Annotated in this window: 54 protein-coding genes, 1 pseudogene and 1 riboswitch (1 of these 56 only partly in view); of the genes and pseudogenes, 20 read left to right on the top strand and 35 right to left on the bottom strand. The window is 69.1% G+C overall.

The features are described from left to right. From RZ1_RS03935 to RZ1_RS03915, 5 genes are all read left to right on the top strand, one after another. Nucleotides 1-702 carry the 3' portion of a metal ABC transporter solute-binding protein, Zn/Mn family gene (locus RZ1_RS03935; RefSeq protein WP_072809423.1) on the top strand. Its footprint begins 396 nt before the window's first position, so only the last 702 of its 1,098 coding nucleotides appear in the window; its start codon lies beyond the left edge, outside the window; it ends in the stop codon at nt 700-702. 47 nt (nt 703-749) lie between these two features. Next, a complete protein-coding gene (locus RZ1_RS03930; protein WP_371305165.1) occupies nt 750-1,637 on the top strand; it encodes a metal ABC transporter ATP-binding protein in 888 nt (295 codons plus the stop codon). Then, entirely contained in the window at nt 1,634-2,518 is an 885-nt protein-coding gene (locus RZ1_RS03925; RefSeq protein ID WP_072809421.1) for a metal ABC transporter permease, read from the top strand. Before RZ1_RS03930 ends, RZ1_RS03925 begins: the two co-directional genes overlap by 4 nt. A 49-nt stretch (nt 2,519-2,567) precedes the next feature. Then, nucleotides 2,568-6,191 (top strand): hydantoinase B/oxoprolinase family protein, encoded by a 3,624-nt coding sequence (locus RZ1_RS03920; RefSeq protein ID WP_072809419.1) that lies wholly within the window; start codon nt 2,568-2,570, stop codon nt 6,189-6,191. A 117-nt stretch (nt 6,192-6,308) separates the two neighbouring features. Further along, entirely contained in the window at nt 6,309-7,172 is an 864-nt protein-coding gene (locus RZ1_RS03915) for a 5-oxoprolinase subunit C family protein (RefSeq protein WP_072809441.1), read from the top strand. 27 nt (nt 7,173-7,199) lie between these two features. Here the strand turns inward: RZ1_RS03915 and rlmB are convergent, their stop codons facing one another. From rlmB to carD, 5 genes are read right to left on the bottom strand one after another with little or no spacing between them, the layout of a single operon-like run. After that, on the bottom strand, nt 7,200-8,171 hold the full coding sequence (gene rlmB, locus RZ1_RS03910) for a 23S rRNA (guanosine(2251)-2'-O)-methyltransferase RlmB (RefSeq protein ID WP_072809418.1): 972 nt from the start codon (nt 8,169-8,171) through the stop codon (nt 7,200-7,202). Continuing rightward, entirely contained in the window at nt 8,171-9,565 is a 1,395-nt protein-coding gene (gene cysS / locus RZ1_RS03905; RefSeq protein ID WP_072809416.1) for a cysteine--tRNA ligase, read from the bottom strand. The genes rlmB and cysS overlap by 1 nt, the downstream gene beginning before the upstream one ends. 11 nt (nt 9,566-9,576) lie before the next feature. After that, nucleotides 9,577-10,053, bottom strand: a complete 477-nt coding sequence (ispF, locus tag RZ1_RS03900; RefSeq protein ID WP_072809414.1) for a 2-C-methyl-D-erythritol 2,4-cyclodiphosphate synthase — start codon at nt 10,051-10,053, stop codon at nt 9,577-9,579. Nucleotides 10,054-10,057: 4 nt separating this feature from the next. Further along, nucleotides 10,058-10,783 carry a 2-C-methyl-D-erythritol 4-phosphate cytidylyltransferase gene (gene ispD / locus RZ1_RS03895; protein WP_072809439.1) on the bottom strand — a complete coding sequence of 242 codons (726 nt, stop codon included), beginning with the start codon at nt 10,781-10,783 and terminating at the stop codon, nt 10,058-10,060. Between the two features lie 33 nt (nt 10,784-10,816). Then, nucleotides 10,817-11,305 carry an RNA polymerase-binding transcription factor CarD gene (gene carD / locus RZ1_RS03890; RefSeq protein WP_072809412.1) on the bottom strand — a complete coding sequence of 163 codons (489 nt, stop codon included), beginning with the start codon at nt 11,303-11,305 and terminating at the stop codon, nt 10,817-10,819. Between the two features lie 289 nt (nt 11,306-11,594). On the opposite strand from carD, the gene RZ1_RS03885 reads away from it, so the two are divergent. The 3 genes from RZ1_RS03885 to dinB all read left to right on the top strand — a co-directional run bounded on the left by RZ1_RS03885 (nt 11,595) and on the right by dinB (nt 15,057). Then, nucleotides 11,595-12,227 carry a copper chaperone PCu(A)C domain-containing protein gene (locus RZ1_RS03885; protein WP_072809410.1) on the top strand — a complete coding sequence of 211 codons (633 nt, stop codon included), beginning with the start codon at nt 11,595-11,597 and terminating at the stop codon, nt 12,225-12,227. Between the two features lie 103 nt (nt 12,228-12,330). Then, nucleotides 12,331-13,719 (top strand): DNA repair protein RadA, encoded by a 1,389-nt coding sequence (radA, locus tag RZ1_RS03880; protein ID WP_072809408.1) that lies wholly within the window; start codon nt 12,331-12,333, stop codon nt 13,717-13,719. A gap of 84 nt (nt 13,720-13,803) precedes the next feature. Continuing rightward, nucleotides 13,804-15,057: a DNA polymerase IV gene (gene dinB / locus RZ1_RS03875; RefSeq protein WP_072809406.1), complete on the top strand. Its 1,254-nt coding sequence runs from the start codon at nt 13,804-13,806 to the stop codon at nt 15,055-15,057. 7 nt (nt 15,058-15,064) lie between these two features. Here the strand turns inward: dinB and RZ1_RS03870 are convergent, their stop codons facing one another. Next, nucleotides 15,065-15,625, bottom strand: coding sequence for a PaaI family thioesterase (locus RZ1_RS03870; protein WP_072809405.1), 561 nt, complete (start codon nt 15,623-15,625; stop codon nt 15,065-15,067). Nucleotides 15,626-15,721: 96 nt separating this feature from the next. On the opposite strand from RZ1_RS03870, the gene disA reads away from it, so the two are divergent. Continuing rightward, nucleotides 15,722-16,804, top strand: coding sequence for a DNA integrity scanning diadenylate cyclase DisA (gene disA, locus RZ1_RS03865; RefSeq protein ID WP_072809403.1), 1,083 nt, complete (start codon nt 15,722-15,724; stop codon nt 16,802-16,804). Nucleotides 16,805-16,813: 9 nt separating this feature from the next. On the opposite strand, the gene RZ1_RS03860 is transcribed toward disA, so the two are convergent. Together RZ1_RS03860 and RZ1_RS03855 are read right to left on the bottom strand one after the other, a co-directional pair. Next, on the bottom strand, nt 16,814-17,518 hold the full coding sequence (locus RZ1_RS03860; protein ID WP_072809401.1) for a hypothetical protein: 705 nt from the start codon (nt 17,516-17,518) through the stop codon (nt 16,814-16,816). Nucleotides 17,519-17,622: 104 nt separating this feature from the next. Continuing rightward, a complete protein-coding gene (locus tag RZ1_RS03855; protein WP_072809400.1) occupies nt 17,623-18,240 on the bottom strand; it encodes a carbonic anhydrase in 618 nt (205 codons plus the stop codon). A gap of 95 nt (nt 18,241-18,335) precedes the next feature. On the opposite strand from RZ1_RS03855, the gene RZ1_RS03850 reads away from it, so the two are divergent. Next, the gene (locus RZ1_RS03850; RefSeq protein WP_072809398.1) at nt 18,336-19,274 is read left to right on the top strand and encodes an iron-sulfur binding domain-containing protein; all 939 of its coding nucleotides are present in this window, start codon (nt 18,336-18,338) and stop codon (nt 19,272-19,274) included. On the opposite strand, the gene RZ1_RS03845 is transcribed toward RZ1_RS03850, so the two are convergent. Continuing rightward, on the bottom strand, nt 19,217-19,978 hold the full coding sequence (locus tag RZ1_RS03845; protein WP_072809437.1) for an alpha/beta fold hydrolase: 762 nt from the start codon (nt 19,976-19,978) through the stop codon (nt 19,217-19,219). The two genes, RZ1_RS03850 and RZ1_RS03845, sit on opposite strands and share 58 nt — an antisense overlap. Nucleotides 19,979-20,010: 32 nt before the next feature. Between RZ1_RS03845 and RZ1_RS03840 the strand changes: the two genes are divergently transcribed. Next, nucleotides 20,011-20,316, top strand: coding sequence for an antibiotic biosynthesis monooxygenase family protein (locus RZ1_RS03840; RefSeq protein WP_068155559.1), 306 nt, complete (start codon nt 20,011-20,013; stop codon nt 20,314-20,316). A 72-nt stretch (nt 20,317-20,388) separates the two neighbouring features. Here RZ1_RS03840 and RZ1_RS03835 read toward each other — a convergent pair whose 3' ends face one another. Together RZ1_RS03835 and RZ1_RS03830 are read right to left on the bottom strand one after the other, a co-directional pair. Beyond that, nucleotides 20,389-21,096: a DsbA family oxidoreductase gene (locus tag RZ1_RS03835; RefSeq protein ID WP_072809396.1), complete on the bottom strand. Its 708-nt coding sequence runs from the start codon at nt 21,094-21,096 to the stop codon at nt 20,389-20,391. Nucleotides 21,097-21,142: 46 nt separating this feature from the next. Next, nucleotides 21,143-21,580, bottom strand: coding sequence for an OsmC family peroxiredoxin (locus RZ1_RS03830; protein ID WP_072809395.1), 438 nt, complete (start codon nt 21,578-21,580; stop codon nt 21,143-21,145). A gap of 148 nt (nt 21,581-21,728) precedes the next feature. Between RZ1_RS03830 and RZ1_RS03825 the strand changes: the two genes are divergently transcribed. After that, a complete protein-coding gene (locus RZ1_RS03825; RefSeq protein WP_072809393.1) occupies nt 21,729-22,325 on the top strand; it encodes a TIGR03086 family metal-binding protein in 597 nt (198 codons plus the stop codon). A gap of 72 nt (nt 22,326-22,397) precedes the next feature. Here RZ1_RS03825 and RZ1_RS03820 read toward each other — a convergent pair whose 3' ends face one another. From RZ1_RS03820 to ftsH, 15 genes are all read right to left on the bottom strand, one after another. Then, nucleotides 22,398-24,941: an ATP-dependent Clp protease ATP-binding subunit gene (locus RZ1_RS03820; RefSeq protein ID WP_072809392.1), complete on the bottom strand. Its 2,544-nt coding sequence runs from the start codon at nt 24,939-24,941 to the stop codon at nt 22,398-22,400. A 413-nt stretch (nt 24,942-25,354) separates the two neighbouring features. After that, complete coding sequence (locus tag RZ1_RS03815; RefSeq protein WP_072809390.1) at nt 25,355-25,717, bottom strand: histone-like nucleoid-structuring protein Lsr2; 363 nt, start codon at nt 25,715-25,717, stop codon at nt 25,355-25,357. Between the two features lie 106 nt (nt 25,718-25,823). Then, entirely contained in the window at nt 25,824-27,335 is a 1,512-nt protein-coding gene (gene lysS, locus RZ1_RS03810; protein ID WP_072809388.1) for a lysine--tRNA ligase, read from the bottom strand. A gap of 108 nt (nt 27,336-27,443) precedes the next feature. After that, nucleotides 27,444-27,905, bottom strand: a complete 462-nt coding sequence (locus tag RZ1_RS03805; protein WP_072809386.1) for a rhodanese-like domain-containing protein — start codon at nt 27,903-27,905, stop codon at nt 27,444-27,446. Nucleotides 27,906-27,998: 93 nt separating this feature from the next. Further along, nucleotides 27,999-28,835, bottom strand: a complete 837-nt coding sequence (locus RZ1_RS03800; protein ID WP_072809385.1) for a type III pantothenate kinase — start codon at nt 28,833-28,835, stop codon at nt 27,999-28,001. A gap of 2 nt (nt 28,836-28,837) precedes the next feature. After that, complete coding sequence (gene panD / locus RZ1_RS03795; protein ID WP_072809383.1) at nt 28,838-29,275, bottom strand: aspartate 1-decarboxylase; 438 nt, start codon at nt 29,273-29,275, stop codon at nt 28,838-28,840. Between the two features lie 37 nt (nt 29,276-29,312). Continuing rightward, nucleotides 29,313-30,260, bottom strand: a complete 948-nt coding sequence (gene panC, locus RZ1_RS03790) for a pantoate--beta-alanine ligase (RefSeq protein WP_072809382.1) — start codon at nt 30,258-30,260, stop codon at nt 29,313-29,315. Then, a complete protein-coding gene (locus RZ1_RS03785; RefSeq protein ID WP_072809380.1) occupies nt 30,244-31,179 on the bottom strand; it encodes a Rossmann-like and DUF2520 domain-containing protein in 936 nt (311 codons plus the stop codon). Before RZ1_RS03785 ends, panC begins: the two co-directional genes overlap by 17 nt. A 191-nt stretch (nt 31,180-31,370) precedes the next feature. Beyond that, nucleotides 31,371-32,198 (bottom strand): DUF6779 domain-containing protein, encoded by an 828-nt coding sequence (locus RZ1_RS03780; protein WP_218020440.1) that lies wholly within the window; start codon nt 32,196-32,198, stop codon nt 31,371-31,373. 55 nt (nt 32,199-32,253) lie between these two features. Next, complete coding sequence (locus RZ1_RS03775) at nt 32,254-32,721, bottom strand: DUF3180 domain-containing protein (protein WP_072809377.1); 468 nt, start codon at nt 32,719-32,721, stop codon at nt 32,254-32,256. Then, nucleotides 32,715-33,278 (bottom strand): 2-amino-4-hydroxy-6-hydroxymethyldihydropteridine diphosphokinase, encoded by a 564-nt coding sequence (gene folK / locus RZ1_RS03770; RefSeq protein ID WP_072809375.1) that lies wholly within the window; start codon nt 33,276-33,278, stop codon nt 32,715-32,717. Before folK ends, RZ1_RS03775 begins: the two co-directional genes overlap by 7 nt. After that, entirely contained in the window at nt 33,275-33,640 is a 366-nt protein-coding gene (gene folB / locus RZ1_RS03765; RefSeq protein ID WP_072809373.1) for a dihydroneopterin aldolase, read from the bottom strand. The genes folK and folB overlap by 4 nt, the downstream gene beginning before the upstream one ends. After that, nucleotides 33,637-34,458, bottom strand: a complete 822-nt coding sequence (gene folP, locus RZ1_RS03760) for a dihydropteroate synthase (RefSeq protein ID WP_072809435.1) — start codon at nt 34,456-34,458, stop codon at nt 33,637-33,639. The genes folB and folP overlap by 4 nt, the downstream gene beginning before the upstream one ends. A gap of 32 nt (nt 34,459-34,490) precedes the next feature. Next, nucleotides 34,491-35,141 (bottom strand): GTP cyclohydrolase I FolE, encoded by a 651-nt coding sequence (gene folE / locus RZ1_RS03755; RefSeq protein ID WP_072809372.1) that lies wholly within the window; start codon nt 35,139-35,141, stop codon nt 34,491-34,493. A 33-nt stretch (nt 35,142-35,174) separates the two neighbouring features. After that, complete coding sequence (gene ftsH, locus RZ1_RS03750) at nt 35,175-37,547, bottom strand: ATP-dependent zinc metalloprotease FtsH (RefSeq protein WP_072809370.1); 2,373 nt, start codon at nt 37,545-37,547, stop codon at nt 35,175-35,177. Between the two features lie 250 nt (nt 37,548-37,797). On the opposite strand from ftsH, the gene RZ1_RS03745 reads away from it, so the two are divergent. Continuing rightward, entirely contained in the window at nt 37,798-39,798 is a 2,001-nt protein-coding gene (locus RZ1_RS03745) for a serine/threonine-protein kinase (protein WP_083583513.1), read from the top strand. Here RZ1_RS03745 and hpt read toward each other — a convergent pair. From hpt to dacB, 4 genes are read right to left on the bottom strand one after another with little or no spacing between them, the layout of a single operon-like run. Further along, nucleotides 39,786-40,340, bottom strand: a complete 555-nt coding sequence (gene hpt / locus RZ1_RS03740; RefSeq protein WP_072809368.1) for a hypoxanthine phosphoribosyltransferase — start codon at nt 40,338-40,340, stop codon at nt 39,786-39,788. The genes RZ1_RS03745 and hpt overlap by 13 nt on opposite strands. A gap of 21 nt (nt 40,341-40,361) precedes the next feature. Then, nucleotides 40,362-41,390, bottom strand: a complete 1,029-nt coding sequence (gene tilS, locus RZ1_RS03735; protein WP_072809366.1) for a tRNA lysidine(34) synthetase TilS — start codon at nt 41,388-41,390, stop codon at nt 40,362-40,364. Nucleotides 41,391-41,395: 5 nt separating this feature from the next. Beyond that, a complete protein-coding gene (locus RZ1_RS03730) occupies nt 41,396-42,433 on the bottom strand; it encodes an Rv3626c family coenzyme F420 biosynthesis-associated protein (protein ID WP_072809432.1) in 1,038 nt (345 codons plus the stop codon). Beyond that, nucleotides 42,430-43,839, bottom strand: coding sequence for a D-alanyl-D-alanine carboxypeptidase/D-alanyl-D-alanine endopeptidase (dacB, locus tag RZ1_RS03725; protein ID WP_072809365.1), 1,410 nt, complete (start codon nt 43,837-43,839; stop codon nt 42,430-42,432). The genes RZ1_RS03730 and dacB overlap by 4 nt, the downstream gene beginning before the upstream one ends. Nucleotides 43,840-44,003: 164 nt before the next feature. Between dacB and RZ1_RS03720 the strand changes: the two genes are divergently transcribed. Further along, nucleotides 44,004-44,495 (top strand): inorganic diphosphatase, encoded by a 492-nt coding sequence (locus tag RZ1_RS03720; RefSeq protein ID WP_072809363.1) that lies wholly within the window; start codon nt 44,004-44,006, stop codon nt 44,493-44,495. A gap of 100 nt (nt 44,496-44,595) precedes the next feature. Here the strand turns inward: RZ1_RS03720 and RZ1_RS03715 are convergent, their stop codons facing one another. After that, nucleotides 44,596-45,426, bottom strand: a complete 831-nt coding sequence (locus RZ1_RS03715) for a crotonase/enoyl-CoA hydratase family protein (protein WP_072809362.1) — start codon at nt 45,424-45,426, stop codon at nt 44,596-44,598. Nucleotides 45,427-45,611: 185 nt separating this feature from the next. Here RZ1_RS03715 and RZ1_RS03710 point away from each other — a divergent pair, with 185 nt between their 5' ends. The 4 genes from RZ1_RS03710 to RZ1_RS03695 all read left to right on the top strand — a co-directional run bounded on the left by RZ1_RS03710 (nt 45,612) and on the right by RZ1_RS03695 (nt 47,884). Then, nucleotides 45,612-46,133, top strand: coding sequence for a 2-oxo-4-hydroxy-4-carboxy-5-ureidoimidazoline decarboxylase (locus RZ1_RS03710; RefSeq protein ID WP_072809360.1), 522 nt, complete (start codon nt 45,612-45,614; stop codon nt 46,131-46,133). A 40-nt stretch (nt 46,134-46,173) separates the two neighbouring features. Beyond that, nucleotides 46,174-46,647, top strand: coding sequence for a YbaK/EbsC family protein (locus tag RZ1_RS03705; protein ID WP_072809357.1), 474 nt, complete (start codon nt 46,174-46,176; stop codon nt 46,645-46,647). Between the two features lie 194 nt (nt 46,648-46,841). After that, nucleotides 46,842-47,405: a flavin reductase family protein gene (locus RZ1_RS03700; RefSeq protein WP_072809355.1), complete on the top strand. Its 564-nt coding sequence runs from the start codon at nt 46,842-46,844 to the stop codon at nt 47,403-47,405. Then, the gene (locus RZ1_RS03695; protein WP_072809354.1) at nt 47,402-47,884 is read left to right on the top strand and encodes a winged helix-turn-helix domain-containing protein; all 483 of its coding nucleotides are present in this window, start codon (nt 47,402-47,404) and stop codon (nt 47,882-47,884) included. Before RZ1_RS03700 ends, RZ1_RS03695 begins: the two co-directional genes overlap by 4 nt. 76 nt (nt 47,885-47,960) lie before the next feature. Here the strand turns inward: RZ1_RS03695 and RZ1_RS31150 are convergent, their stop codons facing one another. Next, nucleotides 47,961-48,548: a hypothetical protein gene (locus RZ1_RS31150; RefSeq protein WP_072809353.1), complete on the bottom strand. Its 588-nt coding sequence runs from the start codon at nt 48,546-48,548 to the stop codon at nt 47,961-47,963. Between the two features lie 202 nt (nt 48,549-48,750). After that, on the bottom strand, nt 48,751-50,064 hold the full coding sequence (locus RZ1_RS03685; RefSeq protein ID WP_072809351.1) for an aminotransferase class V-fold PLP-dependent enzyme: 1,314 nt from the start codon (nt 50,062-50,064) through the stop codon (nt 48,751-48,753). 65 nt (nt 50,065-50,129) lie between these two features. Then, nucleotides 50,130-50,247: riboswitch (SAM riboswitch) on the bottom strand. A gap of 197 nt (nt 50,248-50,444) precedes the next feature. On the opposite strand from RZ1_RS03685, the gene RZ1_RS03680 reads away from it, so the two are divergent. Together RZ1_RS03680 and RZ1_RS03675 are read left to right on the top strand one after the other, a co-directional pair. Continuing rightward, on the top strand, nt 50,445-54,353 hold the full coding sequence (locus RZ1_RS03680; RefSeq protein ID WP_072809350.1) for a Pls/PosA family non-ribosomal peptide synthetase: 3,909 nt from the start codon (nt 50,445-50,447) through the stop codon (nt 54,351-54,353). Then, nucleotides 54,350-55,699, top strand: coding sequence for a M1 family metallopeptidase (locus RZ1_RS03675; RefSeq protein ID WP_072809430.1), 1,350 nt, complete (start codon nt 54,350-54,352; stop codon nt 55,697-55,699). The genes RZ1_RS03680 and RZ1_RS03675 overlap by 4 nt, the downstream gene beginning before the upstream one ends. Before the next feature lie 45 nt (nt 55,700-55,744). Here the strand turns inward: RZ1_RS03675 and RZ1_RS03670 are convergent, their stop codons facing one another. Together RZ1_RS03670 and RZ1_RS31145 are read right to left on the bottom strand one after the other, a co-directional pair. Beyond that, complete coding sequence (locus RZ1_RS03670; protein ID WP_072809349.1) at nt 55,745-56,269, bottom strand: Rv1363c family protein; 525 nt, start codon at nt 56,267-56,269, stop codon at nt 55,745-55,747. 900 nt (nt 56,270-57,169) lie between these two features. After that, nucleotides 57,170-57,282: pseudogene (locus tag RZ1_RS31145) on the bottom strand (transposase); the annotation flags it as partial.

Below are 57,282 nucleotides of genomic sequence, written 5' to 3'. Positions count from 1 at the left end.
GGGCACGATCACGGAGCCGAGGCGACCGTCGATGCCGGAGCCGAGGCGACCGTCGATGCCGGAGCCGAGGCGCACGACGAGGCCGAAGCGACCCACGACGGCGGTCACGAAGAAGACAGCCACGCCGAGGACAGTCACAGCGGGGATGGCCACGAGGGCCACGACCACGGCGGCATCAACGAGCACGTCTGGTACGACCTGGCGACCGCCGACGCCGTCGCGCATACCGTCGCCGACCGCCTCGCGGAACTCGACCCCGAGGGCGCGGACGTCTACCGCGCCAATGCGACCGCCTTCCACGCGCGGCTGCACGAGGTCTCCGATCGCACCGCCGCGGTCGCGGCCGCGCACCCGCAGGCACCGATCGCCCAGACCGAGCCGATCGCGCACTACCTGGTCCTCGCGGCGGCGCTGAACGACGTCACCCCCACCGACTTCACCAACGCCGTCGAGAACGGCACCGACCCCTCCCCCGCGTCGATCGCTGCGACCCGCCAGCTGCTGCTCGACAAGCAGGTCCGGGTGCTGATCTACAACCCGCAGACCGAGGACAAGGTGAGCCGCGAGATGCGCAGCGCCGCGGAACAGGCCGGCATCCCCGTGGTGGAGGTGTCCGAGACGCTTCCCGAGGGCCTCGACTACGTCCAGTGGCAGACCGGCACCGTCGACGATCTGGCCGCTGCCCTCGGCGCCCCCGCCTGATCCACCCGCCCGAGAACCCTGACCACCCGCTCGAGAACCGGAGTCCGGTGAGCACACACATCCCCGACAGCTCTCCCGCCGTCGAACCCGAACACGCCGCCGTCGAGCTCCGCAATGCCCGGCTGGCATTCGGTGACCGCACGCTGTGGGCGGACCTGGACCTGACGGTCCGGCCCGGCGAGTTCGTCGCTGTGCTCGGCCCCAACGGTGCCGGTAAGTCGTCGCTGCTCAAGGTGCTGCTCGGCCAGCTCCCGCTCAGCGGCGGAACCGCCACCATCGCCGGTTCCCCGGCGAAGACGGGGAACGCACACGTGGGATACGTGCCGCAGCAGAAGTCGCTCGACGAAGGCGTGCCGTTGCGCGGACGCGACCTCGTCGGCCTGGGTGTCGACGGGCACCGGTGGGGCACCGGAGTCCGATTCTGGAAGACGCGGCGCACTGCCGTGGACGCCGCGATCGCGCAGGTCGGTGCCGAGTCCTACGCGAACGCCCCGATCGGTTCTCTGTCCGGCGGTGAACAGCAACGGCTGCGCATCGCGCAGGCTCTCGTCGGCGACCCGCGGGTTCTCCTGTGCGACGAACCGCTGCTCAGTCTCGACATCGCGAACCAGCACCTGGTGTCCGCGCTCATCGACCGGCGGCGCCGCGACCACGACACCGCGGTACTGTTCGTCACCCACGAGATCAACCCGATCCTGCCGCTCGTCGACCGTGTTCTCTATCTCGTCGACGGACAGTTCCGCATCGGCACCCCCACCGAGGTGATGACCTCGGAGGTGCTGTCCGAGCTGTACCGCACCGACGTCGAGGTGCTGGAGGTGCGCGGCCGCCTGGTGGTCGTCGGCACCGGCGACGCCATCGATGCGCTCGGCAGCGCGGGCGGACTGCGTCCCGGTGAGGGCGTTCATCACGACCATCACGAGGATCACGCATGAGCAGCAAATTCACGGACGCGATGGGCCGCATGTTCGACTGGCAGGCCACCGTGGAGCTGCTGCAATACGATTTCGTGCAGCAGGCGCTGCTCGCCGGCGCGATCCTCGGTCTGCTGGCGGGCATCATCGGGCCGCTGATCGTGAGCCGGCAGATGGCGTTCTCGGTGCACGGCACGTCCGAACTGTCGCTCACGGGTGCGGCCGCGGCGCTGCTCGTCGGTGTCTCCGTCGGCATCGGCGCGGTCTTCGGCGCCGTCGTCGCGGCGATCCTGTTCGGTATTCTCGGGACCCGCGCCCGCGAACGCGACTCGGTGATCGGCGTGGTCATGGCGTTCGGGCTGGGCCTGGCCGTCCTGCTGCTGTGGGCCTACGACGGCCGCACCGGCGCCGCGTTCTCGCTGCTCACCGGCCAGATTGTCGCGCCCGGCGGCACCGGCATCGCCGTCCTGGCCGCGTGCGGCGCGGTCGTCGTCGGCACGCTGGTCTTCATCTACCGGCCGCTGCTGTTCGCGAGCACCGACCCCGAGGTCGCCGCCGCGCGCGGCGTCCCGGTCCGCGCACTGTCGATCGTGTTCGCGGTGCTGGTCGGCATCACCGCCGCGCTCGGTGTGCAGATCGTCGGAGCGCTGCTGGTGATGGCCCTGCTCATCACACCCGCCGCTGCGGCGGCGCGGGTGGCCGGCAGCCCGCTCGTCGCGACCGTCCTGGCCGTGGTGTTCGCCGAACTCGCCGCGGTCGGCGGCATCCTGCTGGCCCTCGCACCGGGCGTGCCCGTCTCGAGTTTCATCACCGCGATCGCGTTCGTCATCTACCTGGTGTGCCGGTTCGTCGGATCGGCGCGGCAACGTCGCGGCTCCGGACGCGCGGTCGCCGCACACTGACGCACGCACCGGGGCGGGTCCGATCGGGTCGATCGATACCCTTCCTGTCATGGCGACGGCGGACACGGCAGACACGCAGAACCCGGGGACCGGGCGGTGGGAATTCTGGATCGACCGTGGCGGCACCTTCACCGACGTCGTCGGTCGGCGCCCCGACGGCACGCTGGTCACCCACAAGCTTCTGTCGGAGAACCCGTCCCGCTACCGTGACGCGGCCGTGGCCGGTATCCGCACGCTGCTCGGCGTGCCCGACGACGCGCCCGTCGGCGCCGATCTCGTCGAACAGGTCCGCATGGGCACCACCGTCGCGACGAACGCACTGCTCGAGCGCAAGGGTGTGCGCACGGCCCTGGTGATCACCGCCGGTTTCCGCGACGCCCTGCGCATCGGCTACCAGAACCGGCCGCGCATCTTCGACCGCAACATCGTGCTGCCCGAATTGCTGTACGAGCGGGTCATCGAGATCGACGAACGGGTCCGCGCCGACGGGACCGTGTTACGGACACCGGACCTCGACGCGCTGGAACCGGCGTTGCGTCAGGCGCATGCCGACGGCATCGACTCGGTCGCGGTGGTGTGCATGCACAGCCACCTGTATCCCGAGCACGAACGTGCCGTCGGGGAACTCGCCGAGACGATCGGGTTCGGTCAGATCTCGCTGTCCGCGGTCGCCAGCCCCCTGATGAAGGTGGTGCCGCGCGGCGACACCGCCGTCGTCGACGCCTACCTGTCGCCGGTGCTGCGCGGCTACGTCGACCGGGTGGCCGAGCAACTGCCCGGGGTGCGGCTGATGTTCATGCAGTCCAACGGCGGCCTGACCGAGGCACAGCACTTCCGCGGCAAGGACGCCATCCTGTCCGGTCCCGCCGGCGGCATCGTCGGCATGACCCGGATGTCGGAGATCGCCGGGTTCGGGAAGGTCGTCGGCTTCGACATGGGCGGCACGTCCACCGATGTGTCGCACTTCGCCGGGGCGTACGAGCGGGTGTTCGACACCGTCGTCGCGGGTGTGCGGCTGCGCGCACCGATGATGGACATCCACACCGTCGCCGCCGGGGGCGGATCGATCCTGCACTTCGACGGCAGCCGATACCGGGTCGGGCCAGATTCCGCGGGCGCCGATCCCGGCCCGGCGTCCTATCGCAACGGTGGGCCGCTGGCCGTCACCGACGCCAACGTGATGCTCGGCCGCGTCCAGCCCGAGCACTTCCCGCACGTGTTCGGACCGGACGGCGACCGGCCGCTCGACGCCGACACCGTGCGTGCCCTGTTCACCGACCTGGCTGCGGAGATCCGCACCGCCACCGGCGACGACCGTTCCCCCGAGCAGGTCGCCGAGGGATTCCTGCAGATCGCGGTCGCGAACATGGCCAACGCGGTGAAGAAGATCTCGGTGCAGAAGGGTCACGACGTCACCGAATACGCGCTGACCACCTTCGGCGGGGCGGGTGGTCAGCATGCCTGCGCGGTCGCCGATGTGCTCGGCATCCGCACTGTGCTGGTGCCGCCGCTGGCCGGGGTGCTCTCCGCCCTCGGCATGGGTCTGGCCGACACCGCCGCGATGCGCGAGCAGTCCGTCGTCGTCGCACTGTCGGACGAGGCGATGCCGCGGCTGCACGATGTCGCCGCCGAGCTCGAGGCCGACGCCCGTACGGAGTTGCGCGACGAGGACATCCCCGACGACCGGATCGTCGTGGCCCGGTCCGCGCATCTGCGCTACGACGGGACCGACACGTCGGTGCCGGTGCCACTGGCCGACCCGGAGACCATGACCGCGGCATTCGAGGCGGTGCACCGGCGGACGTATTCGTTCCTCATGGACCGGCCGCTGATCGTCGACGCGGTCGCGGTCGAGGCCATCGGCCGGACCCGCCGTCCCGATCTGACCGGTCTCGGCGTCGGCGACCCGGACGGCGAGGTTCCCGTCGCCGTGCGGATGTTCGTCGACGGTGTGTGGCGGGAGGTTCCGCTGTACCGGCGCGAGCACCTGACGCCCGGCACCGAGGTCGCCGGGCCCGCGATCGTCGCCGAGGACCTGTCCACCACGGTCGTCGAGAATGGTTGGCACGCAGTAATATCCGAGCACGGTCACCTGGTGCTCGAACGGCTCGAGGCACTCGCGGGAGCGGACGTCGGGACCGAGGCCGATCCGGTGCTGCTCGAGATCTTCAACAACCTGTTCATGTCGATCGCCGAGCAGATGGGCACCACGCTCGAATCGACCGCCCAGTCCGTCAACATCAAAGAGCGACTGGACTTCTCGTGTGCACTGTTCGATCCGGACGGCAACCTCATCGCGAACGCCCCGCACATCCCGGTGCATCTGGGGTCGATGGGTACCAGCGTCCAGGAGGTCGTGCGGCGGCGTGCGGGCGCGATGAAGCCGGGCGACGTCTACGCCGTCAACGATCCGTACCACGGCGGCACCCACCTGCCGGACGTCACCGTCATCACCCCGGTGTTCGGGGCCGGCACCGACACCATCCTGTTCCACGTCGCGTCGCGCGGGCATCACGCCGAGATCGGCGGCCTGACACCGGGTTCCATGCCGGCAGGCAGCCGCGACATCCGCGAGGAGGGCGTGCTGTTCGACAACTGGCTGCTCGTCGAGGACGGTACCTTCCGCACCGACGAGACGCGGGAGCTGCTCACCTCCGGGCGATATCCGTCACGCAATCCCGACACGAACCTCGCGGACCTGCGCGCCCAGGTCGCCGCGAACGCGCGCGGCGTCGCCGAGGTCGGCCGGATGATCGAGCACTTCGGGCTCGACGTCGTGGAGGCGTACATGCGGCACGTGCAGGACAACGCCGAGGAGGAGGTGCGGCGCGTCGTCGACCGGCTCGAAGACGGGCACTACCGGTACGAGACGGATTCGGGTGCGGTGATCGAGGTCCGCGTCACCGTCGACCGCGACGATCGCTCGGCGACAATCGATTTCACGGGCACATCCGCGCAGTTGCCGACGAACTTCAACGCGCCGTCGTCGGTGGCCCGCGCCGCCGTGCTGTACGTGTTCCGTACGCTCGTCGCTGACGACATCCCGCTCAACGACGGGTGCCTGCGCCCGCTGCACATCGTCATCCCGGACGGATCGATGCTCGCACCCGAATACCCGGCCGCCGTGGTCGCGGGGAATGTCGAGACGTCGCAGGCCGTGACCGGTGCGCTGTACGCGGCGCTGCGGGTACAGGCCGAAGGCGCCGGCACGATGAACAACGTCACGTTCGGCAACGCGCGGCACCAGTACTACGAGACGCTCGGCTCCGGGTCCGGCGCGGGCGACGGATTCCACGGCACCTCGGTGGTCCAGACGCACATGACGAACTCGCGGCTCACCGACCCCGAGGTCTTCGAATGGCGGCTGCCGGTGCTGCTCGAGGAGTTCTCGATCCGCGCGGGCAGCGGCGGCGGAGGTCGCTGGCACGGCGGTGACGGCGGCACCCGGCGGATCCGGTTCCTCGAACCGATGACCGTGAGCACCCTGTCCGGTCATCGGCGTGTTCCGCCGTACGGCATGGCCGGCGGTGAGCCGGGATCGCTCGGCACGAACCGGGTCGAACGCTCCGACGGCTCGGTGACCGAGATGGCCGGGTGCGATTCGGTGGACGTCGGGCCGGGCGACGTGCTGATCGTGGAAACTCCGGGCGGAGGAGGGTACGGCCGGCCCTGACACGCAGCGTTCGTTGGCCGGCGCGCCACCCGGCCCGGATGACCGAGTCCAGCGACGATTCCGTTCTGGGTCCGCGAACCCCGGGCACCGGGCGGCCGTGTGCGCGAGAATTTCGGCATGGCATGGCTCGAGATCGTTCGCAGCGGGGCTCTGACCACAGTCCAGGATCGTGGGCGCGCCGGCGATGCCGAGACCGGGGTCTCCGAATCCGGTGCGGTGGATCGCACCTCGCACGACGCGGCGAACCGACTTGTCGGCAACGATCCGGCCGCCGCAACCCTCGAGGTGACCGTCGGCGGGCTCGAGGTCCGCAGCGTCGGGCCGACGATCGTCGCGGTCACCGGCGCCCGCGTCGCGGTCGCGGTGAACGGCCGGCCGCAGGGTGACTACGCGATGCTGTGCCTCGACGACGGCGATGTCCTGACGCTCGGCGCCCCCTCGGAAGGACTGCGCACCTATGTGGCGGTGCGCGGCGGCATCGATGTGCCGGAGGTGCTCGGCAGCCGCGCCACCGACACGCTGTCCGGCATCGGCCCGGCGCCGGTGCACCCCGGGGACCGGCTGCTCGTGGGCGGACTCGCCGCGGAGCTACCGGTGGAAGTGCAGATCCCTCCGCCGGCCGAGATTCCCGACCCGGCCGTGCTGCGGGTGCGTCGCGGGCCCCAGGAACAGTGGTTCACCGCCGGGGCGACCGAAGCGCTGACCCGGGAAATCTGGTCCGTGACACCCGAACTCGATCGCGCCGGTATCCGTCTGCACGGGCCGGGACCGCTGCACCGGGCCGGCCACGACAGGTTCCCAGGCGAGGCCACGGTCGCGGGGGCAATCCAGGTGCCCCGAGACGGGCATCCGATCCTGCTGCTCGCGGACCATCCCGCAGTCGGCGACTATCCGGTGATCGCCGTCGTCGAACCCGACGACGTACACATCGCGGCGCAGCTACGGCCGGGACACCGCGTGCAGTTCCGTCGCTTGCGGTGACCCCGGGGAACCGGCAGAGGTGCTCGGCTACCCGCGGCGCTGGCGCGCGATGTCGGCGAGGACGACGCCCGCCGCCACCGACGCGTTCAGCGACTCGACGTCGCCGGCCATCGGAATCGACAGGATCGAATCACACGTCTCGCGGACGAGACGCGACAGGCCCTTGCCTTCGGAACCGACGACGATCACGACCGGATCGGTGCCGTCGAAGTCGTCGAGGCTCGTGTCTCCACCCGCGTCGAGGCCGACGACCCGCACACCCTGGGACTGCCAGTCCTTGAGCGTGCGCGTCAGGTTCGTGGCCCGCGCGACGGGAAGCCGCGCCGCGGCACCGGCGCTGGTTCGCCACGCGACGGCGGACACCGCCGCGCTGCGACGCTGCGGGATCACCACCCCGTGACCACCGAACGCGGCGACCGAGCGGATGACGGCGCCGAGGTTACGAGGGTCGGTGATGTTGTCGAGCGCCACCAGCAGCGGCCGCTCGTGATTGTCGCGCGCGGAGGCGAGCAGATCGTCCGGGTGTGCGTACCGGTACGGCGGCACCTGAAGACCGATGCCCTGGTGCATGCCGTTCGCGGTGAGCCGGTCGAGTTCGCTGCGCTGCACCTCGAGGATCGAGATCCCCGTCTCGGCGGCGCGCTGGACGGCCTCCTTGAGCCGCTCGTCGGACTCGGCGCCGATCGCGACATACAGCGCGTTCGCGGGCACACCGGCACGCAGGCACTCGACGACCGGGTTGCGGCCGAGCACCATCTCCGGACCGTCCTCGGGCTTCCGTCCCGCCGGTCGCCGACCCCCGCCACCACCGGTGCGCTGGTCGGTGTTCGCAACGGCACGCGCGCGCCGGGCAGCGGGATGGTACGGCCGGTCCTCCGCCTTCGGGGTCGCACCGCGACCCTCGAGACCACGACGTCGCTGGCCGCCGGACCCGACGACCTGTCCCTTCTTGCTTCCGCCCTTGCGGATCGCACCGCGGCGCTGAGAATTGCCAGCCATCACTGCCCTGCTTTCAAGGACCACTCGGGTCCGTTCGGCGTATCGGTCACTTCGATGCCCGCCTTCGCCATGCGGTCGCGTACCTCGTCTGCGACCGCCCAGTTCTTCTCCGCGCGCGCGACCTGCCGCCGTTCGAGTTCGGCGGCGACGAGCACGTCGAGTGCGGCGAGCGCCGACGATTCGTCGCGGGACTGTCCCTGCCAGTGCGGGTCGAGCGGGTCGAGACCGAGGATGCCGAGCATCGCGCGGACCTGGCCGGCGATGTGCACGGCGGTGTCGAGGTCGCCCGCGTCGAGCGCCTTGTTGCCGTCGCTGCGCCGGCCGTGGATCTCGGCGAGCGCCTTCGGCACACCCAGATCGTCGTCGAGGGCCGCGGCGAACGCTTCGGTCCAGGTTCCGATCGGGACGTCGCCTGCGCGGTCACGGGTCTTGAGCACGAACGATTCGAGCCCCCGGTAGGCGGCGGCCGCTTCCTGCAGCGCCGCATCGGAGTACTCGAGCATCGAACGGTAGTGGGCACTGCCCAGGTAGTACCGAAGCTCCTGCGGGCGGACGTGCGTGAGGACGTTCGGGATCGACAGCACGTTGCCGAGCGACTTGGACATCTTCTCGCCGCCCATGGTGACCCAGCCGTTGTGCAGCCAGTACCGCGCGAAGCCGTCGCCCGCGGCCTTGGCCTGCGCGACCTCGTTCTCGTGGTGCGGGAAGACCAGGTCCATGCCGCCGCAGTGGATGTCGAAGGACTCACCGAGGTAGTAGCCGGCCATCGCCGAGCACTCGAGGTGCCAGCCGGGCCGGCCGCGGCCCCACGGGGTGGGCCAGGCCGGTTCGCCGGGCTTCTCGGCCTTCCACATCGTGAAATCGCGGGGGTCACGCTTGCCGAGGCCGGCGGTCTCACCCTGGTGGACGTCGTCGAGCTTGTGGCCGGACAGCGCGCCGTACTGCGCGTAGCTGAGCACGTCGAAATAGACGTTGCCGTCGGCCGCGTAGGCGTGGCCCGCATCGATGAGCCGCTGCATGAGTTCGATCATCTGGGTGATGTGGCCGGTCGCGCGGGGCTCCACGGACGGCGGCAGCACACCGAGGGCGTCGTAGGCGCGGTTGAAGGCACGCTCGTACGTCGACTTCCATTCCCACCAGGGGCGGCCCGCTTCGGCGGCCTTGCGCAGGATCTTGTCGTCGATATCTGTGACATTTCTCACAAAAGCGACGTCCAGGCCTTGCGCGGAGAGCCACCGACGCAGTACGTCGAACGCGACGCCGCTGCGTACGTGTCCGATATGGGGTTCGCCCTGCACGGTGGCGCCACACAGGTACACCGAAGCATGGCCGGGGACCAGCGGAACGAAATCCCGCACGGCCCGCGTTTCGGTGTCGAAAAGGCGCAGGGTCACGACCAGCGATCCTACCGTTCCGATTCGGGGGACAGGACCAGAGCAGTCGCGATCGCCGCCACACCCTCGCCGCGGCCGGTGAGACCGAGCCCATCGGTGGTGGTCGCCGACACCGACACCGGGGCGCCGAGCAGCTCGGACAGCACCCGCTGCGCCTCGTCGCGGCGCGGTCCGATCTTCGGGCGGTTCCCGATGACCTGCACCGCGGCGTTCCCGATCGCGAATCCGTTCACGTCGAGCAGTCGCCGGACCTCGGTGAGCATCGACGCACCGCTCGCCCCGGCCATCTCCGGCCGGTCCGTGCCGAAAACTGCGCCGAGATCGCCGAGGCCCGCCGCGGACAGCAGCGCATCGCACAGCGCGTGAGCTGCGACGTCGCCGTCCGAATGCCCCGAGCATCCGTCGGTCCCCTCGAACAGCAGACCCGCGATCCAGCACGGTTTCCCTGCCTCGACGGGGTGGACGTCGGATCCGATACCGACTCGCACGGTGCTAACGCTCCTGTTCTCGTTCGGCCGATTCGCGGGCTGCGGTCCCCGACGCGAGCAGCGCTCGCGCCAGGACCAGGTCCAACGGCGTCGTTATCTTGAAGGCCAGCGGGTCACCGGCGACGGTGTGCACCGGCTCGCCGAGGCGTTCGACGAGGCCCGCATCGTCGGTGGCGTCACCGGCGTCGCCGTTCGCCCGGCGCAGCAGTGCGACGTCGAAACCCTGCGGAGTCTGTACCGCACGCAAGGTGGCGCGGTCCGGCGTTCCGGTGACCTGCCCGTCGGTGTCGATGCTCTTGATGGTGTCGGCGACCGGCAGAACCGGAATCACCGCGTCCTTCCCGTCTCGCAGCGCCCAGGTGACGCGCGCGCACAGGTCCGGCGGGGTCAGGGCCCGCGCCGCATCGTGCACGAGCACGAACCGGGCGTCGCCCGCGGCGTCGAGGCCGGCCCGCACCGAGTCGGCACGCTCCGCACCACCGGCGACCACCGTGACGCGTCCGGCCGGGCCCGTCCCGACGAGCTCGTCGGCGGGGGTCCCGGCCAGTTCGGGAGGAACGACGATCACGACACGGTCGACCGTGCCGGAATCGATCATTGTGTGCACCGCACGGTCGAGCATCGTGCGGCCGTCGAGTTCGACGAACGCCTTGGGAAGCGATTCCCCCAGACGTACGCCGCGGCCGGCCGCCGGAATGATCCCGACGACCGGCCCGCTGCGATCGTTCAACTGCTGTTTTTCGGTGTTCGCTGCTGCCACGCCTCAGGACGCGGCGGCGAGCACCTCGTCGAGCAGCGTCTCCGCCCTGACGTCGTCCGTTCCCTCGGCGAGCGCGAGCTCGCCGACGAGAATCTGCCGCGCCTTGGCAAGCATGCGCTTCTCACCTGCGGAAAGTCCGCGATTCTGCTCGCGACGCCACAGATCGCGCACGACCTCGGCGACCTTGTTCACATCGCCGGAAGCGAGCTTCTCGATGTTGGCCTTGTACCGGCGCGACCAGTTGGTCGGCTCTTCCGTGTGCGGTGCGCGCAGAACCTGGAAGACCTTGTCGAGACCCTCCTGCCCGACAACATCGCGAACACCGACGTATTCCGCGTTTTCCGCAGGTACCCGTACAGTCAGGTCGCCCTGCGCGACTTTCAGAACCAGATATTCCTTCTGCTCACCCTTGATGGTGCGTGTTTCGATAGCTTCGATCAGCGCCGCACCGTGATGGGGGTATACGACGGTGTCTCCGACCTTGAAAATCATGTGTCCCGTGCCCCTTTCGATTCTTCGAGTTTAACACGCGACCACACGCGACTCTCATCAACGATGCAGGTCAGGGGCACAGACGCATGCGCGTAGGGCTTGACATGCAACCGGTTACGTGCATCCCGTGACTTCCACCACAGGACGCCAATATCATGATCCCCGCAGGGCGCACACGCGTCGCCGTCCCACCCACGGGCCGCGAGAACGCCCCCGGCGAAGACTGCGCCGCCCGCAACTACTACTCTCCCTAGTGGATTGCGAGCCTTACTCGAGTGGAGGACAACCCGTGACTGCTCTGAACGCGCCGACTCGCCGAGTCGCGACTGCTCTCGCCCTGGCCGCCGGGGCAGCGCTCACGCTGTCCGCATGCGGCGCCGGGCAGATCAGCCAGACCGCCACCCAGGTCGCGGCTATCAACGGCAACGGCGGCAACGTCGGCCAGATCGCGCTGCGCAACGTGCACGTGATCTACCCGAACTCCGAGGAGTTCTCCCTCGAGCCCGGCGGCAAGGCGGCTCTCGGCTTCAGCATCGTCAATCTCGACCCGTACACCGCGGACACGCTGACCGGCATCTCCACCGATTTCGCGGCCGCCGCGACCGGCGCCGACGCCCTCACGATCCCCGCGGGCGGCTCCGTCGTCGCAGGTCTTCCGCCCGCCGAAGCGGCCGAGGCCCAGGAACTCGTCGTCGACGAGTCCCCGAAGCCGGCCGGTGACGAGGAGGAGCCCGACACCTCGGTTCCTGTGGCCGTCGAGCTGACCGGCCTGAAGGAGGGTGTCCGCCCCGGCCTGACCATCCCGGTCACCTTCACGTTCGCCGAGGCCGGCGACGTGACCATCAGCGTTCCCGTCGACGCGGGCCCGGTGCTCGAGCGGCACGAGTCCGACAAGTCTCCCGTGGTCGCCGAGGGCCACTGACCTCCCTCTCCAACCGGCACGGGGCCGGGCGAGCACATGCTCGCCCGGCCCCGTCCCTTTCGGTGGAACACCGATGTCGGTCCACGCCTCTATCCTGCAGCGCGTGGCCAAGACGAAATCGATCTACCGATGCAGCGACTGCGCACACACCGTTGCGAAGTGGGTGGGGCGTTGTCCCGAGTGCGGCACCTGGGGATCGATGGACGAGACAGCGGCCGTTCCCGCCGCGGTCGCCGCGCGCCCGGGAACATCGCTGGCGCGGGCCGGTGCCGCCGCGGTCCTGCCCACCACACCCGCCACGCCGCTGACGCTTGTCGACGGCAAAGCCACGCATGCCAAGCCGACCGGGATCTCCGAGCTGGACCGGGTGCTCGGCGGCGGTGTGGTGCCGGGGTCGGTCGTACTGCTCGCCGGCGAGCCCGGCGTCGGCAAATCCACGCTGCTGCTCGAGGTCGTGCACCGCTGGGCACAACGCAGTTCCGAGGACCGCTCGTTGTATGTCACCGGGGAGGAATCCGCCGGTCAGGTGCGGCTGCGCGCCGATCGCACCGGCTCGGTGCACGAGCGGGTGTTCCTCGCCGCCGAATCCGATCTCGCGACGATCTTCGGTCACGTCGAGCAGGTGAAGCCGACGCTGCTGGTCGTCGACTCCGTTCAGACCATGCTCGCCGCCGACGTCGACGGCGTTTCCGGGGGCGTCACCCAGGTTCGTGCCGTCACCAGCGCCCTGACCTCGCTCGCCAAGGCCAGCGGCGTCCCGGTGCTGCTGATCGGTCACGTCACCAAGGACGGCGCGGTCGCCGGGCCGCGGTCGCTCGAACATCTCGTCGACGTCGTGCTGCACTTCGAGGGCGACAAGCATTCGACGCTGCGCATGGTGCGCGGCGTCAAGAACCGTTTCGGGGCCGCCGACGAGGTCGGCTGCTTCGAACTGTCCGAGGACGGCATCGCCGGAGTCAGCGACCCCTCAGGCCTGTTCCTTCAGCACCGCACCGACGAGGTCGCCGGAACCGCGATCACCGTGACCATGGACGGCAAACGTCCGCTGCTCGGCGAGCTGCAGGCGCTCGTGGTTCCGACGAACAATCCGTCGCCGCGGCGAGCGGTCAGCGGGCTCGACTCGGCGCGGGTGGCGATGGTCCTCGCGGTGCTGGAACGTCACTGCCGGATCCCGCTGGGCAAGTCCGACGTGTACGCGTCGACGGTCGGCGGCATGCGGATCACCGACCCGTCCGCGGACCTCGCGCTCGCACTCGCGGTCGCGTCGGCGGTGCGGGAACAGCCGCTGCCCGCGGGCACGGTGCTGCTCGGCGAGGTCGGCCTCGCCGGTGAGGTCCGCCGCGTGTCCGGTGTGGGGCGACGTCTCGCCGAGGCCGGTCGGCTCGGGTTCACCCGCGCACTGGTCCCCCGCGACACCGACGGTGTGCCACGGTCGGTGAAGGCCACCGAGGTGGGCAACGTCGGGCAGGCGCTCGCGGCGCTGCGGAACTAGACCCGCCTCCGCCGGGTGACGGGAACCAATCTTCGGTCGGACCGGGTGAAGATTCCTCGCCCTGTCGGGGGCGGATGCGAACATATGTTCGTGTCCGACGCGACGATCCTGCATGCCGACCTCGACGCGTTCTACGCGTCGGTGGAGCAGCGCGACGACCCGTGGCTGCGGGGCCGGCCGGTCGTCGTGGGCGGCGGGGTCGTGCTCGCCGCGAGCTACGAGGCGAAGTCGTACGGGATAAAGACGGCGATGCCCGGACGAGCCGCCCGCGCGCTGTGCCCGGGGGTGATCTCGGTGCCGCCGCGCATGGATGCCTACAGCCGCGCGAGCCGCGACGTGTTCGCCGTCTTCGACCGGACCAGTCCGCTCGTCGAGGGCATCTCCATCGACGAGGCGTTCCTGGACGTCGGCGGATTGCGTCGGATCGCGGGCACCCCGCTGGACATCGCGAGCCGGTTGCGCCGCGAGGTCGCCGAGCAGGTCGGGTTGCCGATCACCGTCGGGGTCGCGCGCACCAAGTTCCTCGCGAAGGTCGCCAGCGGCGTCGCGAAACCGGACGGACTGCTGCTCGTGCCCCCGGACGGCGAACTGCAGTTCCTGCATCCGCTGCCCGTCGAACGCCTGTGGGGTGTCGGCAAGGTCACCGCCGCGACCCTGCACGCCCACGGCATCCGCCGCGTCGCCGACGTCGCGAGTCACAGCGAAACCGACCTGGTGTCCCTGCTCGGGAAGGCGACCGGCCGCCATCTGCACGCGCTGGCCCGCGGGTTCGATCCTCGCCCCGTCCGGTCCCGCCGGCGACGCCGCTCGTTGGGCGCCCAGCACGCCCTCGGACGCGGCTACCACAGTCCGGAGTCCGTGGCCGCGACCCTCGTGCTGCTCGTCGAGAAGGTCACCCGCCGAATGCGGGCGGCGGATCGGCTCGGCCGCACGGTCGTGCTGCGGCTGCGGTTCGCCGACTACACACGCATCACGCGCTCACACACGCTGCCGGTCGCGACCGCGCGCACCGACACCGTCCGGGACACCGCTCTCGGGTTGCTGTTCACCGCGTGGCCGCTCATCGACGCTCGTGGACTGACCCTCGTCGGAGTCGCGGTCACCAACCTCGACGACGAGGACACCGAACAGCTCGAGCTGCCGTTCGAGGACATCGTCGAGCAGCACAGCGGGGTGGCCGCACCGACGGGCGAGGTGGTCACCCACCGGCCGATCGACCGGCACGCCCTCGACGCGGTGCTCGACGATCTCCGCAACCGATTCGGATCCGGGTCCGTGACGTCCGCGACGCTCCTCGGCCGCGATCACCGTCCCGGCGTGCCGCTCCTACCCGATTGACCGGGCCCTACACCGACGACGTGCCGTGCGGCGAGGCCGGGACGCCGTCGACGAACTCCTTGGCCTGCTCGAAGTGCTCGAAGTCGACCGTGAGGAACAACCCCCGGGAAGTTGCGACGACCACGTCGGGATCGGCCATCGGCCCGTCGACGATGCGCGCCTCCGCACTCGTGTACACCTTGCGGCGCACCGTACCGTCCAGTCGGGCACGGAACTCGAGCACCGATCCGAGCGGAATCGGTCGCGCGAAATCGACCTGGAGGTGGCCGGTGACGACCGGACGCTGCAGCACCATGCACGCCATGCCCTGAACCTCGTCGAACGCGGTGGTCAGGATGCCGCCGTGGATGAAGCCCGGTCCGCCCTGGTAGTGGGTGGCGACGTCGAGCCGGCCGTGCACCTCGAGCCCGTCCCCGACCGTGCAGTGCATCTTCATCCCGCTCGGCTGGTCGTCACCGCATCCGAAGCACTTGCTCCAGTGCTGCGGCAGCGTCTCGCCCGGCCGGGGATGGTTCTCGGGGATCTCCGGGAGAACGAGGTCATCGGGCAACGTCCAAGTACCACTCATGACGAAGTAATGTAGTTCCGCGTTCGGCTGCCTCCGCCGGGTAGACCGTGCAAATGTGATTGCCGCCGCATCGGCCGGACAAGGGAGGAGCAAGGTATGACCGACGTGTCGTCCGCGACGTTGCGCGACACGATCGCCCGCCTGGCCCCCGGCACGGCATTGCGCGACGGGCTCGAACGGATCCTGCGCGGCCGGACCGGCGGCCTGATCGTCCTCGGTTTCGACGAGCGGGTCGAGGCCTTGTGCGACGGCGGTTTCGAACTCGACGTCGAGTTCGCGCCGACCCGGCTGCGCGAACTGTCGAAGATGGACGGCGCCGTGGTCGTCTCCACCGACGGAAGCCGCATCGTGCGCGCCAACGTGCAATTGGTGCCGGACCACCGCATCCCGACCGTCGAGTCCGGGACCCGGCACCGCGCGGCCGAACGCACCGCGATCGAAACCGGCTACCCGGTGGTGTCGGTGAGCCAGTCGATGAGCATCGTGAGTGTGTACGTGGCCGGACACCGGCACGTCATCAACGATTCCGCGACGATCCTGTCGCGCGCCAATCAGGCGGTCGCGACGCTCGAGCGGTACAAGGCCCGGCTGGACGAGGTCACCCGCCAGCTGTCCGTCGTGGAGATCGAGGACTTCGTGACGCTGCGCGACGCGCTGACCGTCGCCCAGCGGCTCGAGATGATGCATCGCGTATCGGTGGAGATCGAACAGGACGTGCTCGAACTCGGCACCGACGGCCGCCAGCTCGCGCTGCAGCTCGAGGAACTCGTCGGCGACAACCAGCTCGCGCGGCAGCTCATCGTCCGCGACTATCTCGCCGGAATCGAGTCGCCGTCGTCCACCGACGTCGAACACACCCTCGAGGTGCTCGGCCGGCTGACCGACGTCGACCTGCTGGATCTGACCGTCCTGGCACGCGCCTTCGGATATCCGGGGACGATCGAGGCGCTCGACACGGCGATGAGCCCACGCGGATACCGGGTCCTGCACCGGGTGCCGCGGCTGCAGACCGCACAGATCCACCGGTTGGTCGGATCGTTCGGGACACTGCAGGGCCTGCTCGCGGCGACCGCCGCGGACATTCAGTCCGTCGACGGCATCGGCGCCCTGTGGGCCCGGTACATCCGCGAAGGACTCTCGCGCCTCGCGGAGGCATCCATCAACGGTCCCTTCGACTGAGAACCGCGATCAGGCGATGTTGAACGGTTCCGGGGTGCTCCGCAGCCCGCCGAGCTGACCGACGACGCTGTACGCGCCCGGACCGACCGGCTCGCGCGGCTGCTGGCAGCCGGGGGCCGACGTGGTGCCGGACCACTTCACCGAAAACGCCGCTTGGTCGCCCGGCGCGAGCGTGCGCACGTCGGCGGTCGACTCCGGGAAGCAGTCGGTGTTCGACCACAAGCGTGTCGCCCCGTCGAGGCTGTAGACCATCACCTGCTGCAGTCCTGCGCCGAGGTCACGCTCGCACTGGACGGTGCCGATGTTGGTGATGACGATGGTGAACGCGGGTTCGTTGCCGATGCGATAGTTCGGCTGATCCGCGGTGACCCGGACTGCGAGCGACTGGTCGGGGCACTGCCCCGCGGCGACCGGCGCCACGGTCGTACCCGATCCGGTGGTTTGGGGCGAGGAGGTTCCCGTCCCCGACGCCGTACCACCGCCGGATCCTGCTGCGGATGCCTCGGCGGTGGCGTCGGCGGCGGTGGTCGCCGGGGTCGCCGTCGTCGACGTGACCTCGGCGGCCGTATTCTCCGCCTCCGGATCGTCGCCGCCACCGGTCAGTGCCAGTACCAGCCACACGACCAATGCCAGTACGACCAGGCCGACACCGACGGCGAGCGCGCGGCGGCGCCAGTAGATCTCAGGGGGCAGCGGCCCGTTCGGTTCAAGCACGCCTCACACGGTAGGTGCAGGTTCGGGCCGTTGCCACACCGAGGTCGGCGTGTCGCGTCAGTCGACCGTCACAACGATGCCCGACCGCGACCGCACCGAACCGATCAGGCGCCGATATCGCCGATGTGGCCCTGCAGCTGCACGTGGCCGTCGTTGAGCTTGTACGTCACGCCCACGATTGCACAGCGGCCGTCGGCGATTCGTTCGGCGATGATCTGCGAACGCTCGGCGAGGAGCTTTCCGGTCTCCACGACGTGCGCTCCCTCCAGCTCGTCCACCGTGGTGAGGCCTTCCCTGCGGCCGATCAGGATGGACGGGGCCACCCGCTCGACGATGCTGCGGATGAACCCGGACGGGATCTCGCCGTCGTCGAGCGCCTTCAGGGTTGCCCCGACGGCACCGCAGCTGTCGTGGCCGAGCACCACGATCAACGGAACCTCGAGGATTGCCACGGCGTACTCGATGGAACCGAGGACCGAGCTGTCGATGACATGACCGGCGGTGCGCACGACGAACATGTCGCCCAGACCCTGGTCGAAGATGATCTCTGCGGCCACGCGGGAGTCGCCGCAACCGAACAGAACGGTGGTGGGGTACTGGCCGTTGACGAGTTCGGCGCGTCGATCGATGCCCTGGCTGGGGTGCTGCGGGGTACCGGACACGAACCGCTCGTTACCCTCGGTCAGGGCCTTCCAAGCGGCGATGGGATTCGAATTGGGCATGACGCCATTATTCACCCGGAAGCGTGACGCAGAACGCTCGGTGGGGTTACCGGCCGGGAAAAACACCCCGACATCCCGACAGGAGGACGTGTGAGATGGCCGTCGATGCGAGCGCACTGCTGCGCTGGTACACCGCCGAAGCGCGGGATCTTCCGTGGCGACGCGAGGACGTCACCGGCTGGCAGATCCTCATGTCGGAAGTGATGCTTCAGCAGACACCCGTGGCTCGGGTCGCGCCGATCTGGGAGCAGTGGGTGCAGCGTTGGCCGGTGCCGTCGCTGATGGCGGCGTCGAGCCAGGCCGATGTGCTGCGCGCCTGGGGCAAGCTCGGCTATCCGCGGCGCGCACTGCGCCTGCACGAATGTGCCGGGGTCCTCGCCGCCGAGCACGGTGACGTGGTTCCGGCGGACGTCGACACGCTCCTGGGACTGCCCGGCATCGGCGCGTACACCGCGCGGGCGGTCGCGTGTTTCGCATATGGGCAGCGGGTGCCGGTCGTCGACACCAACGTGCGGCGCGTCGTCGCCCGGGCCATGCACGGCCGGGCCGAACCGGGGAATCCGTCGACCACCCGCGACCTCGCGGACGTCGAGATCCTGCTGCCGCGCACCCGGTCGCGGGCCGCGACGTTCTCCGCGGCACTCATGGAACTCGGTGCGACCGTCTGCACCGCCCGCTCCCCCGAATGCGGGCGCTGTCCGCTGCCGAGTTGCGCGTGGCTCGGGGCCGGCAGTCCCGCCCACGACGGCCCGCCGAAGAAGGTGCAGAAGTTCGCCGGGACGGACCGGCAGGTACGCGGCAAGCTGATGGCGGTGCTGCGGGAAAGCGACGTCCCGGTCGAGCGGGCGGCACTCGACGTGGTGTGGCTCGTCGACCCGGGTCAACGCGACCGCGCGCTGCATTCGCTGCTCGTCGACGGGCTCGTCGAGCAGACCGACGACGGGCGGTTCGCCCTGGCCGGCGAGGGCGAGGGCGATCAGGCCGAACCCGGCCGGTCCAGCGTTTCGAGGAAGGCCTCGACCGCGGCCCGGTAGTCGCCGGGCCGGTCGTCGTGCACGAGATGACCGGCGCCGGCGACACGCACGTAACCGGTGCCGGGACGCTCGTCCTGCATGCGCCGCATCTGCCCTTCCGGGGTGATCGTGAACTCCCCCTCGACCAGCAGCGCCGGGACCTGCACCGCACGCCATTCGTCCCAGAAGTGCCGGGTGCCCCACTCCTCGGAAATGTCACGGAAGGTCGCGACATCGCCGTGCAGATACCAACCGTCCTCACGCCGATCGAACGAATCGAGGAAGTACTGCCCGGCGACCGGCCCGAAATAGTCGTGGACGGCGGCCTCGGTGCGGAACGGCTGCGGCCACGCGCCGATCACGGCGGCCCAGTCCGCCGCGGTGCGGCCACGGAAGTCCGGGGCCATGTCCTCGAGGACGAGAGCAGCGACCCGGTCCGGATGCGCGGCGGCCAGGCACCAGGCGTGCAGCGCACCCATCGAATGCCCGATGACGACGAGAGGCTCGTCGAACCCGGCGTCGTCGAGGTGCCGGGCCAGATCGGCCACGAACGCCTCGGTGGTCAGCTCGTCCGGGGCGGGGCGCCCGTGGGCGGCGGCGTCGAACGTGTGGACGTGCCCGTGGCCGCGCAGCCACGGCACGTGTCGCCGCCATGTTCGGGCGCTGCCCATCAACCCGTGCAGCAGCAGGATCGGTCGTCCGGAACCACCTTCGTCGTGCAACACACCCGACAAGGTAGCGGAGTAGGCTCGCCGCCATGGCAGTCGTGAAGATCAACGCAATCGAGGTCCCCGAGGGCGCCGGCCCCGAACTGGAGAAGCGATTCGCGAATCGCGCGGGCACCGTGGACAAGTCGCCCGGATTCCTGGGTTTCCAGCTGCTGCGCCCCACCGCGGGCGAGAACCGCTACTTCGTGGTGACGCAGTGGGAGTCCGAGGAGGCGTTCGCGGCGTGGCGCGACGGCGACGCCCGTGCCGCCCACGCCGGTGAAGCGAAGAAGCCGGTCGCGACCGGTGCCTCGTTGCTCGAATTCGAGGTCGTCCTGGACGTCAAGAAGTCCTGACCCACATCCGCTGAACCACACGACAGCCGCGCGCGTCCTCACGCGCGCGGCTGTCCTGTCGGTGGGCGACGATCAGATGGTGCAACCGTCGGTGTCGCAGGCCGCCGCCCGATCCGCTTCGAGTGCGGTGTCGGCGTCCTCGAGCGCGCGCTGCAGAAGCGCGAGGAACACCTCCTTCGGTTGTGCACCCGACACCGCGACCGCTCGGTTCGCGACGAAGAACGGCACACCGCTCACGCCCAGCGCGCGGGCTTCGAGCAGGTCCGCACGTACCGCGTCGGCGCCCGCGTCCGCCTCGAGCCCGGCACGGACCGCCTCGGGGTCGAGACCTGCCGACGCGGCGATCCGCACGAGCGTGTCTCGGTCGTCGACGATCTCGCCCTCGACGAAGTGCGCGCGGAACAGTGCCTCGAGCACTGCGTCACGTCGTTCACCTGCCAGGTGCAGCAGCCGGTGTGCGTCGAAGGTGTTCGCCGCGATCACGGTGTCGAAGTCGATGTCGAGGCCGTCCCCCGCTGCGACGCTCGCGACGTGCGCGAACATCTGCCGCACCTGCTCGGCCGGGATGCCTTTCATCTCGACGAGCGCGTCGACCTCGGGGCGCCGCAGGCCCACCGGTGTGTCCGGGGCCAGCTGGTACGAATGCCAGGTCACGGACAGTCGGTCGCGGTGCTCGAATTCGTCCAGTGCCTGGGCGAAGCGCCGCTTTCCGATGTAGCACCACGGGCAGGCGATGTCGGACCAGATCTCGATCCGGGCGGTGTTCTCTTGGAAGCTCACGTGCCGGTGCAACAGCGTCCGGCGCCGCGATGTTCCCGCCGGCCGGTCACTCCAGCGAGGCGTCGAGGCTGATCTCGACCCCTGTCAGCGCCTTGCTCACCGGGCATCCGGCCTTCGCGGCTTGTGCGGCCTCGGCGAACCCGGCGGCGTCGAGCCCGTCGACCTCGCCGCGCACGGTCAAGGTGATACCGGTGAGCCGGAATCCGCCGGCCGGATCGGGGCCGAGCGAGACGTCGGCGGTCACCTCCAGGCTCTGCGGTGTGCCACCGGCTTCGGCGATCAACGCGGACAACTGCATCGCGAAGCACGACGAGTGCGCGGCGGCGATCAGTTCCTCGGGGCTGGTGGTGCCGTCGGCGTCGTCCGCGGCGCGCTTCGGGAACGACACGTCGAACGTGCCGCGCCCCGAGCTGCTCAGTTCCACCTGTCCGGAACCGTCCTGGAGGCCACCGTTCCATGCGGTGCGTGCGGTGCGTGTGGGCATTGCGCGTCCTCTCGACTCGAATACGAACCGTGCCTTCGGTGCCGAACCTACGCTGCGGCAACGAAATCGGCGTCCGGATTCGGATTACCCCGGAAGCCGACGGTGCAATAGGACCGAATCTGTCCTGAATTCGATCGACGATGGTCGCATGACAACCACGACAGCCGATCCCCGTCCCCTCTTCCATGCCGCGCTGGCATGGGCCCACGATCTGTTCGCCGGAGTCACCCCCGATCAGCTCACCGGTCCCACCCCGTGCACAGAATTCGATGTCCGCGCCCTGATGGGCCACCTCACCGCGACCATCGAGCGCGGGCGTCTGCTCGGTCTCGGCGAGAGCGTGGCCGACGCACCCGAGGTGATCACCGGTGTCGCCGACGACGCCTGGCCGGCCACCCTGGACGGCACCGCCGACCGCTACTGGCAGGTGTGGAACGACGACGCGGTGCTCGACCGGGCCGTCGTCGCGCCGTGGGGCACGTTCCCGGGGCGCGCCGCGATGCTGGTCTCGCTGAACGAGGTTCTCGTGCACGGCTGGGATCTCGCCGTCGCGACGGGGCAGCCGTCGGAAGCCGACTCCGCTCTGGCGGAGGCCGCGCTCGCGATCATGCAGAAGGCGCTGCCGGAATCTCCCCGCGGCGGCTTCGTGCCGTTCGGTCCGGTCGTCCCGACGGCCGACGACGCGGGCGCGACCGAACGGCTCGTCAATTGGGCCGGGCGTGAGAGCGCACCCTGGCGCGGCTAGAACGAACGCGAACGGGCGGCACCTTCCGGAAGGTGCCGCCCGTTCGTCGTGCTCGATCTCGTGGCCGAGGCCCTACTGGGCTTCCGCCTCGCCCTCCACGGTCTTCGCCAGGGCGACTGCCGGGGTGTCCGGCACCTCGGCCGGCTTCTCGCTCGGCGTGAACGTGAACTTCGCGTTCTCGCCGGCGCCCTCGCCGTCCCAGCCGTCGACGTCGACGAGGACGATCTGGCCGGGGCCGATCTCACCGAAGAGGATCTTCTCGGAAAGCTGGTCCTCGATCTCGCGCTGGATAGTGCGACGCAGCGGCCGCGCACCCAGAACCGGATCGAAGCCCCGCTTGGCAAGCAGCGCCTTCGCCTTCTCGGTGAGCTCGATGCCCATGTCCTTGTTCTTCAACTGCGCCTCGACCCGGCCGATCATCAGGTCGACCATCTCGATGATCTGCGCCTGAGTCAGCTGGTGGAAGACGATGATGTCGTCGATACGGTTGAGGAACTCGGGACGGAAGTGCTTCTTGAGCTCGTCGTGGACCTTGTTCTTCATCCGCTCGTAGTTCGACTGGTCGCCGGAACCGGCCGTGAAGCCGAGGCCGACGGCCTTCGAGATGTCGGCGGTGCCCAGGTTCGAGGTGAAGATCAGCACCGTGTTCTTGAAGTCGACGGTGCGACCCTGACCGTCGGTGAGACGGCCGTCCTCGAGGACCTGCAGGAGCGTGTTGTAGATCTCCTGGTGGGCCTTCTCGATCTCGTCGAACAGGACGACGGAGAACGGCTTGCGGCGCACCTTCTCGGTGAGCTGGCCGCCCTCCTCGTACCCGACGTATCCGGGAGGCGCACCGAACAGGCGGGACGCGGTGAAGCGGTCGTGGAACTCGCCCATGTCGATCTGGATGAGCGCATCGTCCTCACCGAACAGGAAGTTCGCGAGCGCCTTGGACAGCTCGGTCTTACCGACGCCGGACGGGCCGGCGAAGATGAACGAACCGGACGGACGCTTCGGATCCTTCAGGCCGGCACGGGTACGACGGATCGCCCGGGCGACCGCCTTGACGGCGTCCTCCTGGCCGATGATCCGCTTGTGCAGCTCGTCCTCCATGCGGAGCAGACGGGTGGTCTCCTCCTCGGTGAGCTTGAACACCGGGATACCGGTCCAGTTCGCGAGGACCTCGGCGATCTGCTCCTCGTCGACCTCCGCGATGACATCGAGGTCACCGGCACGCCACTGCTTCTCCCGCTCCGCGCGCTGCGCGACGAGCTGCTTCTCCTTGTCGCGCAGGCTCGCGGCCTTCTCGAAGTCCTGCGCGTCGATCGCGGATTCCTTCTCGCGACGAGCGTCGGCGATCCGGTCGTCGAACTCGCGCAGGTCCGGCGGCGCGGTCATCCGGCGGATACGCATCCGGGCACCGGCCTCGTCGATGAGGTCGATGGCCTTGTCCGGCAGGAAGCGGTCGTTGATGTACCGGTCCGCGAGGGTCGCGGCGGCGACGAGCGCCTTGTCGGTGATCGAGACGCGGTGATGCGCCTCGTACCGGTCGCGCAGCCCCTTGAGGATCTCGATGGTGTGCTCGACCGTCGGCTCACCGACCTGTACCGGCTGGAAGCGGCGCTCGAGGGCGGCGTCCTTCTCGATGTACTTGCGGTACTCGTCGAGGGTGGTCGCGCCGATGGTCTGCAGCTCACCGCGGGCAAGCTTCGGCTTGAGGATCGACGCGGCATCGATCGCACCCTCCGCGGCACCCGCACCGACCAGCGTGTGCAGCTCGTCGATGAACAGGATGATGTCGCCGCGGCTGTTGATCTCCTTGAGGACCTTCTTCAGGCGTTCCTCGAAGTCACCGCGGTAGCGGGAACCGGCGACGAGCGAACCGAGGTCGAGCGTGTAGAGCTGCTTGTCCTTGAGGGTCTCGGGGACCTCACCGTTGACGATGGCCTGTGCGAGGCCTTCGACGACGGCGGTCTTACCGACACCGGGTTCGCCGATGAGCACCGGATTGTTCTTGGTGCGGCGGGACAGCACCTGCATGACCCGCTCGATTTCCTTCGCGCGGCCGATGACCGGATCGAGCTTGCCCTCGAGCGCAGCCTGCGTAAGGTTGCGGCCGAACTGGTCCAGCACGAGAGACGTCGACGGGGTGCCGGCCTCGCCGCGGCTCGTGCCGGTCTCCTGGGGTTCCTTGCCCTGGTAACCGGACAGCAGCTGGATGACCTGCTGACGCACACGGTTGAGGTCGGCGCCGAGCTTGACCAGCACCTGGGCCGCGACGCCCTCACCCTCGCGGATCAGGCCGAGCAGGATGTGCTCGGTACCGATGTAGTTGTGTCCGAGCTGCAGTGCCTCGCGCAGGCTCAGCTCGAGGACCTTCTTGGCACGGGGCGTGAACGGGATGTGCCCGGACGGCGCCTGCTGTCCCTGACCGATGATCTCCTCGACCTGGCTACGCACGCCTTCGAGCGAGATCCCCAACGACTCGAGCGACTTCGCGGCCACGCCCTCACCCTCGTGGATGAGGCCGAGGAGGATGTGCTCCGTGCCGATGTAGTTGTGGTTGAGCATCCTGGCCTCTTCCTGAGCCAGGACGACGACGCGCCGCGCGCGATCGGTGAACCTTTCGAACATCGCACTCCCTCACACTCTCCGGCCGGCGGATCCGGTACGAGGATTGTCCCGGACCCGGCCGCCGCGTTTCGCTCCGGCACTCGAGTCGTCGTCGAACCGGCGAAGGTTCCACGACCCCACTTGACACTCTAGTTGCCGTGGTTTCGGCCCGCTTCCCCTCTACCCCGTTCGGCGGAACTTCGAAACCCGGTCACGAGTGCTAACGCTGCACGTCGCCCATACGTTTCCGCAAGCTCTACGCCTGAAGCGAACAACCCGGCGGGGTCCGCGTGCGGCCTGCGGGCGGGCGCGGTCGACGGTGCCCCCACCTGCCACCGATCTGTGCGCACCCCACCCCGGACAACCGAGACGGCGAGGCGCCACCCGACGACGTCGGGTGGCGCCTCGCTCGTACGCTTCGGCCCTGCAGCCGCCTATGCGTGTGCCTCGTTGTACGCCTCGACAATTTCCGCGGAGATGCGTCCGCGCGTCGAGACCGCGTAGTCGTTCTCGCGAGCCCATTCCCGAATGACGGCGCTCTTCTCCCGATCCGGGGTGGCGTTCCGCGAAGACTTCCGCCCGGACGGAGCGGCCGGAACTGCTTTCGGACGCTTCCGACCGCCCACCTTGCGGGCGTGCTCCGCCCAGAATTCGAATTGCTCGCGCAGTTTCGCTGCATTCTCGTCGGACAGATCGATCTCATAGGTGACGCCGTCGATCCCGAATTCCACGGTCTCGTCCGCCGCCGATTCCTGATCCACATCGTCGATCAGCGTGACGGTGACCTTCTTCGCCATGTGCCGCAAATCCTCTCGAATGAAAACGCTCAGCCCCCCGGCTACGCGCACAAGAGTACATGCGAATTACACAATGGCAATACGGATTCCCCGTATGGGCGCGGAATTACCGGGCGGAAGGCCGAACAATTGGAAACAGGATGGTTTCCCTGATTCCCAGTCCGGTGAGTGCCATGAGCAACCGATCGATTCCCATACCGGTACCGGTCGTGGGCGGCATACCCTGTTCCATCGCCGCGAGGAAATCCTCGTCCAGCACCATCGCCTCGTCGTCACCCGCCGCGGCCAGACGCGCCTGATCGAGGAAACGTTCCCGCTGGATCACCGGGTCCACCAGTTCCGAATATCCGGTTGCGAGTTCGAATCCGCGCACATAAAGATCCCACTTCTCGGTCACGCCGCGCTGAGTGCGGTGATCGCGGGTCAGCGGGGACGTCTCGACCGGGAAGTCGCGAACGAACGTAGGCTGGTACAGCTGATCGCCGCACATGTGCTCCCACAATTCCTCCACGAGCTTGCCGTGGCCGTATCCCTTGTCCTTCGGCACCTCGAGCCCGACCCGCTCCGCGAGCGCCAGCAACTCCCCGACCGTGGTGTCCGGTGTGACGTCGGTACCGATCGCCTCGGACAACGACGGATACATCTCGAGGGTCTTCCATTCGCCGCCGAGGTCGTACTCGGTACCGTCGGTGAGGGTCACCACGTACGACCCGAACACCGCGAAAGCAACTTCCTGGATCATCTCGCGGATCATGCGCGCCGAATCGTCGTAGGTCCCGTAAGCCTCGTACGTTTCCAACATCGAGAATTCCGGGGAATGCGTCGAGTCGGCGCCCTCGTTGCGGAAATTCCGGTTGATCTCGAAGACCTTGTCGATTCCACCGACGACGCAGCGCTTGAGGAACAACTCCGGTGCGATACGCAGGAACAGATCCATGTCGAGCGCATTCGAATGAGTGACGAACGGCCGCGCGGCAGCGCCACCGTGCAGCGTCTGCAGCATCGGGGTCTCGACCTCGAGGAAGCCCCGGCGCTCGAGCGCATTGCGCAGTTCCCGGACCACCGCGACACGCATCCGCGCGTTCTCACGAGCCTCCGGGCGCACGATCAGGTCGACGTACCGCTGCCGGACCCGCGACTCCTCGCTCATCTCCTTGTGCGCGACAGGCATCGGACGCAACGACTTCGCGGCCATCTGCCAGGTGTCGGCCATGACGCTCAGCTCACCGCGACGGGAACTGATCACCTCGCCGTGCACGAACACGAAGTCACCGAGATCCACATCCGACTTCCAGGCCGCGAGCGAGTCCTCGCCTATACCGGCCAGACTCAGCATGACCTGCAGCTGCGTGCCGTCGCCCTCCTGCAGCGTCGCGAAGCACAACTTGCCGGTGTTGCGGAAGAACATCACCCGGCCGGCGACACCGACCTGTTCTCCGGTGGCGGTGTCGGGTTCGAGTTCGGGGTACTTCGCACGAATCTCTGCAAGTGTGTGGGTGCGGGGCACGACGACGGGATACGCGTCCTTGCCCTGCGCCAGGAGTCGTTCGCGCTTCTCGCGGCGGACCCGGATCTGCTCGGGGGTGTCGTCGGACTGCTGAACGCTGGCATCACTCACGGGTAACCAGACTATCGGAACCCGCAGGCACGACTGCCGCAGACCTCCTCCGACGAAGCGAGCCCGCTGCAACAGGGAGCGGAGCTCGGTCCAATCGTGAGCGGAATTTCAATGCGCCGTGACGCGGGCCACGTCGTCCGCGATGTGCTGCGCGCGGGTGACAGCGTCGACGAGGCCGGCCGTCTTGATCGCGGCATACCCGCCGACGAGGCCGGTCGCGCGACGCAGGCCGAGTTCCTGCAGGGCCGCGACGGCGCGATGCGCGAGCGGCCCGTCCGCGGACACGACGACCCATTCGACATCACGATCGACAGCGAGAGCCAGCCGCTCGGCCCCGGCCGGGTCGAGGCGCCGCGTCAACAACGAGGAGTCGATCGCGAGAGCGCCCGGAAGGGTGCCCTGGACGGTGCGCTCGGCGCTGGTACGGATGTCGACGACGACGGCGCCACGGGCCACGGCGGCGGCGAGCTCGGTGGGATAGGTCCGCTCTGTCGTCAGCGGCAACACGCCGACGGAAGCCGTAGCAGAGGAAGCGGAGAAAGATGCAGAAACAGCAAGCGCAGCGCGCATGAGAAAACTCCCAGGAATGTGTTATCGATCGAGGCGGACGTCAGCCTCGACAACACTCCTGGGCACTCATGCAGCGGATCACGCCGACCATTCTTACACAGATTCGCGACTAGGGGAACCGTGAGAACCGGGACGGGCGGAACGTCGAGCCTGGTTCCGCTCGAACACCAGACGCAGCCCTTCCAGCGTCAGATCCGGCTCGTGATGCTGGAGCGTCGTCGACTCCGGGATGATCAGCGGCGCACTGTCGCCCGTGCCGATCACCGCGACATCGTCGCGATCGAACCCGGGAACCTCGGCGCGCACACGGCGCACCAGACCGTCCACCATGCCTGCGAATCCGAAAACCGCACCGGCCTGCATGCATTCGACGGTGTTCTTGCCGACCACACCGCGCGGCCGTGCCAGCTCGACCTTCCGCAGGGCCGCGGACTGCGATGCGAGTGCATCCATCGAGATCTCGATGCCGGGCGCGATTGCACCGCCGAGGAATTCGCCCTTGCCGGAGACCACATCGACGCACGTGGACGTGCCGAAATCGACAACGATGCACGGACCACCGTAGAAGTGATGCGCGGCAAGGCTGTTGACGATCCGGTCGGCACCGACCTCCTTGGGATTGTCCACGAGCAGCGGCACACCGGTACGCACACCGGGCTCGACGACCACGTGCGGCACGTCCGACCAGTACCGTCCGAGCATGCCGCGCAATTCGCGGAGAACAGACGGCACCGTCGACAGCGCGGACACCGCGGTGATCCGGTCGACGTCCGCACCCAGCAACCCGCGGAAGAGCAGCGCGAGCTCGTCACCCGTCATCCGAGGTTCGGTGCGAACTCGCCAGTCCTGCAGCAGCTTCGCGTGCGAGCCGCTGCCGGTGAACAGGCCCAGAACAATGTTCGTGTTCCGGACGTCGACGGCGAGTAACACCGCTACACCAGCGAACCGGAGTCGAGGGTGGCGAGCATGCGCGGGGTGATCAGACCCGACCCCTCCGGCGCGTGCGCCGGATCGTTGCCGAGCTCCACCTGGCGGTTGTCGGCGTCGACGAACACCACGCGCGGATCGTAGTCCTTGCACTCCTGCTCGTTCATCACGCCGTAGGCGATGAGGATGACCAGGTCACCGGGGCTCACCAGACGTGCTGCGGCACCGTTGATCCCGATGATCCCGGACCCACGCTCGCCCGCGATCACGTACGTCTCGAGGCGGTTGCCGTTGTCGATGTCGACGATGCACACCTGCTCGCCCTCGAGCAGGTCGGCGGCGTCCATCAGGTCCTGGTCGACGGTCACCGAACCGACGTAGTGCAGGTCCGCGTGAGTAACCGTGGCGCGGTGGATCTTCGACTTCATCATGGTGCGAAACATGTACTGGCCTCAGCTCTTGTCGTTCTGTTCTGCGTGTTCAGCGGTTCAGGAGGTCGTCGGCGACGGCAGGGTCGACCGGTCCGGTCGCGCGTTCCAGGAATCCGGTACCGATCGCCACCCCGACGTTGTCGATGAGCCGGGTGGGCCCGACCCGCGCGGCCACCAGCAATCGGCCGTCGCCGCGCTCGGGTGGCTGTCCGAGATCCACGCCGCGCACCTCGAGGTAGTCGAGCTCGATCTCCGGCGCGGACGCAAGCACCTCCCGAGCGGCCGCGAGGATCGCTTCGGCGCCACCGGCCGCGGCATGCGCCCCCGCGACGAGGGCGGCCGACAACACGGTGGCGGTCTCCCGCTGCGCCTCGTCGAGGTAGCGATTTCTCGAGGACAACGCGAGGCCGTCCTGCTCCCGTACCGTCGGCACCCCGACGATGCGGACGTCGAAATTCAGATCGGCGACCATCTGCCGGATCAACGCGAGCTGCTGATAGTCCTTCTCACCGAAGTAGGCGTTGTTCGGGCCGACGATCTGAAGGAGCTTCGCCACAACCGTGAGCATGCCTGCGAAGTGTGTGGGCCGGCTTCCGCCCTCGAGTTCCGCACCGAGCGGACCCGGGTGGATCATCGTGCGACGCCCATCCGGGTACATGGCCGACACGGTCGGCACGAATGCCAGCTCGACCCCGGCCTCCCGCAGCAGCTCGAGGTCCGCGTCGAGGGTACGGGGGTAGGCGTCGAGGTCCTCGTTCTCACCGAACTGGAGCGGATTGACGAAGATGGAGACGACCACGACCGCACCGGTCAGCTTGGCCTGACGCACCAGTTCCAGGTGCCCCGTGTGCAGCGCACCCATGGTCGGCACCAGCGCGACCGTCCGTCCGACGCCCCGCAGCGCCTTGGTCACCTTCGTCAAGGCCGCGGGATCGTGATGCACGGTCAATTCGCCGCGCACGTACCCGCCCCGTCCCATTTCACTCACCGTGATCATTCCCTTCGAGAAGCTCGATCAGCTCCGATTTCGAGCCCACACGCTGCGCCGACCGCAGCGACAGCGCCCGGTAGCCTGCGGCGATGCGCGGGTCCACTTCGTCGAGCACCTGCAGATGCGCGGCGACCGCGGCGACGTCACCGCGCGCGACCGGACCGGTCAACGCCGACGGACCACGACGCAACGCATTGTCGAGAGCGGCGACGAGCAGCGGCTGCAGAACCCGTTCGGCGACCCCACCGGGATCTTCGTCGACGAGCTGCTGGCCGAGCAGTTCCTGGCCTTCGAGCGCAACCCGAAGCGCCGCGACGGCATCGACGACGAGGGTGACCAGATGATTGCTGCCGTGGGCGAGCGCCGCGTGATAGAGGGGACGAAGGTCCTCACGCACCCGAACGGGTTCGCCGCCGATCTCGAGGACGAGCGACTGGGCGATCGCGTAACCGATGTCGTCGGCGGCGGTGATCCCGAAACACGCCGACGAGAGTCGGGCGGTGTCCTCCTCGTGCCCGGTGAACGTCATGGCCGGGTGGATCGCGAGGGGCACCGCGCCCTGTTCGGTGAGGGGCGCCATCACCGCGATGCCGTTGGCTCCCGAGGTGTGGGCGACGATAGTGCCGCGCGGTACCGCTCCGGTCGCGGCGAGGCCGGTGACGAGATCGGCCAGTTCCGAGTCGGGAACAGCGAGAATCAGCAGGTTGCAGCGTCCCGCGACGACGTCGACGGGCAGAATCTCGGAATCGGGCAGGCGGGTACGGGCCCGATGCGTGGACGCGTCGGAGACCGCGGAACAGGCCACGACCACATGGCCGACCTTCTCGAGTGCCGCGCCGATTGCGGTGCCCACACGACCGGCGGACACGATACCGACGGTGAGGCGTGCGGGCGCAGGCGCGTTTGTGATCCCGAAGGAAGTCACGGGAGTCCTCTCGTTCGTTCCAGTCCCGCTCGGCGGGTACCAGACGTTCTGCCCGACAATAGCGCGGCGCGATCCGCGTCGGCCACGGGTGCCGGACGTGATCTGCACCTCACCGCAACGGTGGGCGACTCCCCCGGAAGACCTCCGGACCTGCAGCGAAGACCTCCGATCGGTGCCGAATGGGTCTCCGGTCAGCGCTCCCTGGACAGCGACGCGAGGATCTCGGCGACGCTGCGGCCCTGCAGCCCGCTCTCATCACCGCCGGCCTCGGCCCGGAGCCTGCGCGCCCGACGTCCGGTAGCCGGTCCGTCCGGTACGACATCGTCGTCGACGGGCACATCGTTCGATCCGCCGGAGTGGGATGCGCCCGAAGGGGAAGCCTGATACGTCTCGGTTCCCTGGTTCGTCCCGAGCGTCGCGGACCGCACCGACTCGGTCTGCTGCGGCATCACCGCGGTCGTCTCTGCGGTGAGCGGTTCGTCGTCGGGGGATGCGAACGCCGGGCCCGCCGGACGCGGGGCACTGACCTGCGACGAGGCGGCGCGCCCCCCGATCTCCTGAACCGGCTTCGCGACGGAACTCAGCGCGGTGCGGTCCTCCGGCATGCGTCCGTCGAACAACATCTCGAGGTTGCGGCGCAGCGCAGCGAGATCCGCACGGAGCTGGGCCATCTCGTCGGCCTCGACCTTCAGCTGCGAACGGACCTTCTGCTCGACGGTCAGCTCGTACTCGCGCCGCGCCGAAATCTCCCGTTCGAGCTGCAATTCGTAGACGGTCTTGAGGTCCTCGACCTTCGCCTTCTCGAGGGCGGACTCGCGACGGTACTTCGTCATGGCGATCGCCCCGATGGTCGCGGCCCACAACGCCACGACGACGCCGACGCGCAACAACTGGACGCTCTGACTGAAGACCAGGAACAGCGACGCGATCATCGCGAGGGCGAGAAGCGCGGCGACGAACATCGAACCCGCACTGCGCCACTGTCGACGTTCGTTCCTGTCCCGGCCCGAGGTCCCCATGCGGACCAGGGTACTGCGCCGGAGCGTGATCCCCGAGGTTCGGCGTTCGGCGACCTCAGGCCGCGGGTTCTCCCGGGTCCTCGGGCGTCTTGCAGCAGTGTTCGAGCCACAGGGCCGCCGCGACGAGAACGATCCCGCCGACCGCCCCGACCACCACACCGGACGTGTCCTCCGAGGCGGCCTGGACGAACGATCGCTGCGGCAACAGGAACAACAGGAAACCCACCCAGACACCGGCGGCCGCGGAACCGACCAGCGCGGAGGCCTTCGCGAGCGCGACCGCGCGGGCCGCGGTGATCGGATGGAGCTGGCGCGGCCCGTCGCCGATCTCCCGTTTGCCGACGCGCGAGCGAATCATGAAGGCCAGCACGACTTCGAGCAGCGCCACCGGGTACAGCGATGCCCCCGCGTAGACCGGAATCGGCGGCAACGACCCGTACAGGACGCGGACAAGGAGCCACGACACGATCGCGGCGAGCACCGCCAAGGCCAGCAGATCGCGGACACGTGTCGCCTTCAGCACCGGTTCTCCCCCTGCTGTCCGGGATCCCAGTGTCCGGGGTTCCGGTGCCCGGGGTCGTCTGTCAGCCGGAGATCCGTGCGCTGCACCCCGACACGTTCGGCGTCGCCGAGGTCGGCGAGCCAGTCCACCAACGGCCGGCGTTCCCCGTCGACGGTGAGCGCGGCGTCCGGTGCGACGTCGAGCCAGGGCACCAGCACGAACGCACGCTGATGCGCCCGCGGATGCGGCAGTGTCAGTTCCGGGTCGTCGCTGACGATCTCGTCACACGTCACCACGTCGACGTCGAGACTGCGCGGTCCCCAGCGCTGCACCCGTACCCGGTCGGCGGCGGCCTCGAGTTGCTGTCCCAGTCGCAGCCAGCCGCTGCTGTCGAGCCCCGGGTCGTCGGCGACCACGACGGCGTTGAGGAAATCCTGCTGGTCGACCCCACCCCACGGCGCTGTGGTGTACACCGGCGAGACCGCGACGATCCGGTCGCCCAGCGCCTCGGTGACCGAGCGGAGGTGCCCGAGCCGATCCCCCAGGTTCGATCCGATGGACAGTACCGCGCGGCTCATGGCCGTCGCGTCCGGTCGACGACGACCGCGACGTCCCCGAACGTCAGCGGGATGGGCGCGGAGGGCTTGTGCACGGTGACCTCGACGCGCTCGACCCGCGGGTCGGTGAGCACGTCGTCGGCGATCTCCCCTGCCACGGTCTCGATCAGGTCCCGGCCGGGGCCTGCGACAATCGCTGCTGCCCGCTCGGCGAGGATCCCGTAGTGGAGTGTGTCGTCGAGGTCGTCGCTCGACGCCGCGGGCGCGAGATCCGTCCAGACGACGAGGTCGATCAGGAAGTCCTGACCGTCGCGCTTCTCGTGCTCGAACACCCCGTGGTTCCCACGGACCCGCAGGCCGCGCAGTTCGATCCGATCGCTCATCCGAATTCTCCTGCCGCTCCGCCACGTTGCCACGCCCCCGCGACCGCGAGCGCGTCGAGGGATGCCCGCACGTCGTGCACGCGCACGCCCCACGCGCCGTGGGTGACGGCGAGCGCCGACACCACCGCGGTGGCCACCTCGCGTCCCGCGGGCGGGCGGGGGTTGCCGTCGGAGTCGGCGAGCAGCGAACCGAGGAAACGCTTGCGGGATGCGCCGATGAGCACCGGGAATCCGAGCCCGGTCAGCTCCGGCAGCCGCTGCAGCAATTCCCAGTTGTGGTCCGGTTTCTTCACGAATCCGAGGCCGGGGTCGAGGATCAGGTTCTGGGGGTCCACTCCCGCGGCGACGGCCACATCCACCTGGGTGAGCAGCTCGTCGCGCACCTCGCGCACTACGTCGTCGTAGTGGGTGGATCCACCGGCGTGGACGAATCCGCCGGACGGCCGCCAGTGCATGAGGATCCACGGCACGCCGGCGGACGCCACGACCGTGGCCATGTCCGCGTCGGCGCGCCCACCCGACACGTCGTTGACGAGCGTCACGCCCGCCGAGATCGCGGCTGCGGCGACCGACGCACGCATCGTATCGACGCTGGTGACGATGCCTTCGGCGGCGAGCGCCTCGATCACCGGGACGACCCGGCCTGCCTCGACCTCGGCGTCGACGCGTTGCGCGCCGGGCCGGGTCGATTCACCGCCGACGTCGACGATGTCGACGCCGAGCGCCCGCAGGTGCAGTCCGTGCGCGATCGCCGCGTCGCGATCCAGGTAGCGACCACCGTCGGAGAATGAATCGCTGGTCACGTTGAGAACACCCATGACGACCGGGCGTTCGAGGTTCTGCAGCGTGCTCACCGGCGCAGGATCAGATCCAGGGCTTCGGCGCGGGATGCCGAGTTGGTCTGGAACAACCCGCGCACCGCCGACGTCGTGGTGCTGGCACCGGGCTTGCGGATGCCGCGCATCGCCATGCACAGATGTTCGGCCTCGACGACGACGATCGCGCCGCGCGGATCGAGCTTGCGAACCATCGCGTCGGCGATCTGGCTGGTGAGCCGTTCCTGCACCTGCGGGCGCTTCGCGTAGAGGTCGACGAGCCGCGCGAGCTTGGACAGCCCCGTGACGCGCCCGGTGGCGCCGGGGATGTACCCGACGTGTGCGACTCCGTGGAAGGACACCAGGTGGTGTTCGCAGGTCGAGTACAGCGGGATGTCGCGGACGAGGACGAGTTCCTGATGCCCTTCGTCGAACGTCGTGTTGAGCACGTCGTCCGGATCCGTGTACAGCCCGGCGAACACTTCGCGGTATGCGCGCGCGACGCGGCCCGGGGTGTCCAGCAGCCCTTCCCGGTCGGGGTCTTCTCCGACCGCGATGAGCAGTTCGCGGACTGCGGCTTCGGCGCGAGCCTGATCGAAGGCCCGGCCGGTCGCCAGGCTCAACGTCTCACCCTCGTCCGGCGCGGTCACGGATCTCGTAGGGCCATCCAGGTGATTCACCGACACCCGACCGTCCTCACTCTCGTTGAAAAATCAGCTTCAGCGCGGACCGGTCGGCCCTTCCCAGGGCTGCGTGGGCGGCGGCTCCGGTGCCTGCTGGTTCTCGTCCTGCCGATCACCGGTGTCGGCGGAACGTGCAGGCTGAGTCCACTGAGGGTAGCCGGGATAGGTGCTGCGGGGCTGCTCGGGCTCCTGCGACGGCGGCCATCCCGGCGCCGACCATCCGGCGGGAGCGCCGTAGTCCGGCCGGGTCGCGTGCCGCGGCCCGCCGCCGTACTGGCCGGGCTGCGGGAAGCCGGGCATCGGCTCGGAAGCCGGGACCGGCTGCGGGGCGGGATAGCCGTTGGCCGGACCCTGCGGCGGGGTCGCCTGCTGCGGTGCTGTCTGCCGCGCCGGCTCCGGCGTCACCGGCTGGGGCACGACCTGCTGCGGAGGAACAGGCCCCTTGGCCAGGGTCGGCACCGCAGGCTCCGGGGGCCACGGTTCACCGCGTTCGGCGGCGAGCTCGCCGGGGGTCTTAATCGGCGGGCGATCCGAGGGGATGCGATCGCCGAATTCGTTGAACGTGGTGATGCGGGGCCGCTTCTCCACCGACACGAGGATGCGTTCGAGATCCTTGCGGGTGAGGGTCTCGTGTTCGAGGAGCTCACCGGCGAGCAGGTCCAGCGCGTCGCGATGCTCGTTGAGGATCGACCACGCTTCGGTGTGTGCCGCCTCGATGAGGTTGCGGACTTCCTCGTCGATCTCGCGCGCCACCTCGTGCGAGTAGTCCGAGGCCTGTCCCATCGACCGGCCGAGGAACGGGTCGCCTTGTTCCTGCCCGTAGCGGACCGCACCGAGCTTCGCGCTCATGCCGTACTCGGTGACCATCGCCCGTGCGATCTTGGTGGCCTGGTCGATGTCGGACGACGCGCCGGTGGTCGGCTCGTGGAACACCAGTTCCTCTGCCGCGCGGCCACCCATCGCCATGACGAGGCGGGCGATCATCTCGGACCGGGTCATCAGGCCCTTGTCGTCCTCGGGAACCGTCATGGCGTGACCGCCGGTGCGGCCGCGGGCGAGGATCGTCACCTTGTACACCGGTTCGATGTCCGGCATGGCCCACGCGGCCAGCGTGTGCCCGCCCTCGTGGTAGGCGGTGATCTTCTTCTCGTGTTCGCTGATGATCCGGCTCTTGCGGCGCGGGCCACCGATGACGCGGTCGACGGATTCCTCGAGGATCGTCTCGGTGATCACCGTGCCGTTCTCGCGGGCGGTGAGCAGCGCGGCCTCGTTGACGACGTTCGCCAGATCGGCGCCGGACATCCCGACCGTGCGCTTCGCCAAGCCTTCGAGGTCGGCGTTCTGGTCGATCGGCTTGCCCTTGGAATGCACCTGGAGGATCGCGCGTCGACCGGCGAGGTCGGGGTTGGTCACCGGGATCTGGCGGTCGAAACGGCCGGGACGCAGCAGCGCGGGGTCGAGGATGTCGGGACGGTTCGTCGCGGCGATGAGGATGATGCCCTGCCGGTCGCCGAACCCGTCCATCTCGACGAGCAACTGGTTGAGAGTCTGCTCGCGCTCGTCGTGACCGCCGCCGAGACCGGCGCCACGCTGGCGGCCGACCGCGTCGATCTCGTCGACGAAGATGATGCAGGGGCTGTTCTGCTTGGCCTGCTCGAACAGGTCGCGCACCCGGGATGCGCCGACACCGACGAACATCTCGACGAAGTCGGAACCGGAGATCGTGAAGAACGGAACGCCGGCCTCACCCGCGACCGCGCGTGCGAGCAGCGTCTTGCCGGTACCGGGCGGGCCGTACAGCAGCACGCCCTTCGGGATCTTCGCGCCGAGCGCCTGATAGCGGGCCGGGTTCTGCAGGAAATCTTTGATCTCGTACAGCTCTTCGACGGCCTCGTTCGCGCCGGCGACGTCCGCGAACGTCGTCTTCGGCATGTCCTTCGAGAGCTGCTTGGCTCGGGACTTGCCGAAGCCCATCATGCCCCCGCGGCCGCCGCCCTGCATGCGGGTCATCATGAAGAAGAACACGCCGAGCAGGATGATCATCGGAACGACAAACAGAAGGATCGACGTCAGCCAGCTCTCCTGGGTGACCGCCGTGTCGAACTCGGCTGCGCCGGACGCGGCGACCTTGTCGAAGATCTGTTCCGACGCCGAGGCCGGGTACTTCGCGAGGATCTGCGTCTGGTTCTCGGTGGAATCGTTCCCACTGTTCAACCACAACCGGACCTGCTGTTCGCGGTCGTCGATCTGCGCCTTGGAGACGTTCTTCGAGTCGAGCTGCGCGATGGCCACCGAGGTGTCCACCTTGGTGAATCCACGCGTGTCGTTCCCGAAGTAGCTGAATGCGTAGATGACCAACAGAATGCCGGCCACTATCGCCAGATTACGGAACACTGCCTTGCGATTCATACAGGTTCGGCCCGGCCGGCCGGTCCTTTCGATAGTGCGGTCATCAGTGTGGTCAGGGTGAAGAGCGTGCGTCGACCGGTGACGATCCGGCCACCGCAAGGTTACCGCGTGCCCATACATCGTCGCCGGTGCGTAGTCCACCCTCCGAAAGCTTCAACGCCCGGACCGGGCCGTGCGTTCCCGCGCCCCCGGTCGTCCGACGCTGCGACTTCACGTGCGGGCACACCCGTCGGCGTGGGTATCATTTCGCATGGCCACGCGGGATCCGCATGCCGTATCCGGTACCGAACCGACCCAGCTGCCCAGCTCCGAGACCACACAGGTCACGGGCGGGGAGACGAGCCGGTTCGAGCCCACCCGCGCAGCGGACCCCACCCGAGCCGCCGAGGCCGTGACCGATCCGATGACCCCCGGCGTTCCGGTCACCGTCGAGGAATTGCGGGCCGGCCGCCGGATCGACGACTTCGACCTGCTCACCAGCCTGGGCCGCGGCGCCTTCGGAAAGGTGTTCCTGGCCCGGCAGCTCTCGATGCAGCGTCTCGTTGCGGTGAAGATCTCCCCGGACCAGGGCAGCGAGGCGCAGACCCTCGCGCAGCTCGACCACGACTACATCGTCCGCGTGTTCGACCAGCGGATCCTCCCCGAACAGGGCCTCCGGTTGCTGTATATGCAGTACGTGCCGGGCGGGACGCTGCTGCACGTGCTGCACCGGGTGCGGCGCACACCGCCGGAGCGACGCGACGGTTCCCTGCTGCTCGACGTCATCGACGAGACCCTCGCGGAGAAGGGCGAGATCCGGCCAGCGGAATCGACCGTGCGCGGAGAACTCGAAACGCTGACGTGGCCGGAAACCGTGGCGTGGCTGGGGCGGCGGCTCGCGGAGTCGCTCGCCTACGCCGACAGGCGCGGGGTGCTGCACCGGGACGTCAAGCCAGCGAACGTGCTGCTCACCGCGGAAGGCGTCCCGAAGCTGGCCGATTTCAACATCAGCTACGCGGAGTCCGTGGGGGGCAGCTCCCCCGTCGCCTATCTCGGCGGCTCCCTGGCATACATGTCGCCCGAGCAGCTCGAGGCGTGCCATCCGGGAATGCCGGGAACTGCCGCGGACCTCGACACCCGCAGCGACATCTACGCCCTCGGGGTGATGCTGTGGGAGCTGCTGGCGGGAGTCCGCCCGGGAGATCCCGAGCAAGGGGAAGCCCTCGACACGAACACCCTCCCGGCGCTCGAAACGATGGTCCGGCGCCGGAGGGGCGGCCTCACCCCGGACATGATGGGCAGGCTGCCCGCGGATTGCCCGCAGACATTGCGGCGGGTACTCGCGAAATGCCTCGAACCGGCCCCGGCGGATCGCTGGTCGTCGGGGGCGGAACTGGCCCAGCAGTTCGACCTGTGTCTCGACCACCGTGCCCGCGACCTCGTCGATCCCCCGCCGGACAGCTGGCGAGCCCGGTTGCGCGGTCCCGTCGTGCCTGTCCTGGTCGCCGCGATCGGGATCCCCAACGCACTGGCGGCCCTCTACAACTTCCAGCACAACTCGTCGCTGATCATCGAAAAACTGCCGCCGGACGCGCGGCACGACTTCGAGGTCGTCTCGCTCGTCGCCAACGCAGCGTTGTTCCCGCTGGGCGCCCTGGTGATCGTGTACCTGGGTCGTCGGCTGATCACGGTGCCGCGCGGACTGCGGCGCGGACGTACCTACGATGCCGTCACTCTGGCCCGGACCAGACACGACGCACTGCTGTTCAGCGACCGGGTCGCGGCCGTCGTGATGAGCCTGTGGATCGCGTCCGGCATCGCGTTTCCCGTCGCGCTGAGCGTGATCACCGGGGAGATCGACACGCGCGCCGCCACACACTTCGTCACCTCGATGGCGGTGTGCGGCGCGATCGCCGTGGCGTACCCGTTTTTCTTCGTCGCCTTCTACACGGTGCGGTCGCTGTATCCGGCGGTCCTGCCGCACGGGTCCACCGACGCCACCGACGCCCGTGAACTCGAAGGCCTGCACCGCCGCAGCATCCGCTATCTCGCGGTCGCTGCGGCGGTTCCGCTCGCCGGTGTCGCCGGCGTGACGTTCCTGACCGCCTACGAGATCCCGCGCGTGTTGTTCGCGGTGCGGGTCCTGTCCGTCGGCAGCATCGCCGCATTCGTGCTGGTGTACTGGATGTTCCGTCTCATGGAGCAGGACCTCGCGGCACTGCGACGGACCGTTGCGGTGCATCCGGGCACCGACGCCCGTCAGCTCGAATAGACCTTCGGGTCGAGCGTGCCGATGTACGGAAGGTCGCGGTACCGCTCGTCGTAGTCGAGGCCGTAGCCGACGACGAACTCGTCCGGGATGTCGAAGCCGACGTCCGCGACGTGCACGTCGAGTTTGACGGCTTCGGGCTTGCGCAGCAGCGTCACCACGTCGAGCGACGCGGGGTTGCGCGCGGACAGGTTGCGGATCAGCCACGACAGCGTGAGCCCGGAGTCGATGATGTCCTCGACGATGAGCACATGACGGCCCGCGATGTCCTTGTCGAGGTCCTTGAGGATGCGCACCACGCCCGACGAGGACGTCGACGACCCGTACGAGCTGACCGCCATGAACTCCATCTGGGTCGGGATGGGCATGGCCCGGGCGAAGTCGGTCATGAAGAAGATCGCGCCCTTGAGCACGCCGATGAGCAGCAGATCGCCCTCGGGCGCACCCACCGGGTAACGCTTGGCAATGGACTCGGCCAGCTCGACCGTGCGTTCCTTGATCTGCTCCTCGGAAATCAGTACCGACGCAATGTCGCTCTCGTACACCGGGTTGTTCCTGCCCTTCCGTCAGTCGTCCGCACACCGCTGCTGGTCGACGAACACCACGTCCAGCCTGCCACGCCGACGCGACACGACCAACCTGATCCCCGGCCGCGGCCCCCGCCCGACCGCCACCGGCCCCTGGCCGCGCCAGCGTCCGATCAGATCGTCGACGGCCCGTAACGTCCGGTCCGTGGGCGCGGAGGCACCCTCGTCGGCGAGCCAGCGGCGCAGCGCACGACGCCGCACGGCGGGATGCACCGGCTCGAGCGACGCCACGTCCAGTCCGGCGCCGTCCCCCCGCGCGGCGGCCAGCGCCTGATCGGCGGCTGCGTCGAGCACCTCCCCGTCCTCGCGTAGTTGCGCCGCGGTCCGGGCCAGGGCCGGTGCGACTCCGCCACCGAGCACGTCGTCGAGCAACGGCAGCACTTCGGTGCGCAGCCGCACCCGCGTGAACCGCGGATCGCTGTTGTGCGCGTCCTCGTAGGGCTCGTATCCGAGTTCACCGCACGCCGCACGCGTGATCGAGCGCCGCACCCCGAGCAGCGGGCGGCCCCAGGGGTCGTCGAAATCGGCCATGCCGCGGATCGAGCGGGGCCCGGAGCCCCGGGCCAGTCCGAGCAGCACGGTTTCGGCCTGGTCGTCGAGGGTGTGTCCGAGCAGCACCGGCAGACCGTCGCGAGTGTCGTCGAGGGCCCGGTAGCGCACAGCCCGTGCGGCGGCCTCGAGTCCACCGGACCCGGTCACCTCCACCGAAACGACGTGCACCGACCCGCATCCGCGCGCACGGGCGAACTCCGCGGCCCGTGCCGCGACGACGTCGGATCCCGCCTGCAGCCCGTGATCGACGACAACTGCCCGCACCGAATCGGCCTCGGCGACCGCCGCGGCGGTGAGCGCGGCCGAGTCCGCACCGCCGGACAGCGCCACCGCGACCGACCGCGCTCCGTGGCGGCCCAGCCACGCGCGCACCGCCAGCCGGATCTCGTGGATCGCGGGGGTTTCCGGAAGCAGCCGCCGGCCTCGAGCGCCGCGAGCAGCCGGGTCCCGTTCCACCCCGATCAGCCCAGCACCCGGGCGATCCAGGCGTCCGGATCGTCGATCTCGGCGAGCGTGGGCATCGCGTCGGGCCCGGACCACACGGCGTTGAACTCGGCCATCCCGACACGATCGACGACGGTGTCGACGAACTTCTTGCCGTGCACGTACTGCGCCATCTTCGCGTCCACACCGAGCAGCGCACGGATCACCCGATGCACGGGATTGGAGCTGCGGCGCCGCCGGTTGTCGAAGGCGCGCCGGATACTGCCCACCGCGGGAACGACTCCGGGACCGACGGCGTCCATGACGTGATCGGCGTGACCTTCGAGAAGGGTGCCGAGCGCGAGCATCCGGTCGAGGGCGAGCTGCTGGGTTTCGGACTGGGTGGCTCGTAGCAGACCGAGAACACCGCGTTCGGACATCTGCTTCTCGTCGTTCCCGCGGCGGTCGCGGACGACGGCGACGACGCGGCCCACCAGTTCGGAGACGGGCTCGTCGGCGGCGGCACCGAGTTCGGCGGTGGCGGTACGCATCAGCTCCGCCATCCACGGCGCCTCCGCGAACTGCACCCGATGGGTGACCTCGTGCAGGCACACCCACAGGCGAAAGTCCGCGGTCGGGACCTTCAGTGCCCGTTCCACCGCGACGACGTTCGGGGCGACGAGCAGCAGGCTGCGCGAGAACGGGTCGTACTGGCCGAGAACCGCCGACGAGAGGTACGCGAGCATCGCGCCGGCCTGCATGCCCGCGGGTTTCCCCATCCAGGAGCCGCCGCCTTGTCCGCCGCCGGTCAGGTCCGCCATCGACACCGCCGCGGCCTGCACCCAGCCGGTCCGGTCCACGACCCGGGCGGGTGCGGGATCGGCGTGCCCGGCGCCGAGGCCGGTGAGTTCCCGCACCGGCTGCTCGGCTCGGTCGGCGGCCGCGGCGAGTTCGGCCACCACGGTGTCTGCGGTGTACCGGGACATCGCCGGCCCCGGCCGGGCCAGTCGCGCGCCGACGCCGGCCGCGAACGTCCAGTCGATGGCGTCCCCGATCGGGTGGTCGCGGTCGCTCATCGGCACCCGCATCCCCGGAGGGTCGCGGCGACGGCGTCCAGCGCAGGCCGGCTTTCGCCGGGCAGCCGGTCGTTGGACATCAGCGCGAACGACAGGACCCGCCCGTCGACGTCGACGACGGTTCCGACCAGCCCGCTCGCCTCCGAGAGGGTTCCGGTCTTCGCGCGCACCCAGCCGGCGCCGTCGCGGTTGGCGGACGCGTAGCGGTCGCTGAGGGTGCCGGTGGCGCCGGCGACCGGCAGGTAGTCGAGCATCGGACGCAGGCTGTCCTGCTCGCCACCGGCGGCGGACGCCATCACCGCATCGAGCAGCCGCGCGGGAATGCGATTGTCCACCGACAGCCCGCTCACGTCGTGCATGGTGACGTCGCCGACGTCGAAACCGGCGGTCGCGAGGGCGCGGAGCACGGAATCGACGGCCCCCGTGAACGACGCCGGGGAGCCCGACGCGACCGCGATCTCGCGGCCGATCGTCTCGGCGAGGACGTTGTCGGAGTGGTCCATCATCTGGCGGAGCCGGTCGCGCAGAAGCGCGGACTGCACCGATGCCAGCGGTGCGGCTCCGGGGGATGCGGTCCCGAAGGCGACGGTCGCCGGGTCGGCGCCGAGCGCCGCGGCGAGGGCGCGACCGGCGTCGAGGGCGGGCGTCGCGCTGCGCGGCGATTCGTCCTCACGCGGGTTCAGCCGGCCGCCGTCGAGCATCACCGGTTCGATCGGTGCGATATAGCCGCCCTCGACGTCCGACGGGGTCCATCCGGCGGCCATCGGATCGCCCATATAGCTGCCGGTGTCGACGAGCACCGTGTCGACGAGGGCCCCGGAACGTTGGATCTGCTGAACGAGATCCGCGATGCGCGGTGCGCCGGGGTAGAAACCGTCCGCACCGACCGGAACGGCGGTGAGAGTGGGGTCGCCGCCCGCGACCAGCACGATCTCGCCGGGTCGGCTGCCCTCGACGACCCGCGTGGTGATCCGGTGGTCGGGCGGCAACGACAGCAGCGCCGCCGCGGCGGTGAGCACCTTCGTCGTCGACGCCGGGATCATCGGGCGGTCGGGGTCCTGCGACCACAGGACCGTGCCGGTGGCTGTGTCGGTGACGGACCCGGTGAGGGTGCCGAGCGCGGGGTTCGCCACGGCCGTGGCGAGAATCGCGCCGAGAGCGGCCGCGGCGGGCGCCGGCGCGTCGGCGGGGGCGGGAGCTACCTGCGGGGTCGCGGTGACCGGGCCCGGGGCGGGGGTGATCGCGGCCTCGGCGTCGCTGCCGGTGATCTCGGTCAGCGCGAACGTACCGCCGACGACGAGTGCGAGGAACCCGGCGCACCAGATGCCGATCAGGATTCGGAGGCTGCGGCGGCGCCGCACCTCGAGCCCGCCGAGCTTCTTGTTCTTCTCCTGACCCGCCAACACGCCTCCGCTGCGTTCGAGACTCCCGCGCCCTGGTGGCCGCCCTCGTAGGTCCGGCACCTGCGTCCACCAGGGTAGCGCCGCGCCCGTTATCCTCTCTGCGGACCATCACCGCGGTCGCGGCAGGTGGAGCGACAGGCAATCACCGACGAAGTGAGGACACCGGCGTGGAGTTCGACGTCACCATCGAGATCCCCAAGGGACAGCGCAACAAGTACGAGGTCGATCACGAGACCGGCCGCGTGAAGCTGGACCGCTACCTCTACACATCGTTCGGTTACCCGGCCGACTACGGCTACATCGAGAACACCCTCGGCGAGGACGGCGATCCGCTGGACTGCCTGGTGCTGCTCCCCGAGTCGGTGTTCCCGGGCGTCATCGTCGAGGCCCGGCCCGTCGGCATGTTCAAGATGGTCGACGAGGCCGGTGGAGACGACAAGGTCCTCGCTGTGCCGGCCGGTGATCCGCGCTGGGATCACATCCAGGACATCTCCGACGTCCCGCAGTTCGAGCTCGACGCGATCAAGCACTTCTTCGTGCACTACAAGGATCTCGAGCCGGGCAAGCACGTCGAGGCCGCGGACTGGACCGGTCGCGCCGACGCCGAGGCCGAGGTCGAGGCGTCGATCGCGCGTCTGAAGGAGAACGGCGGCCACTGAGCCGTCCGGTTTCAACCCACTGTTATCCGAGCGAACGGTACATTCCGTCGGACTCCCCGACGGAATGTACCGTTCGCTCGTTTCGGGCCGAGCCCGAAAATCAGCGACCCCGGAAGTTCGGGGGGCGCTTCTCGAAGACGGCGGAGATGGCCTCGGTGAGGTCCTCGGAGGGCAGGAAGGCCGCGTTCCACGCCGCGACGTAGCGGAGGCTGTCGTCGACCTGCGGGGAGCGGGTGTGGTCCAGGACGTCCTTGATGCCGTGGACGACGAGCGGCGGGTTGCCTGCGATTTCGGCGGCGGTCGCGTGCGCGGCGGCGAGGGCGGCCTCTGCGTCGTCGAACACGTCGTTGACGAGTCCGATCTTCTCGGCGCGGGCCGCGTCGATGTCCTTGCCGGTGAGTGCGAGCTCACGGGTGTGGCCGTCGCCGACGATCAGCGGGAGGCGGGCGAGGCTGCCGACGTCGGCGACCATGCCGACCTTCACCTCGCGGACGCTGAACTTGGCGTCCGCCGACGCGTAGCGGATGTCGGCGGCGGTGATCAGGTCGACGCCGCCACCGATGCACCAGCCCTGCACGGCTGCGACGACGGGCTTGCGGCAGTCGGCGACCGCGGTGATCGCGGCCTGCATGCGCTTGACCATCGCGTGGAAGTCGGTGCGCGGTTTGGCGAGGGCCTTGTCGGCGAGAACCTTGCCGATGTCGCCGCTCATCGCGGGCAGGTCGAGGCCGAAGGAGAAGTGCTTGCCGGAGCCGGCGAGGACGACGGCGCGCACCTCGTCGTCGGTGTCGAGTGCGGCGAACAGTTCGGGCAGCTCGGACCAGAAGTCGGGTCCCATCGCGTTGCCCTTGCCCGGTCCGACGAGGGTCACGCGGGCGACGTGTGCCTCGACCTCGACGGTGAATGCTTTCCAGCTGGAATGATCGGTCATTACTCGAGAGTAATATCTTTGCCGACCGTTCACACGGAGCTCCACGTCACGTTCGCCGCGGAGCGGTGTTAAAGGCTCGAAAACTCCCGGTCACAGCTCTGGAAGCACGCCCGCGCAGGGTGGAAGCTTGATCCGACCGCAGCCCCGGGTTCCCGGGGCGGTCCGTCTCGGAGAGGAGCGCAGCCATGCTTCTGCATCAGGGAATCGGTCTCGGTGCGTTCAATGCCCTCAGTCGCCGCGGCGCCGTCCACGCGCTGTACGAGTGCTGCGCGTCGCTCGGGTGGGCGAACCCGGTCGCCGCCGGACGCCCCTATGCGAGCCACACCGAACTGTTCGCCCGCGCCGACGCGGTGCTCGTGACGCTGGACGAGACGGGAATCGCCGATGCCCTGGACTGCCATCCGATCGTCGGCGGCCGGCCGCGAAGCGCACATTCACGCGCCGACCACTCCTCGATGTGGGACGAGGATCCACAAACCATGGCGGCGATCGCGCAGTCGGCCCACGAGTACGAGCAACGGTTCGGATTCCGCTATCTGTGGTGTCCGGGCGGCCGCGGGCCGGACGAACTGCTCGCCGACCTCGTCCACCGTCTCGGCAACGACGTCGATGCCGAACGGAAGATCCGCACCGACGAGCTGGCGAAGGTCACCCGTACCCGCCTCGAACGCATGCTGGGACCGGAGGACGGCTTTCCGCTCTACTGATCCCCGCGCGGCGGGCCCGGTCCGCTCCTACATTGGAACCATGTCCGCGACACTGCATCCGAACGCCGTTCACGTGGCCGACACGCTCATCTCGCGCGGCCATCCAGGCTTGATCCTCACCCAGCCGGAGTCGGTGCACACGGCCGAGCAGGCGGCCGCGGCGCTGGGTGTCGACGTCGGTGCGATCGTGAAGTCACTGGTGTTCGAGCTCGACGGCGAACCGGTCCTGCTGCTGGTCTCCGGCGCCCACCGGGTCGACACGCGGCGTTGCGGCGAGCGCCTCGGGGGAACCCTGGTGCCGGCGTCGGCCGAGGTGGCGTCGGAGGTCACCGCACAACCGGTCGGCGGTGTCGCGCCGCTGGGGCATCCCACCAATCTGCCGACCTATGTCGATCGCGCGCTCGAGGCCCATCCGCAGTTGTGGGCGGCGGGCGGACACCCGAACACGATGTTCCGCACGACCTATCGGGAACTTCTGCGCATCACCGCCGGCATGGACGTGGAGATGGACTGACCGACCTGCGGTACCGGAACAGGGAGTGCTGCACTATAGTGTCACCGTGACTATCCGAGCGTGGAGCCGCAGGCATGTCGACCTGTGCCGTACCCGCTCGTGCCTGTGTGCGAACTGACGCCCACACTCATTCCATCTGATCATTCGCCCTGTCCCCCAGCTTCTTTCCGGGGGCAGCCTCTCCAGGGACGGCAATGCCCACTTCACATTCCCCTGTCGCCGACCGCGCCGACGCCACCGCCCCCGAATTCGCCCTGGGCGTCGGCAACGAGGAGTACCGCTCCGCGTTGCGCCGCCACCCGGCAGGCGTCACCATCGTCACGCTCGATTCCGGAGACGGCCCGGTCGGTTTCACCGCGACGTCGTTCTCCTCACTGTCTCTGAACCCACCGCTGGTGTCGTTCAACATCACTCACACATCGTCGAGCATCGACGCCGTGCACGCGGCGGACTCGCTCGTGGTGCACCTGCTGGGCGAGGACCAACGACATCTGGCACAGCGTTTCGCGCGCAGCGCCGACGAGCGCTTCGCAGACCGTTCGCTGTGGGGTCGTCTCGACACCGGCGAGCCTGCCCTCCACGACACGCCTGTTCGCCTGCGTCTTCTTGTGCACCAATTGATCCCGGTCGGGGACAGCACTCTGGTCGTCGGCCTCGTCGCCGATACGGCCATCACCGATACCGAGTCGCCGGCGGGTCCGTTGCTCTACCACGACGGCGTTTACCACCGGCCCACACCATTGGACACGACACCATGACCACAACTCCCGAACTCGTACTGGTCGTACAGCTTTCCAACACCGGCGTGCGTTCGTCGACGGATCTCGCCGCGCTCGCCGACGCGTTGCGCGAAACCGCACAGGATCTCGTGCCCGGAGTGAGCACGCACACGCTGCTGAGCTCCACACCGGTACCTTTGGTGATCGATCTGCCCGCCCGCGACGTGATTCTCGACAACTCACGAATTCTGCTCAGCCACACCGAATTCGACATCCTTTCCCGGCTGGTCCAGCGACCTCGCGTAGTCGTGTCCCGGACGACACTGCGGGAACTCGATCCCGCCGCAACGGATATCGATCAGCGACGAGGGCGCAGCGTCGACGTACACGTGTCCCGAATCCGTACGAAGCTGGGAAGATTCGGATCCATCATCACGACGGTGCGGGGAACCGGTTACCGTTTCGATCCCCATCCCGGCGTGCACATCGTCGAACCTCTGACCCGGCGTTCGGCCTGACGACACGGCGAATGGGGCGAGAGAATCCGTTCTCTCGCCCCATTCGGCTTTTCGAATCCGGACGGAACGTAGGAGGCTACGAGGCCCGGGTAAGCCCTCGGCCACCGGTTCCGAAGCGGCGCAGCACTTCCACGACGGACGGTGCGGTCACCGCGAGATCGCGGGACTCGAGCCACGGAAGCGTGCCGTCCACGATGTGCTCGACGGTGAACGGCGCCGCCAGCGGAACGAGGGTGACACCGTCCGCGACGCGTGTGGAGTGGATGTCGGCAATGAGACCCGCCAGGCCCTGTGGGGTGCCGACGTACGAGAGGGTGTCCGTCGCGCGCGGACTGTCCAACTGCGCGTATTGCTTTCGGGCGCTACGTGCCTCGGATGCCACGACCACCTCGAGATCGACCAGGACGGTGACGCTGTCGGGGTCGCGACCTTCGGCGACGAGTTCGGCGCGGACGCGATCGCGGGCCTTGCGGGTCTCGCGCAGATCGGTGGCGCGAATCCGCACGACATTCGGTTGCGACGCACTCAGATCGAGCGAATCCTCGCCCGATCGACCGGCGGTGAGATCGGCCCAGTAGTGCGGGCCGGACGGGCCGACGAGTTCGACGGCGACACGCAGCGGGCGGGTGGACGAAACGGCGTGAACGACATTGCTGTACGACATGTGGGTTCCTTCGAACTGCCGCAGGCGATCCCGCGGCGATGAGCTGTGGAGACGGGGGTGTCGTTCAGCTCGTACACATGCCGGAGGCGGTGCGGCACAGATCGACATGACGACGGCACCACGGTGCGACGACGTTCGATGCGGTCTGCGATGCCATGGGTAATACCCTACCGATCTTGTGGGAAATTGTCGATCGCGAGGGTCAGACGCACTCCGACGCGCCGGCACCCTCCACCGCGAGACCCGGGCGGGTCTCCGGCGACGGACCCCACAGGCCGTCGGTCTTGGCGTAGGTCCAGGACGGGCCGTGCTCGACGAGGCGACGGAGCGCACCGACCAGACGCTCGACGTCGTCGGACGAGCTACCCAGCCCCAGGGAAGCCCGCACCGCGCCTCCGGCGCGGCCCACACGGGCGAGCAACGGGTGCGCGCAGAAGCGTCCGTCGCGGACGCCGATGCCGTGCTCGGCAGACAGGTACGCCGCGATCTCCGCGGGTTCGTAACCGGCGACCGTGAACGTGACGATGCCGACGGAATCGCACGAGTCCTCCCAGAGGCGGAGCAGTTCGACCCCGTCGATTTCGTGCAGACCCGCGACCAGCAGCGCGCTCAGCTCCTCTTCGTGGCGGGCCACCGCGTCGGCGTCGAAACCGGCGAGCGCGTCGCAGGCCGCCGCGATCGCCGCGGCACCGAGCACGTTCGGCGAACCGGCCTCGTGACGCGCAGGGGCGCAGGCCCATTCGGTGTGGTCCAGGCGTACCTCACGCACCGCGCCGCCACCGGCGAGGTAGGGCTCGGCCACATCGAGCCAGTCGCGGCGGCCGACGAGGACGCCGGCACCGAACGGCGCGTACGTCTTATGGCCGGAGAACGCGAGATAGTCGACTCCGGTTGCGGCGAGGTCGATCCGGCGATGCGGCACCAACTGCGCGCCGTCGACCAGGATGCGCGCCCCGCACTCGTGCGCGAGGTCGGTCAGTTCCCCGATGGGCAGCAGCTCACCGGTGACGTTCGAGGCTCCGGTGATCGCGAGCAGCGCGGCCGGCGCCCGGCGCAGTTCCGCGGCGAGCCGCTCGATCGTCCCGGCGACCGTGTCGGCCGCCTCCACGATGCGGGAGTTCCTCCACGGCAACAGATTCGCGTGATGCTCGATGTCGAGCAGGACGACCTCACCCGGCACCGCGGTCGCGAGCAGGTTCAGCGAATCGGTGGTGTTGCGGGTGAACACGACGACCTGGTCGTCGGCGGCACCGACGAATCCGGAGACCACGGCCCGGCACTTCTCGTAGGCATCGGTGGTGACCCGCGAGGCGTAGCCGGCACCGCGGTGCACGCTGGCGTAGAAGGGCAGCAGTTCGGCGATGCGGTCGGTGACGGCGGCCAGGGCCGGAGCACTCGCGGCGTAGTCGAAGTTGACGTACGTGCAGGTGCCGCCCTGGACGAGCGGAACCTGCAGGTCACAGCCGGACACGCGAGCGATGGGCGCGATGCAGGTGGCGGTCGATGCAACAGTCATGATTAGTCCCTTGTCCGTTCAGGGACCCGTCGGTGATCGCCACGACGATGTTCGATCGCCGGCGGAGTCCGCGCTTGCTGCGTCCGGTTTTCGGATCCGCAGCCAGGTCGTCACCCGGAGCACCCCACCGCGGTGGAGGGTTGCCGACCAGCGAGCCGGGGCTTGATGCTGGTACTCGTGACCTGCGGAAGAGGATGACAGCACGCCGCCGGAGTTGTCAAACCGAAACACGCCGTGCGCGGTCGGCAGGCGAAGACCCGGTGGCCCGGAGGACAATCGATCGAAGCGACCGTCCGGTCGGCAGGGAGTTCACCTGCCGTCCACCTGGTCGTGAGACAACCGGCCGAACGCATCATCGACACCAGAGAAGGACACGCAGATTGTCTGTCCAGCCCACGACGGATCCGGGTCGGCCCGCTCGAGTACCGGACGAGTACCTGCGTTCGTCGTTCGCGCCCGCCCCTCGGACCCTCGTCGACATCCTGCGCAGTACCGCCGACGCGCATCCCGACGTCCCCGCGATCGACGACGGCAAGGTCACGCTCAGCTACTCGGAACTAGCCGAGGAGATCATCGCGGGCGCCTACCGCCTGACCGACGCCGGAGTCGGCGCCGGCGACCGGGTCGGGGTGCGCATGCCGTCCGGTACCAAGGACCTGTACATCACGATCCTGTCGGTGCTCGCCGCGGGCGCGGCGTACGTCCCCGTCGACGCGGACGACCCGGACGAACGAGCCGAGCTGGTGTTCGGGGAGGCGGACGTCACCGCGATCGTCACGGAGGCGGGGATCGGCCCGGGCACCGCGCCGGCGTCCGCCGATCCGCAGGTGCGCGGACCACGGCTCGGCGACGACGCCTGGATCATCTTCACCTCGGGGTCGACGGGCACCCCGAAGGGCGTCGCCGTCACGCACCGCAACGCCGCCGCGTTCGTCGACGCCGAAGCGCGGATGTTCCTGCAGGACAACCCGATCGGACCCGGAGACCGGGTGCTCGCCGGCCTGTCGGTGGCGTTCGACGCGTCCTGTGAGGAGATGTGGCTGGCGTGGCGGCACGGAGCGTGCCTGGTGCCCGCTCCCCGATCGCTGGTGCGTTCCGGCATGGATCTGGGTCCGTGGCTGGTCTCACGCGACATCACCGTCGTCTCCACGGTGCCGACGCTCGCGGCGATGTGGCCCGCCGAGGCACTCGAAGCGGTGCGGCTGCTCATCTTCGGCGGGGAGGCCTGTCCCCCCGACCTCGCCGAACGGCTCGCCGTGCCCGAGCGGGAAGTGTGGAACACGTACGGCCCCACCGAAGCGACCGTCGTCGCGTGCGCCGCCCCGATGGACGGCCTCGGTCCCATCCGCATCGGCCTGCCTCTCGACGGCTGGGACCTCGCGGTCGTCGACGCCGACGGTGTACCCGTCGAAGAGGGCGCGACCGGCGAACTCGTCATCGGCGGAGTCGGCCTCGCCCGCTACCTCGACCCCGCCAAGGACGCGGAGAAGTACGCGCCGATGCCGACGCTCGGCTGGGAGCGCGCCTACCGCAGCGGCGACCTGGTGACACTCGATCGTCGTGGCCTGCTCTTCCAGGGACGCGCCGACGACCAGGTCAAGATCGGCGGGCGGCGCATCGAACTCGGCGAGATCGACAACGCCCTGCAGAACCTGCCGGGCGTCGCGGGTGGCGCGTGCGCCGTGCGCAAGACCGCGGCCGGACACGCGATGCTCATCGGCTACATCGCCAGCACCGACCCGGACTTCGATGTCGCCTCCGCCCGCGACCTGCTCACCGAGCAGCTCCCCGCGGCGATGGTTCCGCGGCTCGCGCTCGTCGACGAACTCCCCACCCGCACGTCCGGCAAGGTCGACCGGGCCGCGCTGCCGTGGCCGCTGCCCGGCACCGACGCGGACTCCGCCGAAGCACTCGGACTCGACCCCACCGCCGAATGGGTCGCGAGCCTGTGGATGTCGCTGCTCGGCGCTCGCGTCGAAGGGCTCGACGACGACTTCTTCGAACTCGGCGGCGGCTCGCTGTCGGCAGCCCAGCTGGTGACAGCCCTTCGCGAACGCTATCCGGAGATGACCGTCGCGGAGCTGTACGACCATCCGCGGCTGGGTTCGCTCGCCCTGTACCTCGACGAGCTCGCCCCGACCGAGACCGTCACTCCGCGCAAGGTCGAACCGACGCCGCGGTCCGCGCAGCTGGCCCAGATCGCCGCGACCGTCCCGCTGGCCACCTTGACCGGCATGCAGTGGGTGACGTGGCTGGCCGTGCTCAACAACGTGCTCGCGACCGTCGTCTCGGTGCCGTGGACCGTCACCCTGTCGTGGTGGTGGACCGCGCTCGGCGTGCTGCTGTTCATCACCCCACTCGGCCGCATGACGATCGCGGTCGCCGGTGCCCGGGTGCTGCTGCGCGGGGTGAAACCCGGCACCTACCGTCGCGGCGGCTCCGTGCATCTCCGGCTGTGGACGTCGCTGCGGCTGGTCGAGGCGAGCGGCGCGGCGAATCTGTCCGGTGCGCCGTGGATGCTCTACTACGCCCGGGCGCTCGGCGCGAAGATCGGGCGCGGCGTCGATCTGCACAGCCTGCCCCCGGTGACCGGCATGCTCGAACTCGGCGACGGCTGCTCGATCGAACCCGAGGTCGACCTGTCCGGCCACTGGGTCGACGGCGACGTGGTGCACATCGGCACGATCCGGATCGGGGCCGGCGCCTCGGTCGGCGCCCGGTCCACTCTCAATCCCGGCTGCAAGATCGGCAAGAACGCCGTGGTCGAAGCGGGCTCGGCAGTGTTCGGGCGGGTCAAGGCCGGACAGCAGTGGGCCGGCTCGCCCGCCGTGAAGGTCGGGCGCGCCGCCCATCCCTGGCCCGCCGAACCGCCGCGCCGCGCGCCGGGATGGGTGCCGGTGTTCGGTGCGAGCTCGGTGATGATCGCCGGGCTGCCCCTCGTCGCGATCGGTTCGGGCGTCGCCCTGATCGGCTGGTGGGTCAGCGACACCGCCACCCTGCCCGACGCCGTCGTCCGGTCCCTCGTGATGCTGCCCGCCGCCGGCGTGCTCACGATGTTCGTGTTCGCGCTGCTCACGGTCGCGTCGGTGCGGCTGCTGTCCATCGGCATGGTCGAGGGCTGGCACCCGGTGCGCAGCCGTGTCGGCTGGCAGGTCTGGGCCACCGAACGGCTCATGGACTCGTCACGCACCTTCCTGTTCCCGCTGTACGCCTCGATGCTCACCCCGATCTGGCTGCGGCTGCTCGGCGCCGACATCGGCAAGGACGTCGAAGCGTCGACCGTGCTGATGGTCCCCAAGTTCACGAAGGTCGCCGACGGTGCGTTCCTCGCCGACGACACCATGGTCGCGTCCTACGAGCTCGGTGGCGGCTGGCTGTTCATCTCGCACGCGAAGGTCGGCAAACGCGCGTTCCTCGGCAATTCGGGTATGGCCGCGCCTGGACGCCGGGTCCCGAAGCACGGTCTCGTCGCGGTGCTGTCCGCGGCACCGACGAAGGCCAAGTCCGGTTCGTCGTGGCTGGGCAGCCCCCCGGTCCGATTGCGCCGTTCTGCCGGCGACTCCGATTCGAGCCGCACGTTCGCTCCCCCGCTGAAGCTGAAGGTCGCGCGGGGAGTCGTCGAAACATTCCGGCTCGTCCCGATGATGGTGACGTTCGGGATCGGGCTCGGTGTGCTGTTCGCGTTGAACGCACTCGCGGCCGCGGGTGGCTATCCGCTCGCCCTGGTGCTCGGCGGTGTCGTCCTCATGATCGCCGGCGCGGTCGCGTGCATCGTCACGGTGGCGGCGAAATGGTCGGTCGTCGGGCGGATCGGCCGCGTGGAGCATCCGCTGTGGAGTTCGTTCGTGTGGCGGAACGAGGTGTCCGACACGTTCGTCGAGATGGTCGCCGCGCCCTGGTTCGCGCGCCCCGCGACGGGAACCGTCGTGATGAATCTGTGGCTGCGGGCGCTCGGCGCGCACATCGGCCGCGGCGTGTGGTGCGAAAGCTACTGGCTGCCGGAGGCGGATCTGGTGACGCTCGAGGACGGCGCGACGGTGGAACGGGGGTGCGTGGTGCAGACGCACCTGTTCCATGATCGGATCATGTCCATGGACACCGTGACGATCGAGAACGGAGCCACCCTCGGGCCGCAGTGCGTTGCGCTGCCGGCGTCGGGCATCGGCGCCGGGGCCACCGTCGGCCCGGCCTCCCTTGTGATGCGCGGAGATGTCGTTCCCGCATCGACCCGCTGGCAGGGCAATCCCATCGCCCCGTGGACGACGCCCGGAGATTGGTCGCCGCGATGAAGTCCGTCAAGGCAGCCAAGCCGGTTGCTCCCGTGGGAACGGACCGTCCGCTCGACCCGTACCTGCCGACGAGCGGCAACCGCGGGTACCGCGTGTCCCGATACGAATTGGAGCTGAACTACAAGGTCGCGTCGAACCGCCTCGCAGGCCGGGCCACGATCATCGCCACCGCAACGGACGTGCGTGGCAAGTACGCGCTCGATCTCGTCGACACGATGCGAGTGTCGAAGGTGTCGGTCAACGGTGCCCGGCCGGCGAAGTACACGCACCGTGACGGCAAGCTGACCGTGACACCCGCACAGAAGATTCCGGCGGGCGCGGTGCTCACCGTCACCGTGAACTATTCGGGGACGCCCACGCCCCGCCACTCGATGTGGGGGGAGGTCGGCTGGGAGGAACTCGAGGAAGGCTCGCTCGTCGCCAGCCAGCCGAACGGTGCCCCCTCGTGGTTCCCGTGCGACGACCATCCCGGATCGAAGGCGACGTACCGGATCACCCTGACCACCGACTCGCCGTTCCATGCCGTCGCGAACGGCACCCTGCTGCGGAAAACCACGAAGGCCAGCCAGACGACGTGGGTGTACGAGCAGCCCGAACCGATGTCGACGTACCTGGCGACCGTGCAGATCGGGCACTACGAGGCCCGCAAGGTGTCCTCGTCCCCGGTTCCGCTGATCGCGGTGCACCCGCCGCGGCTGCGGGCCGGATTCGACATCGATTTCGGGCGCCAACCGCAGATGATGGACGTCTTCCGGAACCTGTTCGGCCCGTATCCGTTCGCGCACTACACCGTCGTGGTGACCGACGACGACCTCGAGATTCCGCTCGAGGCCCAGGGACTGTCGATATTCGGCGCCAACCACTGCGACGGCCGCAGGCGCGAGGAGCGGCTCGTCGCACACGAGCTGGCGCACCAGTGGTTCGGCAACAGCCTGACTCTCGAGCGCTGGCGGGACATCTGGCTGCACGAGGGTTTCGCCTGCTACGCCGAGTGGCTGTGGGCGGAGAACTCGGGGGGACCGTCGGCGCAGGCTCTCGCTGCCGAGGCGCACCGCGGCCTTGCCCGCAAACCACAGGACATCCTGCTGGGCGATCCGGGGCCGAAGGACATGTTCGACGACCGGATCTACAAGCGCGGCGCGCTCACCCTGCACACGCTCCGCCGGCATCTGGGCGACGACAGGTTCTTCGCTCTGCTCCGCACCTGGACCGCGGAGCATCGGCACTCGAACGTGACGACCGAGCAGTTCATCGGTCTCGCAGCGCGTTTCACCGACACACCGCTGCGGTCGCTGTGGGACACCTGGCTGTACGACCGCGCGCTGCCCCCGTTCCCCGGCCTCTGACGGTTCCACCCGGCATCCCGGAAACGGGTCGGGCCGGGCACCGCGTCAGGGCAGCACCACGTCCGAGGCGGGCCAGCGGCCGTCGACGAGTTCCATCGTCATCACGACCCGGCTGCGATCGAGTCGCGACTCGGGCGACACAGTGTTGGTGACGGTCTGGTCGACGAACAGCACCACCTCGACCTTCGTCGTGGTCGCGGATTTGACGCCGGTCTCGATCACCACGCCCTCGGCGGTCGCCTTGTTGTCGACGAGCAGCTGGCGGAGTTGTTCGCTCGACTGCGCGTACATGTCCTTGAACTGGCCGGTGGCGCCGTCCGGCACGGCATCGAAATTCGCGTCGAGGTCGTCGGAGCTGACGCTGGTCAGCACGACCGCGTACTGCCGTGCCGCATCGAGGGCTGCCGCGGATGCATTGTCGACTGCGTTGACCTGCTGCAACTTCCATCCGAGGACTGCGGCGGCGGTGACCGCCACGACCGCAGCCACCGCAAGTCCGATGCGTCCGCGGCCGGTGTCCGCCGCAGGACCCTCGACCTCCGGGTTCTCGCCCGAAGACCCAGCGCGCACTGCCCACCGACGGTTTCCAGCGCCGCGACGGGATGACGGCGGAGTAGCCGCACATCCAGTCGTCGATCTCGGCGGTCGCGGTGGACTTCCGCTCGGTCTGACGGCGGCCGGGGTGCCGATGCCGTCGACGGGATGACGCAGATCCCCGCCCCTCGCCCAAGGATCCCCATGGTGGTGCCCTTTCGTGGTCGGTCGGCCGTGTGATCAGTCGGCGGGAGTGAAGTCGGCGTGGAGTTCGGCGATGCCACGCAGGCATATATGTCGGTTCGTACCGGTAGGTGCGCTGCCCGGCCGGTCTGTGCTGGGCCTCCCGCCGGCGTCGCACTGACCATGGAGTTCATTGCACTGTCCCGTCACCGGCCGGCGCTGCGCGCTCAAATCGCCGAATACTCAGAACAATTCAGATACGAACAGGCCGACGCCTGACTTGGCTCACTTGGTGACCGAGCTCGACGCCGGTGTGGGCCGATCCGATGTGCTTGACGATCCCCTGCCGGCCGCCCACGTATCGGGCGACCTGTACGGCTGTGGCTCCGGACTCGGTCCGGATCCGGTCCTTGCCTCTCGGTCGTCGACCAAGGAGCGGGGGCAAGGTGGAGTCCCCGCAGCGAAGCGAGGAGAACCGACCTTGCCGCCCGACGGGTCGAGGACCACACTCGCCGACCGGACACGCCAGCGGGGAATCGGCTTCTTCCAGGTCTCGAGCACAGCCAATGACCAACACCAGCCGGCGAGTTCGCGAGCGATCGCGGTATTGGCCACCGCGGGGCGTTTGCGACGGACGTCGAACCCGACCCACCGATCGTGCAGCCGCCGATTTGCCTGCTGTCCACGAGCCCGCGCCGCCGGAGACGCCTTGTCCCAGCGGCGCCGCAGGGTCACTCCCGGCAGATACCGAGGTCGGTGATGCCACGCCGCCTCGATCAGTAGCCGCCGAGCACGACCATTCCCGGTCTTGGTGATCGACCCCTGCGATCGCATCGAACCGGACGAATGCTCCGTGGGCACCAACC

It is taken from the genome of Rhodococcus zopfii NBRC 100606 = JCM 9919, assembly GCF_001895025.1.
Taxonomy (GTDB): domain Bacteria; phylum Actinomycetota; class Actinomycetes; order Mycobacteriales; family Mycobacteriaceae; genus Rhodococcus; species Rhodococcus zopfii.
The sequence above is the reverse complement of the archived record's forward strand: the minus strand, read 5'-3'. Positions and strand labels throughout refer to the sequence as shown.

What these genes read in the sequence shown, in the direction of transcription:
- RZ1_RS03925 (WP_072809421.1), top strand. Translation starts at nt 1,634, where the DNA reads ATGAGCAGCAAATTCACGGACGCGATGGGCCGCATGTTCGACTGGCAG.
- RZ1_RS03920 (WP_072809419.1), top strand. Translation starts at nt 2,568, where the DNA reads ATGGCGACGGCGGACACGGCAGACACGCAGAACCCGGGGACCGGGCGG.
- RZ1_RS03915 (WP_072809441.1), top strand. Translation starts at nt 6,309, where the DNA reads ATGGCATGGCTCGAGATCGTTCGCAGCGGGGCTCTGACCACAGTCCAG.
- rlmB (WP_072809418.1), bottom strand. Translation starts at nt 8,171, where the DNA reads ATGGCTGGCAATTCTCAGCGCCGCGGTGCGATCCGCAAGGGCGGAAGC.
- carD (WP_072809412.1), bottom strand. Translation starts at nt 11,305, where the DNA reads ATGATTTTCAAGGTCGGAGACACCGTCGTATACCCCCATCACGGTGCG.
- dinB (WP_072809406.1), top strand. Translation starts at nt 13,804, where the DNA reads ATGTTCGTGTCCGACGCGACGATCCTGCATGCCGACCTCGACGCGTTC.
- RZ1_RS03870 (WP_072809405.1), bottom strand. Translation starts at nt 15,625, where the DNA reads ATGAGTGGTACTTGGACGTTGCCCGATGACCTCGTTCTCCCGGAGATC.
- disA (WP_072809403.1), top strand. Translation starts at nt 15,722, where the DNA reads ATGACCGACGTGTCGTCCGCGACGTTGCGCGACACGATCGCCCGCCTG.
- RZ1_RS03855 (WP_072809400.1), bottom strand. Translation starts at nt 18,240, where the DNA reads ATGCCCAATTCGAATCCCATCGCCGCTTGGAAGGCCCTGACCGAGGGT.
- RZ1_RS03850 (WP_072809398.1), top strand. Translation starts at nt 18,336, where the DNA reads ATGGCCGTCGATGCGAGCGCACTGCTGCGCTGGTACACCGCCGAAGCG.
- RZ1_RS03840 (WP_068155559.1), top strand. Translation starts at nt 20,011, where the DNA reads ATGGCAGTCGTGAAGATCAACGCAATCGAGGTCCCCGAGGGCGCCGGC.
- RZ1_RS03830 (WP_072809395.1), bottom strand. Translation starts at nt 21,580, where the DNA reads ATGCCCACACGCACCGCACGCACCGCATGGAACGGTGGCCTCCAGGAC.
- RZ1_RS03825 (WP_072809393.1), top strand. Translation starts at nt 21,729, where the DNA reads ATGACAACCACGACAGCCGATCCCCGTCCCCTCTTCCATGCCGCGCTG.
- RZ1_RS03820 (WP_072809392.1), bottom strand. Translation starts at nt 24,941, where the DNA reads ATGTTCGAAAGGTTCACCGATCGCGCGCGGCGCGTCGTCGTCCTGGCT.
- RZ1_RS03815 (WP_072809390.1), bottom strand. Translation starts at nt 25,717, where the DNA reads ATGGCGAAGAAGGTCACCGTCACGCTGATCGACGATGTGGATCAGGAA.
- RZ1_RS03805 (WP_072809386.1), bottom strand. Translation starts at nt 27,905, where the DNA reads ATGCGCGCTGCGCTTGCTGTTTCTGCATCTTTCTCCGCTTCCTCTGCT.
- panD (WP_072809383.1), bottom strand. Translation starts at nt 29,275, where the DNA reads ATGTTTCGCACCATGATGAAGTCGAAGATCCACCGCGCCACGGTTACT.
- panC (WP_072809382.1), bottom strand. Translation starts at nt 30,260, where the DNA reads ATGATCACGGTGAGTGAAATGGGACGGGGCGGGTACGTGCGCGGCGAA.
- RZ1_RS03780 (WP_218020440.1), bottom strand. Translation starts at nt 32,198, where the DNA reads ATGGGGACCTCGGGCCGGGACAGGAACGAACGTCGACAGTGGCGCAGT.
- folK (WP_072809375.1), bottom strand. Translation starts at nt 33,278, where the DNA reads ATGAGCCGCGCGGTACTGTCCATCGGATCGAACCTGGGGGATCGGCTC.
- folB (WP_072809373.1), bottom strand. Translation starts at nt 33,640, where the DNA reads ATGAGCGATCGGATCGAACTGCGCGGCCTGCGGGTCCGTGGGAACCAC.
- folP (WP_072809435.1), bottom strand. Translation starts at nt 34,458, where the DNA reads ATGGGTGTTCTCAACGTGACCAGCGATTCATTCTCCGACGGTGGTCGC.
- ftsH (WP_072809370.1), bottom strand. Translation starts at nt 37,547, where the DNA reads ATGAATCGCAAGGCAGTGTTCCGTAATCTGGCGATAGTGGCCGGCATT.
- RZ1_RS03745 (WP_083583513.1), top strand. Translation starts at nt 37,798, where the DNA reads ATGGCCACGCGGGATCCGCATGCCGTATCCGGTACCGAACCGACCCAG.
- RZ1_RS03730 (WP_072809432.1), bottom strand. Translation starts at nt 42,433, where the DNA reads ATGAGCGACCGCGACCACCCGATCGGGGACGCCATCGACTGGACGTTC.
- RZ1_RS03715 (WP_072809362.1), bottom strand. Translation starts at nt 45,426, where the DNA reads ATGACCGATCATTCCAGCTGGAAAGCATTCACCGTCGAGGTCGAGGCA.
- RZ1_RS03710 (WP_072809360.1), top strand. Translation starts at nt 45,612, where the DNA reads ATGCTTCTGCATCAGGGAATCGGTCTCGGTGCGTTCAATGCCCTCAGT.
- RZ1_RS03705 (WP_072809357.1), top strand. Translation starts at nt 46,174, where the DNA reads ATGTCCGCGACACTGCATCCGAACGCCGTTCACGTGGCCGACACGCTC.
- RZ1_RS03700 (WP_072809355.1), top strand. Translation starts at nt 46,842, where the DNA reads ATGCCCACTTCACATTCCCCTGTCGCCGACCGCGCCGACGCCACCGCC.
- RZ1_RS03695 (WP_072809354.1), top strand. Translation starts at nt 47,402, where the DNA reads ATGACCACAACTCCCGAACTCGTACTGGTCGTACAGCTTTCCAACACC.
- RZ1_RS31150 (WP_072809353.1), bottom strand. Translation starts at nt 48,548, where the DNA reads ATGTCGTACAGCAATGTCGTTCACGCCGTTTCGTCCACCCGCCCGCTG.
- RZ1_RS03685 (WP_072809351.1), bottom strand. Translation starts at nt 50,064, where the DNA reads ATGACTGTTGCATCGACCGCCACCTGCATCGCGCCCATCGCTCGCGTG.
- RZ1_RS03675 (WP_072809430.1), top strand. Translation starts at nt 54,350, where the DNA reads ATGAAGTCCGTCAAGGCAGCCAAGCCGGTTGCTCCCGTGGGAACGGAC.